54 protein-coding genes, 6 pseudogenes and 1 riboswitch (1 of these 61 cut by a window edge) are annotated in these 57,671 nt (G+C 34.3%); of the genes and pseudogenes, 13 read left to right on the top strand and 47 right to left on the bottom strand.

Annotated elements, in window-relative coordinates; genetic code table 11:
* Both JFT89_RS04175 and JFT89_RS04170 read right to left on the bottom strand, forming a co-directional pair.
* Window positions 1-158, bottom strand: partial view of a ferritin-like domain-containing protein gene (locus JFT89_RS04175; protein WP_016095753.1) — the 5' end (the start) only. Its footprint begins 277 nt before the window's first position; the window shows 158 of its 435 coding nt (coding positions 1-158); the start codon lies at window positions 156-158; its stop codon lies beyond the left edge, outside the window.
* Window positions 159-353: 195 nt separating this feature from the next.
* Window positions 354-1,535 (bottom strand): YhgE/Pip domain-containing protein, encoded by a 1,182-nt coding sequence (locus JFT89_RS04170; protein ID WP_201039487.1) that lies wholly within the window; start codon window positions 1,533-1,535, stop codon window positions 354-356.
* Window positions 1,536-1,705: 170 nt separating this feature from the next.
* Between JFT89_RS04170 and JFT89_RS04165 the strand changes: the two genes are divergently transcribed.
* Window positions 1,706-2,323, top strand: coding sequence for a TetR/AcrR family transcriptional regulator (locus tag JFT89_RS04165; RefSeq protein WP_201039486.1), 618 nt, complete (start codon window positions 1,706-1,708; stop codon window positions 2,321-2,323).
* A 55-nt stretch (window positions 2,324-2,378) separates the two neighbouring features.
* Here JFT89_RS04165 and ppsA read toward each other — a convergent pair whose 3' ends face one another.
* Window positions 2,379-4,985, bottom strand: a complete 2,607-nt coding sequence (ppsA, locus tag JFT89_RS04160) for a phosphoenolpyruvate synthase (RefSeq protein WP_201039485.1) — start codon at window positions 4,983-4,985, stop codon at window positions 2,379-2,381.
* A 132-nt stretch (window positions 4,986-5,117) separates the two neighbouring features.
* Window positions 5,118-5,427 (bottom strand): annotated as a pseudogene (locus JFT89_RS04155) (YolD-like family protein).
* A gap of 292 nt (window positions 5,428-5,719) precedes the next feature.
* Here JFT89_RS04155 and JFT89_RS04150 point away from each other — a divergent pair.
* The 3 genes and pseudogenes from JFT89_RS04150 to JFT89_RS04140 all read left to right on the top strand — a co-directional run bounded on the left by JFT89_RS04150 (window position 5,720) and on the right by JFT89_RS04140 (window position 7,935).
* Window positions 5,720-6,234: pseudogene (locus JFT89_RS04150) on the top strand (hypothetical protein).
* A gap of 89 nt (window positions 6,235-6,323) precedes the next feature.
* Window positions 6,324-7,096 (top strand): annotated as a pseudogene (locus JFT89_RS04145) (sulfite exporter TauE/SafE family protein).
* A gap of 41 nt (window positions 7,097-7,137) precedes the next feature.
* Window positions 7,138-7,935 (top strand): sulfotransferase family 2 domain-containing protein, encoded by a 798-nt coding sequence (locus JFT89_RS04140; protein WP_002066259.1) that lies wholly within the window; start codon window positions 7,138-7,140, stop codon window positions 7,933-7,935.
* A 160-nt stretch (window positions 7,936-8,095) separates the two neighbouring features.
* Here JFT89_RS04140 and JFT89_RS04135 read toward each other — a convergent pair.
* Window positions 8,096-8,531: pseudogene (locus JFT89_RS04135) on the bottom strand (Y-family DNA polymerase); the annotation flags it as partial.
* Between the two features lie 178 nt (window positions 8,532-8,709).
* Between JFT89_RS04135 and JFT89_RS04130 the strand changes: the two are divergent.
* On the top strand, window positions 8,710-9,084 hold the full coding sequence (locus tag JFT89_RS04130) for a YxeA family protein (RefSeq protein ID WP_033706989.1): 375 nt from the start codon (window positions 8,710-8,712) through the stop codon (window positions 9,082-9,084).
* A 126-nt stretch (window positions 9,085-9,210) separates the two neighbouring features.
* Here JFT89_RS04130 and JFT89_RS04125 read toward each other — a convergent pair whose 3' ends face one another.
* The 4 genes from JFT89_RS04125 to JFT89_RS04110 all read right to left on the bottom strand — a co-directional run bounded on the left by JFT89_RS04125 (window position 9,211) and on the right by JFT89_RS04110 (window position 13,691).
* A complete protein-coding gene (locus tag JFT89_RS04125) occupies window positions 9,211-9,921 on the bottom strand; it encodes an alpha/beta hydrolase (RefSeq protein WP_201039484.1) in 711 nt (236 codons plus the stop codon).
* A gap of 275 nt (window positions 9,922-10,196) precedes the next feature.
* A complete protein-coding gene (locus JFT89_RS04120; RefSeq protein ID WP_201039483.1) occupies window positions 10,197-11,039 on the bottom strand; it encodes a polysaccharide deacetylase family protein in 843 nt (280 codons plus the stop codon).
* A gap of 184 nt (window positions 11,040-11,223) precedes the next feature.
* Entirely contained in the window at window positions 11,224-13,008 is a 1,785-nt protein-coding gene (locus JFT89_RS04115) for a sensor histidine kinase (protein ID WP_201039482.1), read from the bottom strand.
* Window positions 13,005-13,691 (bottom strand): response regulator transcription factor, encoded by a 687-nt coding sequence (locus tag JFT89_RS04110; protein WP_201039481.1) that lies wholly within the window; start codon window positions 13,689-13,691, stop codon window positions 13,005-13,007. Before JFT89_RS04110 ends, JFT89_RS04115 begins: the two co-directional genes overlap by 4 nt.
* 253 nt (window positions 13,692-13,944) lie before the next feature.
* Between JFT89_RS04110 and satA the strand changes: the two genes are divergently transcribed.
* On the top strand, window positions 13,945-14,496 hold the full coding sequence (gene satA / locus JFT89_RS04105) for a streptothricin N-acetyltransferase SatA (protein WP_002066252.1): 552 nt from the start codon (window positions 13,945-13,947) through the stop codon (window positions 14,494-14,496).
* Window positions 14,497-14,594: 98 nt separating this feature from the next.
* On the opposite strand, the gene menA is transcribed toward satA, so the two are convergent.
* From menA to JFT89_RS04090, 3 genes are all read right to left on the bottom strand, one after another.
* On the bottom strand, window positions 14,595-15,506 hold the full coding sequence (menA, locus tag JFT89_RS04100) for a 1,4-dihydroxy-2-naphthoate polyprenyltransferase (protein WP_002066251.1): 912 nt from the start codon (window positions 15,504-15,506) through the stop codon (window positions 14,595-14,597).
* 427 nt (window positions 15,507-15,933) lie between these two features.
* Complete coding sequence (locus JFT89_RS04095) at window positions 15,934-16,317, bottom strand: hypothetical protein (protein WP_078185938.1); 384 nt, start codon at window positions 16,315-16,317, stop codon at window positions 15,934-15,936.
* Window positions 16,318-16,503: 186 nt separating this feature from the next.
* The gene (locus JFT89_RS04090; RefSeq protein ID WP_002165482.1) at window positions 16,504-17,076 is read right to left on the bottom strand and encodes a histidine phosphatase family protein; all 573 of its coding nucleotides are present in this window, start codon (window positions 17,074-17,076) and stop codon (window positions 16,504-16,506) included.
* 212 nt (window positions 17,077-17,288) lie between these two features.
* Between JFT89_RS04090 and JFT89_RS04085 the strand changes: the two are divergent.
* A pseudogene (locus JFT89_RS04085) lies at window positions 17,289-17,924 on the top strand (IS4 family transposase); the annotation flags it as partial.
* A 202-nt stretch (window positions 17,925-18,126) separates the two neighbouring features.
* Here the strand turns inward: JFT89_RS04085 and mntA are convergent.
* The 10 genes from mntA to JFT89_RS04035 form a co-directional block, all read right to left on the bottom strand.
* Entirely contained in the window at window positions 18,127-19,062 is a 936-nt protein-coding gene (gene mntA, locus JFT89_RS04080) for a manganese ABC transporter substrate-binding protein/adhesin MntA (RefSeq protein ID WP_201039480.1), read from the bottom strand.
* 17 nt (window positions 19,063-19,079) lie between these two features.
* Entirely contained in the window at window positions 19,080-19,946 is an 867-nt protein-coding gene (locus tag JFT89_RS04075) for a metal ABC transporter permease (protein ID WP_002165479.1), read from the bottom strand.
* Complete coding sequence (locus JFT89_RS04070) at window positions 19,943-20,692, bottom strand: metal ABC transporter ATP-binding protein (protein WP_002084653.1); 750 nt, start codon at window positions 20,690-20,692, stop codon at window positions 19,943-19,945. Before JFT89_RS04070 ends, JFT89_RS04075 begins: the two co-directional genes overlap by 4 nt.
* Before the next feature lie 367 nt (window positions 20,693-21,059).
* Window positions 21,060-21,659 (bottom strand): DJ-1/PfpI family protein, encoded by a 600-nt coding sequence (locus JFT89_RS04065; protein ID WP_201039479.1) that lies wholly within the window; start codon window positions 21,657-21,659, stop codon window positions 21,060-21,062.
* A 63-nt stretch (window positions 21,660-21,722) separates the two neighbouring features.
* Entirely contained in the window at window positions 21,723-22,697 is a 975-nt protein-coding gene (locus JFT89_RS04060) for a phosphotransferase enzyme family protein (protein ID WP_201039478.1), read from the bottom strand.
* A 292-nt stretch (window positions 22,698-22,989) separates the two neighbouring features.
* Window positions 22,990-23,394, bottom strand: a complete 405-nt coding sequence (arsC, locus tag JFT89_RS04055) for an arsenate reductase (thioredoxin) (protein ID WP_201039477.1) — start codon at window positions 23,392-23,394, stop codon at window positions 22,990-22,992.
* Window positions 23,395-23,419: 25 nt separating this feature from the next.
* On the bottom strand, window positions 23,420-24,460 hold the full coding sequence (gene arsB / locus JFT89_RS04050) for an ACR3 family arsenite efflux transporter (RefSeq protein WP_033706987.1): 1,041 nt from the start codon (window positions 24,458-24,460) through the stop codon (window positions 23,420-23,422).
* A gap of 18 nt (window positions 24,461-24,478) precedes the next feature.
* Complete coding sequence (locus JFT89_RS04045; RefSeq protein ID WP_201039476.1) at window positions 24,479-24,916, bottom strand: ArsI/CadI family heavy metal resistance metalloenzyme; 438 nt, start codon at window positions 24,914-24,916, stop codon at window positions 24,479-24,481.
* A gap of 59 nt (window positions 24,917-24,975) precedes the next feature.
* Complete coding sequence (arsR, locus tag JFT89_RS04040; RefSeq protein ID WP_000046018.1) at window positions 24,976-25,281, bottom strand: arsenical resistance operon transcriptional regulator ArsR; 306 nt, start codon at window positions 25,279-25,281, stop codon at window positions 24,976-24,978.
* A gap of 268 nt (window positions 25,282-25,549) precedes the next feature.
* Complete coding sequence (locus JFT89_RS04035; protein ID WP_016095771.1) at window positions 25,550-26,314, bottom strand: SDR family oxidoreductase; 765 nt, start codon at window positions 26,312-26,314, stop codon at window positions 25,550-25,552.
* A 167-nt stretch (window positions 26,315-26,481) separates the two neighbouring features.
* Between JFT89_RS04035 and JFT89_RS04030 the strand changes: the two genes are divergently transcribed.
* Window positions 26,482-26,922, top strand: a complete 441-nt coding sequence (locus tag JFT89_RS04030) for an Lrp/AsnC family transcriptional regulator (RefSeq protein WP_002066230.1) — start codon at window positions 26,482-26,484, stop codon at window positions 26,920-26,922.
* A 135-nt stretch (window positions 26,923-27,057) separates the two neighbouring features.
* Here JFT89_RS04030 and JFT89_RS04025 read toward each other — a convergent pair whose 3' ends face one another.
* Window positions 27,058-28,263 carry a M20 family metallopeptidase gene (locus JFT89_RS04025; RefSeq protein ID WP_033706986.1) on the bottom strand — a complete coding sequence of 402 codons (1,206 nt, stop codon included), beginning with the start codon at window positions 28,261-28,263 and terminating at the stop codon, window positions 27,058-27,060.
* 88 nt (window positions 28,264-28,351) lie between these two features.
* A riboswitch (SAM riboswitch) is annotated at window positions 28,352-28,453 on the bottom strand.
* 75 nt (window positions 28,454-28,528) lie between these two features.
* Complete coding sequence (locus JFT89_RS04020) at window positions 28,529-30,838, bottom strand: AAA domain-containing protein (protein ID WP_201039475.1); 2,310 nt, start codon at window positions 30,836-30,838, stop codon at window positions 28,529-28,531.
* Between the two features lie 115 nt (window positions 30,839-30,953).
* Between JFT89_RS04020 and JFT89_RS04015 the strand changes: the two genes are divergently transcribed.
* Window positions 30,954-31,346: a VOC family protein gene (locus tag JFT89_RS04015; protein WP_201039474.1), complete on the top strand. Its 393-nt coding sequence runs from the start codon at window positions 30,954-30,956 to the stop codon at window positions 31,344-31,346.
* 288 nt (window positions 31,347-31,634) lie between these two features.
* On the top strand, window positions 31,635-32,102 hold the full coding sequence (locus JFT89_RS04010) for a hypothetical protein (RefSeq protein WP_002066226.1): 468 nt from the start codon (window positions 31,635-31,637) through the stop codon (window positions 32,100-32,102).
* A 238-nt stretch (window positions 32,103-32,340) separates the two neighbouring features.
* On the opposite strand, the gene JFT89_RS04005 is transcribed toward JFT89_RS04010, so the two are convergent.
* From JFT89_RS04005 to JFT89_RS03995, 3 genes are all read right to left on the bottom strand, one after another.
* Window positions 32,341-32,454 (bottom strand): regulator, encoded by a 114-nt coding sequence (locus JFT89_RS04005; protein ID WP_242488368.1) that lies wholly within the window; start codon window positions 32,452-32,454, stop codon window positions 32,341-32,343.
* A gap of 397 nt (window positions 32,455-32,851) precedes the next feature.
* Window positions 32,852-33,157, bottom strand: a complete 306-nt coding sequence (locus JFT89_RS04000; RefSeq protein WP_016095775.1) for a monooxygenase — start codon at window positions 33,155-33,157, stop codon at window positions 32,852-32,854.
* Between the two features lie 145 nt (window positions 33,158-33,302).
* Window positions 33,303-34,781, bottom strand: a complete 1,479-nt coding sequence (locus JFT89_RS03995) for an MDR family MFS transporter (RefSeq protein ID WP_042889603.1) — start codon at window positions 34,779-34,781, stop codon at window positions 33,303-33,305.
* Between the two features lie 505 nt (window positions 34,782-35,286).
* On the opposite strand from JFT89_RS03995, the gene JFT89_RS03990 reads away from it, so the two are divergent.
* Entirely contained in the window at window positions 35,287-35,886 is a 600-nt protein-coding gene (locus JFT89_RS03990) for a hypothetical protein (RefSeq protein WP_002066221.1), read from the top strand.
* 155 nt (window positions 35,887-36,041) lie between these two features.
* On the opposite strand, the gene JFT89_RS03985 is transcribed toward JFT89_RS03990, so the two are convergent.
* Together JFT89_RS03985 and JFT89_RS03980 are read right to left on the bottom strand one after the other, a co-directional pair.
* Complete coding sequence (locus JFT89_RS03985) at window positions 36,042-36,365, bottom strand: PepSY domain-containing protein (RefSeq protein WP_016095777.1); 324 nt, start codon at window positions 36,363-36,365, stop codon at window positions 36,042-36,044.
* A gap of 20 nt (window positions 36,366-36,385) precedes the next feature.
* Window positions 36,386-36,856: a hypothetical protein gene (locus tag JFT89_RS03980; RefSeq protein ID WP_002066218.1), complete on the bottom strand. Its 471-nt coding sequence runs from the start codon at window positions 36,854-36,856 to the stop codon at window positions 36,386-36,388.
* Window positions 36,857-37,078: 222 nt separating this feature from the next.
* Between JFT89_RS03980 and JFT89_RS03975 the strand changes: the two genes are divergently transcribed.
* On the top strand, window positions 37,079-37,753 hold the full coding sequence (locus tag JFT89_RS03975) for a response regulator transcription factor (RefSeq protein WP_002128055.1): 675 nt from the start codon (window positions 37,079-37,081) through the stop codon (window positions 37,751-37,753).
* Complete coding sequence (locus tag JFT89_RS03970; RefSeq protein ID WP_033706982.1) at window positions 37,750-39,123, top strand: sensor histidine kinase; 1,374 nt, start codon at window positions 37,750-37,752, stop codon at window positions 39,121-39,123. Before JFT89_RS03975 ends, JFT89_RS03970 begins: the two co-directional genes overlap by 4 nt.
* 236 nt (window positions 39,124-39,359) lie before the next feature.
* Here the strand turns inward: JFT89_RS03970 and JFT89_RS03965 are convergent, their stop codons facing one another.
* The 18 genes and pseudogenes from JFT89_RS03965 to JFT89_RS03880 all read right to left on the bottom strand — a co-directional run bounded on the left by JFT89_RS03965 (window position 39,360) and on the right by JFT89_RS03880 (window position 57,538).
* The gene (locus JFT89_RS03965; RefSeq protein ID WP_002066215.1) at window positions 39,360-39,758 is read right to left on the bottom strand and encodes a DUF1259 domain-containing protein; all 399 of its coding nucleotides are present in this window, start codon (window positions 39,756-39,758) and stop codon (window positions 39,360-39,362) included.
* Window positions 39,759-40,087: 329 nt separating this feature from the next.
* Window positions 40,088-40,249, bottom strand: a complete 162-nt coding sequence (locus JFT89_RS03960; RefSeq protein ID WP_000441003.1) for a hypothetical protein — start codon at window positions 40,247-40,249, stop codon at window positions 40,088-40,090.
* Window positions 40,250-40,612: 363 nt separating this feature from the next.
* A complete protein-coding gene (locus JFT89_RS03955; RefSeq protein WP_002017170.1) occupies window positions 40,613-40,828 on the bottom strand; it encodes a hypothetical protein in 216 nt (71 codons plus the stop codon).
* Window positions 40,829-41,177: 349 nt separating this feature from the next.
* Window positions 41,178-42,623 carry a L,D-transpeptidase family protein gene (locus tag JFT89_RS03950; protein ID WP_201039473.1) on the bottom strand — a complete coding sequence of 482 codons (1,446 nt, stop codon included), beginning with the start codon at window positions 42,621-42,623 and terminating at the stop codon, window positions 41,178-41,180.
* Window positions 42,624-42,838: 215 nt separating this feature from the next.
* Window positions 42,839-43,180 (bottom strand): annotated as a pseudogene (locus JFT89_RS03945) (YhfM domain-containing protein); the annotation flags it as partial.
* 319 nt (window positions 43,181-43,499) lie between these two features.
* Window positions 43,500-44,129 (bottom strand): class I SAM-dependent methyltransferase, encoded by a 630-nt coding sequence (locus JFT89_RS03940; protein ID WP_201039472.1) that lies wholly within the window; start codon window positions 44,127-44,129, stop codon window positions 43,500-43,502.
* Window positions 44,130-44,266: 137 nt separating this feature from the next.
* A complete protein-coding gene (cuyA, locus tag JFT89_RS03935; protein WP_002066210.1) occupies window positions 44,267-45,262 on the bottom strand; it encodes a D-cysteate sulfo-lyase in 996 nt (331 codons plus the stop codon).
* Window positions 45,263-45,510: 248 nt separating this feature from the next.
* Entirely contained in the window at window positions 45,511-46,743 is a 1,233-nt protein-coding gene (locus JFT89_RS03930; RefSeq protein WP_002066209.1) for a DUF4073 domain-containing protein, read from the bottom strand.
* Window positions 46,744-47,023: 280 nt separating this feature from the next.
* Entirely contained in the window at window positions 47,024-48,136 is a 1,113-nt protein-coding gene (locus JFT89_RS03925; protein ID WP_201039471.1) for an aminopeptidase, read from the bottom strand.
* Window positions 48,137-48,334: 198 nt separating this feature from the next.
* Window positions 48,335-49,480 carry a hypothetical protein gene (locus JFT89_RS03920; protein ID WP_016095784.1) on the bottom strand — a complete coding sequence of 382 codons (1,146 nt, stop codon included), beginning with the start codon at window positions 49,478-49,480 and terminating at the stop codon, window positions 48,335-48,337.
* Window positions 49,477-50,814, bottom strand: coding sequence for a F390 synthetase-related protein (locus tag JFT89_RS03915; RefSeq protein WP_016095785.1), 1,338 nt, complete (start codon window positions 50,812-50,814; stop codon window positions 49,477-49,479). The genes JFT89_RS03920 and JFT89_RS03915 overlap by 4 nt, the downstream gene beginning before the upstream one ends.
* Window positions 50,807-51,658, bottom strand: a complete 852-nt coding sequence (locus tag JFT89_RS03910; protein WP_016095786.1) for an MBL fold metallo-hydrolase — start codon at window positions 51,656-51,658, stop codon at window positions 50,807-50,809. The genes JFT89_RS03915 and JFT89_RS03910 overlap by 8 nt, the downstream gene beginning before the upstream one ends.
* Window positions 51,655-52,641: an NAD-dependent epimerase/dehydratase family protein gene (locus JFT89_RS03905; RefSeq protein ID WP_016095787.1), complete on the bottom strand. Its 987-nt coding sequence runs from the start codon at window positions 52,639-52,641 to the stop codon at window positions 51,655-51,657. The genes JFT89_RS03910 and JFT89_RS03905 overlap by 4 nt, the downstream gene beginning before the upstream one ends.
* Window positions 52,638-53,801: an ATP-grasp domain-containing protein gene (locus JFT89_RS03900; RefSeq protein WP_016095788.1), complete on the bottom strand. Its 1,164-nt coding sequence runs from the start codon at window positions 53,799-53,801 to the stop codon at window positions 52,638-52,640. Before JFT89_RS03900 ends, JFT89_RS03905 begins: the two co-directional genes overlap by 4 nt.
* Window positions 53,791-54,780, bottom strand: a complete 990-nt coding sequence (locus tag JFT89_RS03895; protein ID WP_016095789.1) for a beta-ketoacyl-ACP synthase III — start codon at window positions 54,778-54,780, stop codon at window positions 53,791-53,793. Before JFT89_RS03895 ends, JFT89_RS03900 begins: the two co-directional genes overlap by 11 nt.
* Window positions 54,781-55,458: 678 nt before the next feature.
* Entirely contained in the window at window positions 55,459-56,103 is a 645-nt protein-coding gene (locus JFT89_RS03890; RefSeq protein WP_016095790.1) for a hypothetical protein, read from the bottom strand.
* A gap of 91 nt (window positions 56,104-56,194) precedes the next feature.
* Window positions 56,195-56,608 (bottom strand): DUF6892 domain-containing protein, encoded by a 414-nt coding sequence (locus JFT89_RS03885; RefSeq protein WP_016095791.1) that lies wholly within the window; start codon window positions 56,606-56,608, stop codon window positions 56,195-56,197.
* Window positions 56,609-56,779: 171 nt separating this feature from the next.
* Window positions 56,780-57,538: a DUF975 family protein gene (locus tag JFT89_RS03880; protein WP_002013725.1), complete on the bottom strand. Its 759-nt coding sequence runs from the start codon at window positions 57,536-57,538 to the stop codon at window positions 56,780-56,782.
* Window positions 57,539-57,671 lie beyond the last annotated feature (133 nt).

Genomic DNA, 57,671 nt, shown 5'->3' with positions numbered 1-57,671 from the left:
ATTTCAAGAATTTGTTTTTGTTCTACTTGATTTGGAGCCATGTTAGCTAATTTTGCATAGCAGCTTATAGCGCTATACTCTCCGTTTATAGCTTTTTCAATATCACTAATTAGCTTATCATTCTGTCTATACCAATCATCATAATTCGAATTATACATCGTATCCCCTCCGTTATTTCACATAACATTTTATGCATTTCGAAATAGTAGGAGCATGTATACATAAAGGGACAGCAAATACTAGTTCTTCACTCACCTTTAAAACATCGAAAAAGCCTATCTATCATTGAATTATTCCCCTATCGATTTCATCACAAAAAACCGTTTCACTACGAGTGAAACGGTTTTTATTTCTTAAGCATTTAATTCAGTTTTGTGTCCCTTTACCGCACTACGTTTTAAAGCACTTCCTAGTATGATAAACATACTTACTACTCCAATCCAAACGAGCACTGTAGTAGGAGTATTCCAAGTTAACCCTTTCCCAAAGAAGAATATTTCCCTGAGACCTTCTATCATAAATCGCATCGGTAACCAGGAGTAAATCCAGTCTTGATAAAATGGAGACATCATTTCAGGCGCTAGCGCCAATAGCGGTGCACCAAAGAAAAGTAACAGTGCAAATAACCCGATTCCTTTTAAACCAACTAATGAAAGCACCGCAGAAATCATTAAGAAGAAACAAAAAGAAGTAATGAATAAGAACAGAGCCGTATCCGTGAAATTCGGGATATTTAATCCTACCATTCCATCAGCTATCCATGTAAGACCAAATCCAATTACAAGTGTAGCAATTGCTCCTGTTACTATTTGTTTTAGTTTTAATACAAAGTTTTCTTTTCTTGTACCTACTGGCATTTTATTTATCGCAATAAAGATAATTGCTGCGCTCGCTAAACTTGCAATCCATAACGGCTGGAATAAAGACATTGGCGAGTTACCGTTCGCACTATTTTTTCCGATTTCATTCACATTTGTTACTTTCTTTGTAATAGGTGTTACTACATTTGAAACTTGATCCGTTGTTAATGTAGTCCCTTTTGCTTTAAATCCTTCCAATAGTTGTGTACGAACGTTATTGTTCATATTATCAACTACGCCATTTAACATTTGCCCTGCCATAGTTGAAGCCGCCGTATTCATTCCTTGATTTATATATATTTCGACTTCAGGCGAAGATGGCTGTGGTGTTCGTAATGATGCTTGTTTTACGCTAAAGTCTTTCGGAATGACTAATGCTGCATAATACTCTTGATTATTTAAGCCTTTTTGAACTGCTTCTTTATTTTGCACTTCTACCCACTTTACCGCAGGTTCTTCCTCTGATTTTGATGTCTTTTTCATATTATCAACAATTGTTTGCCCCATATTCATCTTCGGTTGATTCGGAATTTCTACTCCTTGATCCTCATTTACAATTGCGATTGGTAAGTTTTTCAGCTTAGGTTGAACGGTTGGAAATAATGTTAATGAAAAAATAAAAACAACAAGTAGTGCAATAACTGGAGATAACAATAAAAGTTTGTTTTTAAACATTTTCTTTTCTCCTCCTTTAATTTGATTTATAATAACCAACAACGTGTTGTTTATTTATATTTGAATTATATGTTCGAGTTGAACCTTATACAATAATCAAAAATCGTGAATGTGTCGGTTATAAGACACATCCTTGAAATGTGTTGGCTAAAATTAAGGAGGGACATACTTTGCGCGATAGTAATCTAGATTTACGTGTTATTCGTACGAAAACTGCCATACGAAAAGCATTAGTGGAATTAATTGAGGAAAAAGGTTTTGACGCCATTACAGTGAAAGATATTACTACGAAGGCAAACATAAATCGTGGTACATTTTATACACATTACCAAGATAAATTTGATTTAATGACAAAATGCCAAGAAGAAATTATGTATGAATTTTCTAGCATTGCTAAACAGAGATTACCGGAAGTTATTGCTGATCTTGGATCAAGCCCTTCCCCCACAATGCCATTTATACTTATCGCTTCTATTCTTGAATTTCTAAATGAAAATAGTGATTTTATGAAAGCTGTACTAAGCCCAAAAGGAGATTTATCTTTCCAAACGAAACTGAAAGACTTTATGTGGAAAACACTATTTGAAGATACGAATGGGCCTCTCATTAATAAGGAGGATTTACTTGTCCCAAGCCAATACTTAGCTTCTTATATGGCATCTGCTCATATAGGTGTCATTCAACAATGGTTAAATAATGGACAAAAAGAAACACCTGAGGAGATTGCTCGTATTTTATCAACAATCGCAGTTCATGGACCTTTTTATGCGGCTGGTTTAAAGAAATAAGTCCGCTATATAATAAAAGATCATCCACTATAATAGCGGATGATCTTTTATTTCATTACAACACTTCAATATACCCTTCTGTTCCATGTACCCGGATTCGTTGTCCGTCTTTTATTAATTTCGTAGCATTCTCTACTCCGACGACTGCTGGTAATCCATATTCACGTGCGATAACTGCTCCATGCGTCATGAGTCCACCAACTTCAGTGACTAACCCTTTTATAGACACAAACAATGGTGTCCATCCAGGGTCAGTAAAGGCAGTAACTAATATATCTCCATCTTCTAAATTCGCATCTTCCATATTTAAAATAACGCGCGCTCTCCCCTCAATCACTCCTGAAGAAACAGGCAAACCTACAATCGCGTCAGCCGGAAGATTTTCTCGTTTATATTTACCTGTGATGATTTCTCCATCAGACGTCATTACACGTGGAGGCGTTAGTTTTTCATATAATTTGTAATCATTTTTTTGTTTATGAATAAGCTCGTAATCTAGTTTATTCGTGCGGACAACTTCGTGAAGTTCTTCAAAAGTTAGATAGTATATATCTTCTATTTCATGAATAACGCTATTTTGCACGAGTTGCTCGGCTTCTTTCAATATTTCCTGCTTATATATGAAATAGCGATTAATCATACCGTATTTTGGATATTCACGATAACCGATAAAATTTCGGATGTTACGAATCATTCGCTTCGTCTCTTCTACTTTTTGTTTACCATCCGGCAAATGCTGCAATCGATTTACTAACTCCTCTTCTTTTTTCAAAGCTTCTTGCAACCCTTCTTCAAACTTCCGTTTACTAGCGCCAGCTTCAAAGTCTCTTATATTATTTAAAATCATTGGGATAATGATTGTTGGCTTTTCACTCCAGCGCGTTTTCGTAATGTCGATTTCTCCGCTGCATCTCATTCCGTATTTATTTAGAAAAGTTAGAATGGCATCTCGAGCTTTTTCTCCGCCTTTAAATTGAACTAATTCATCTAAAAAGTTATCATTTTCTACATGTTGTAAATACGCAATAACTTCTGGATATGGCCGAATCACATCAGCAACATCGAGTAATGCTAGCCCCATTTCAGACGTAATATTGTTTTGTACTGATTGAGAAAGTGTGTCTGCTGCATTCTTTTCGCCTAGCCATTGCTCCATTTTTTCATTGATCCATGTTGAAGCATCCATACCTGCCATAAGGACAGCCATACTTTGCGGGTGAAATAATATTTTCTTTAATTGCTGGATATCTTCTAAAATAAAATCAAGTACATCCAGCCCTGATTTCGTTTGAATATTTTGTTTTAACTCTTCGATCGATGCTTGACTATTCTTTATTAAATCCATAACGATTGCCGGATCGCTTTCGATTTGTGGTTGTGAACTTGCAGGTGGCATACTTTTACCAAGACTCTTTTCTTTTTCATCATCCGGTAACAATTTGATAAAATTATCTCGCTCTATTACAGTCGTTAATGCATCTTTAATAAGCGGCTCCGAGTTCCCTATCATATTTAATAAAAGTTCTCTACTAGTAGGCGAAGCCAATCTTTGTGCAACATCAACAAACAACCTTCCTCCAGCTTGAAACCTCTGTCCAAAAGATGTTAACTGGAATAAAGACATTCCTAATGGCTTCAAGGGATCGGTCATCATTTGCTGGTGACCAACCGATACATACACATGATTTTCCCCATCATTTACTTCTGGTATTGGATATAAAGTCGTGATTGGGCGACTTTGGACAATATAAAATGTATCATCCACTAAACACCATTCAATATCTTGCGGACAACCAAAATAAGCTTCAATCTGTCTTCCAATCTGTGCTAGTTGTAAAATTTGTTGTTCAGACAATGTTTGAATTTTTTGCTGAGCCAGATCAACCTGTTTCGTCTCCGTTCCGCCCTCTTTTAAAGCATAAATAGCTAATTTTTTAGTTGCTATCATCTTTCCAGTAATTTCGCCTTCTTTTACTTTATAATTATCGGCAGAGACCAGTCCTGATACTAACGCCTCACCAAGTCCAAAACTGGCATCAATTGATACTACCTTTCGGTTAGAAGTAACCGGATCAGCAGTAAATAAAATTCCCGAAGCCTCAGGGAAAACCATTTTCTGAACGACAACACATATAGAAACTTGATTATGTTCAAAATCATTTTGCATGCGGTACATAACTGCTCGCTCTGTAAATAAAGAAGCCCAGCACTTTCTTACATGCTGCAAAATCGCTTCTTTTCCGATGATATTTAAATACGTATCTTGTTGACCAGCAAACGAGGCATATGGTAAATCTTCAGCAGTAGCGCTAGAACGCACTGCATACGCATGTTCATTTCCAAAATGTGAGAGATAATGAGCTACCGCTTCCACTACATCAGAAGGGATTTCTACTGCCATAATGACTTTTCTAATCTTCTTACTAATTTCACCAATTTGAGCTCGCTCTTCCATTTTCAACTTTGTTAGCTGCTGCAACAAAGTTTGAAGCTCTTCATTTTTCTCGATAGCCTTTTGATACCCTACCGTTGTAACACAAAATCCTTCTGGCACTTGTATACCTTGAATATTTGATAACTCCCCTAAATTCAAACCTTTTCCACCAACGAGTGAAAGCTGTGTTTTTTCTATTTCCTGAAAATCGAGAACGAAAGAACTCATGTAACATCTCTCCTTACTATGCATGTGTTCTTGATTGTAGCAGTAGTAAATGAGAATAAACAGTCTATTTCGAACTTGATTTACATGATATAATTAAGTTAGGAAGAGATAATTATTTTTATTTCTCCCCCTCTAATTCACTTCAATTACATCACCAAACTTAAATACCCTTTGATTATGAAAAGCATCCGGTACAAGTAAGCGTCTTATTTAATGGATTTATATCAGCTACTGTTATGTAATTTTTATATAGATAGCCATTTTTATAATATGTCTGTAAAACCTCTTCCTCACCTAAAAATGAACATAGCAGCTTATTTTCAATCATTTCCTTTGCATCTTGCGTCAAGATTGGACGCGGGACTTTTGTTTGCTCATATATCATTCCTTTAATATGGGCGAACTGCCCTGGCATACTGACAAACGGTTGCCACTTGACCATATTATCAAGACATTTTATAAATTATTGTAGTGATATTAATACCTCTATCTTTGTACACATATCTTCATACATAATTCTCCTTATAACAGATTCTATATTTTAAAATTTGATAAGTAATTATTACGTTTCGATATGCTTAGAAAATTCAGGTACATATATAAGTTATTTTTAATACACTGGGATTTTATATGCAAATGAGTACCTTTACAGTAATGTTTAAATACAATAGTATGAGTAGTTACCATTATATTTAAGCGTTCGTTATAAATGCCAGTATGAAATATCATAAATAATGAAGGACACTGTTAAAGAATTGATTGAGTATGGCGAACGGATTCCGCACTATCATAAGGATTTCCCTATAATTTTATTTTGGAGTCACATAAGCGGTTGAACTTCCCTGACGAATTGGTTTTTCTTCCAAATTGGGTTATATGAAGAAGCAATGAAATATGCACCGTTCATTCATTACTATGAATCTGAAAACAACAATATATTGTGGGGGAAGAAAAGGTCATCAAACAAAATATAAAACTAGAGAATTTTAATACAATAATTCCGGAGCTGGAGAAAGAATATGGATTACTTTCTTCTGATATATTACTCCTTACAAACTCCACTCATCATAGGGCACATCAAATGATTTATAAAGGAAACTATGCAAATAGAGATATTACAAATCCAAAATCCCCTTCATTACCAACCTATCGAAGTTTTTATGATGAAGAAGCTCTAAAGCTTGTTTCAGAAATATATAATGACGATTTTGAAGCATATGGATATACAAAGAATGAAATTAATTTTTAACTAATATACCTATCCCCCCCACTATGCATAGAGTCTCTTTAAAAGCGAAAACCACTATTAAAAGCCAGCGGTATGGAAGGGGAATTATAATGAGTATTTCTATTATAATGATGGGTTTCATCATAGGGGGATTGGTTGGAGTAACAGGGATAGGTGGGGCCGCATTACTGACTCCATTTCTTCTAACATTAGGTATAAGTCCTTCTGTAGCTGTTGGAACTGATCTAGTATATAACTCTATTACTAAAATGTTTGGAATATCCCAACACTGGAAACAGAAGACCATCAATTTTAGACTAGTAAAATATCTAGCTATTGGGAGTATACCTAGTGCAATTATCGCAGTAGTAACGATTCATTTCTTACCGATCTTTCACTATAGTCGAGAAGGAATTATAAAGTATATATTAGGATATGTTCTAATCCTTGCGGCAATTTCTATTTTAATAAAGGCATTTTTCTATAATGAATCTACACAAAATTATTTTCAAAGACAGACTATGGTACAAAAAAAGAGCCTAACAATTCTTATTGGTGCAATACTCGGTTTTATCGTGGGACTTATTTCTGTGGGGTCAGGCTCTTTATTCGCTATTGCAATGATATATTTATATCAACTGAGACCATCCGAGTTAGTAGGCACAGATATTACACATGCTTTTTTATTAGTGACGGTTGCAAGCATACTAAATATGAATTTAGGCAACGTAGATTATCTCTTGTTAATTCATTTAATCATTGGTTCTATCCCAGGTGTCATACTTGGTAGTAAATTCTCCACTAAGATTCCCGTTAAACCCCTTCAAGTATTTCTAGCTATCATTTTTGTATCAGTGGACTAAAGTTAGTTATCGCTTATTGAAAGCGTTTTATGCTTTTGCTATATAAGAATGGAGGTTCAAAATGGATCATACAGAACTATATAATTTTATATACAAGCAAGGGCGTGTCCCTCATTTCCATAAAGATTTTCCCCTAATCTTATTTTGGAGCCAAAAAAGCGGTTGTACTTCGCTAGCCCACTGGTTTTTTTATCAAATTAATTTATTTAAAGAAGCGATAAAATACAACCCATTCATTCACAACTATGAGTATGAAGTATATAAAAACTCTACACATTATTTAGCACAATTAGCTAGTGGATTACAAACTAAAGAGAAGAATACTTACAAACTAGTAAGAAATCCTTATAGAAGAGCAGTAAGTTCTTTTGTTGCTCTGATTCCGCCACCAAATTTTGAGAATCCCGCATGGAAACCCATTCGACAATTTCTGTATGGTGATGAAACCTGCAATAAACCCATTTCCTTTAAACTATTTTTGTATTATTTAAAAGCACACATGACCAAATTAGATCAAGTAGATCCTCACTTTACACAACAATATATACAAGGAGAAGAGGAATTCGTTACGAACTATATTTATCTAGAAAATTTCAACACAGGAACTTCGAAACTAGAAGAAATATATAAATTAAAAAAATCACCATTAGATCTGTTATCAAAATCTTGGCATTATCAAGAGAGTAAGATGATTTACAAAGGAGTTTATGCAGACGGTGATATCACAACCCCTCTTTTCCCACGATTACCTACTTATGATAGTTTTTATGATGCAGAAACAATTCAGTTGGTTCAAGAGATATTTGCAAAAGATTTTAATATGTATCATTATGATTTAAATTCTTTTCTCTCAAAATAAAAGTGTTCAAAGCCACTGGCTCTATTAAGTGTGTTATCTTAAAACTGATACGACAACATCACATATTTATAAATTTCCATACACTTTTCCTAATTCTTTTTTTAGTTGTGTTTTTAAGTGCTCATTTTCACTTTCTAATAGCTTGTTCTTATGTTTTAAAAGCTACTTTACTCAATAATAAGTTTGGCCCAATACCAATCGTACTTTCGATCCGTGTACGTTCATATATTTCTCGCTTGAACTTTAATGCGAATTCGCACGGATTACTCGCAAATAAATGAATACTTGCGGTCATATCCATGAAAAACTCATCGATACTATATTGATGAAAATCTTCCGGTGCAACATATTGTAAAGCTAAACCTGTTATGTAAGTTGAACACTTCATATACGTATGCATAATTGGATTCACAATAATAATATCTGGAAGCTTCGATATTTCGTACAAACGAGCCACTCCGATTTACATCTCCTACGACAGCCAATTTTGTATAACGTGGATCGAGTCCTTTTTTAATACATGATACGCTCGCATAAAAGCTACGAAGATCTACACATAAAATAATCCGATTTGGTAAAAGAGAATGATTATCCAAGGTTATCACTCCCAAACAAAGAACGTTGGTTCTTATCAAAGATATTCCCATGAAAATTCTGGTTAAAATAGCCAGAATTTAAAAACATATTTAAGAAAAACTTAAGGAGTTTCCCTCTATATTCATAAGAAGTTTTTTCTATACTGAAAAATGTAAATACATAAGAGGAGAAACAATCATGAAGAAATTTTTACTTTGCATAATAGGAATAAGCCTTCCTATATACTTACTACCTTTCATATTACGCGGGGATTTGGACAGATTTAATCCGATTGCTGAAGAAAAAAATGTATACGCCATTGCGAAGGGATATGGCGTTCCAGATTATCATCATAAAGGAAGAGCTATGTACTCCCTAAAAGGTGTTGATGAAGCAAGGAATGAGAACAAATATACAGTAGGAACTAATACTCCTAATGATTTCATAAGAAAAACTTACTTAAAAATTCATGTAAAAGGAAAGTATGTCTATTCTTACGACGTTATTTCTGAAAAGGACATTCCGGAGAAAATAAGGGGGCAATTGGAGATAGAAGATAAAGTGAAACTTTAATCAGTGGGAGTCTTACTGCCTGGCAAATAGCGGGATAAATAAAAGAGCCTACTCGTATGAGCTGGCTCTTGATTACCGCTCCTTTGAGGAAGGAGCATTATTTCGGTAAATTTATTAAATTAGTTATCATTGTTTTAATAACCATTGTTCAATTACTTTAACTGTTTCATCTCGTTGTGCTTTTGATGTAATTAAGCTCGCATTATCACCTTTTTGCTCACCATACATGCCAAAATGAGCATGGTTTCCGCCTTTTATCATGTGCATAGTTGTATTCTTTGACATTAACTTTTTATTGTTCTCTATTTTTTCTACAGTTGCTAAAGCATCTACTTCCCCATAAATTGATAACATCGGAATCGATTTGGTAGAAAAATCATCTGCAGGATACGAACCTAAGAAAATGATCCCGTCTACCTTGTCTTCATGTTGAAAAGCATACTTAGAAATCATAGCTCCCCCCATTGAATGCCCCGCAACATACCATTTTTGAACTTCAGGATACTGTTCAATTACACTGTCTACTGCATTGATGCCAAGTATCGCTAAATTTAATGGTAACTTAGGCATTACTACAACATGCCCCTCTTTTGCAAGAGCTTTTCCTAAGTAACTATAAGCCTCAGCTTCTACTTTAGCTCCTTGATAAAAAATAACCCCTATTTTAGCATCTTTCTCTCCAAATACTATATTACCTTCATCTTTTTTATCATCTACTAACGACAAAGCCTCTTTCGTTGGTTTATAAGTAAACTGAGACCAAGTCAAAAACGTAATACTTCCTATAAGTAAAATACCTAGTAAAGAGTAAAGAACAATTTTCATCCACTTCTTCACATATATGCCCTCCCTAAGATGTGTATATTTTATACTTTAAATTATTATTTATATAATTGTCGAATAATCTTAACTAATAAATTTAGAAAAAATAATACGAGCCCTCAAATGCCGTTTTAAAATGAGTTCAATATATTCATCCTAAAACACAGGCTTCATACACAAAGTAAAATTTCATAAAGAAAAAGTCGATTTCTTTATCGTATAGGAAATCGACTTTTGGCTTAGTTATTGATTTAGTAATAAAAAACACCTTGTTAAGATAACCACGTTCACTATAGACGTTGATCTTTCTGGAAGTTTAGACGAAAATGATCTTCATCATTATATACCCCAAATTCATACCCTTGCTCTTTATAAAATTTAATAATTTCAGGAAGAGCTTGTAATGTTTGCGCCTTTTCATGCATTAAAACAACTTCTACTTCTTCTGTTGTCTGTTTCTTTACATTTTCGATAATCTGAGTTGGATTATCTTTTAACTTCCAATCATTTGAGTCTATTGTCCAATCCCAAACTTTTATTGCTGCTTCTACAATTTGATTACGAATTTCTTCACCCTTTAATCCTGGTGCAGATCCATATGGTGGACGGACTAGTTTAGGAGTTGTACCCGTAATATTATGGATAAGATCTAACGTTTCTTTCATCTCTGGTACAAATTGTCCTTTTTTGTATAACTTATCACTATTATGTGTCATACTATGTGCACCAATATAATGCCCTTCTTTTACTGCTCGTTTTACATTTTCCTGAAAACCTGTATTTTGTAAATTGCTACCTTGCATAAAAAATGTCGAAGCAACATTTTGCTCTTTTAGTACATCTAAAAATTTCCCAGTCAATTCGCTAGGACCGTCATCAAATGTTAAATAAACAACTTTTCCTACTGGCTTTCCATCAGGTCTTTTTTGTTTTGCTGATGATGTTTCCTTTTTCTTTTCTTGTTGTTGCGTATTAACTTGTTTCATACTTTCATTAGCTACTCCCTTCGCTGGGATAGAGTGCCATTTTCCAATTAAAAAGAACGTGAAAAAGGTCGTTGCTAAAACAACTCCTAGAGATATTATTACCTTAGTTAATCGACTTGTTTTTTTCTTACTTTGTGATTCTTTCATTATTTTTCGATCCTTTCCCTATTAATTTTCCATATTCATTATTTATAAGGCTGAGCCTTTACTCGACTGAATCATTAGTTTCAACCGGTATCTACAATAAATAGATTAATAGAGACGGATAAAGATAAAATGCAGATAATGTCGATTTTGTTTAAAAATGATAAAAACGTGTAGAACGAAAATTCTACACGTTTTTATTTAAGTAGAAGAAAAATAACACTCCATCTTCTGTATTCGAAACACCATATTCCGCGTCATGCAGTTCTAATATATTTTTTGAAATAGCAAGGCCCAATCCTGTTCCGCCTTTGGAGCGTTGACGAGACGTATCTCCTCGATAAAAACGATCCCATATTTTCTCTAAATGTTCTAGTTCAATATGTGCTCCTTTATTTTCTACACATACTTTTACACGTTCATTCTCTTCTATTGTAGAAATAATAATATTCTCCTGTTCTGGTGTGTAACGAATCGCATTCGTAATAAAGTTAGTCACCACCTGCTCTATTCGATGTGGATTTGCAACTACCTCAATTTTAGAAAGTTGTTTATGGACATGTAATTGCTTAGCTGTTATATCCGAGGTTAATTGCTCACATATATAATCAATCATCTCATCAATATGGAAAACATCCATTTCCATCTTATACGTACCAGACTCGAATTTTGCTAACTCCAGCATATCAATAATAAGCATATCCATTTTATCTACTTCTTTTGACATTGCTTTAAAGTAATAATCCTTTTTATTACTAGCAACACCATCCTCCAAAATTGAAATACAGCTCTTCATAATACTTAAAGGTGTTTTTAACTCATGTGAAACACCCGCGATAAATTCTTTACGTGTATTTTCTAATTGCTTTTCTTTCTCTATATCTTGCTGCAATTGATTAATATACGAATGCAAAGCCTTAGAAAGTGTATTAATATTTTGTGATAAATCACCTATTTCATCCTTTGTAGTAATAGGTATCGTCTCAGAGAAATCTAAACCTGCAATTTTTTTTGTAGTATCATTTATTTGTAATAGTGGTTTGGCGATTTTATTTGAATAATAGAACGATATCAAAACGATTAAAATCAAAACAAAGATAATTAAATATACATAATAATCCTTTATCATTTGCACAGCTTCATCAACTGGTTGCAATGATGTCATAGCAAATATATAATTTACCTTACCATCTGCATCTATTGTTGGTTTGATTAATAGTTTATATTTAATATCATTTTCCTCATAATCCACTATTTCTGTAGAAGTAATATTATTTGGTTTTTGATTTAATATTAAATCAACCTGAAATTGTTTTATTCTATCTATTAACACACGATTTCCATAAATAGAGTTAGTTCCTACAGTACCCTCCGGTAACTGCACGTTCTTAATACTTCCTGCTAAATATAACTGTGAATTTTCTTTTGAAGATGCGATTTTTGGGCCATATAACTTCTCTGACAACTGCTTGTTCTCCAAACCAATATTCTTCTCTTTTATTGTTAACATCGCAGGGACTACTGCATCACCTTCCTGCACTCCATCGATAATAATATGACTCCCCTGTTCTAAACTATCTTTTATCCTTTGTATATCTTCTAAATTGATAAAACTATACAACGGTATCTGAATTAAACGTTCAGAAAAGGTCTTATTTTCGTTAGGATCTAGCTGAATTTCTAAAGAAAAATCACTTGCATATTTTATATTCCCTACCCTATCTAGCGTTGTAATCCATGTCGCATTATCTTGGTAGAAATTTTGTTCCAACTCTTGAATCCTTTTCGCGTCATCTCCAGCTTTTATATATGCCTTTTCAAAGGATTGAATATTCGTTTTAATATCATTAACTTTTCGATTCGAATAATATTGCTTAAAAAATATGGTTTGCCCAATAAAAATAGTCACTAAAATAAGTGTGCATAATGCCGTAGTTAATATAAATAACTTTAATACAATTCCTTTTTTCATACCTGTCCCTCAAATTTATAACCAGTTCGCACAACGGTTACAATACAAGTCGCTTTTTCCCCTAATTTATGACGCAAATTACGGATATGACTATTAACAGTACGATCATCCCCAGCGAATTCATAACCCCAAATTTTAGTGATTAGTTGTTCTCTCGAAATTACAATCCCTTGATTTTGCATTAAATACGTTAATATTTCAAACTCTGTATGTGTCATACTTATGTCTTCCCCATCTACAGTTACTGTACGAGAAGGGAAATGTACATGGATACCACTACTAGTTAATGTGTCTGCAGTAGATACATTAATAGTGGAAGAATATCGGCTTTCAATTAATCGTTTTGCCCTTGCCAATAAAATAGGAGGACTATATGGTTTTGTAACATAATCATCTGCTCCCAGTTCAAATCCGAGTAAGGTATCATCTTCATCCACCCGAGCCGTTAGCATAATAATAGGTACATTAGATTTCTTACGAATTCGCCGGCAGACCGCCCAACCATCTAATTCCGGTAACATAATGTCTAAAATAATTAAATGTACCTCATGTTCTTCAAATATAGATAATGCTTCTTTCCCATCAATCGCCTCTAAGACGTTATATCCTTCGTTTAGTAGGTAATCCTTCATTATTTCACGTAAAATATCTTCATCTTCTACAATTAATATTGTTCTTTGCATCTTTTATCTTCTCCATGATTATTTTTATTGTTAGGAAGAAATAGTTCATTTTATATTTTAACCAATTAAAAACCTTTCACTATTTCCATCACTACTACATGCAACATAGCTATATCAAGATAATAGCATGCTAATATAAAGATAAAATGCAGAGATATCCTTACTATTGAAATTCCATTATAATTTTGTAATTGGAATGAATTTGAATCACATAAAGAACCAGAAGAAATAATATGATTTGGGAGGTATCACGATGAGCCTTTTAATTAGAAAGTTAGAAACAAATGATTTAGACAATCACCCGGAGATTGATGACAGTTTTATAGTGAATGCTCGGTTAATTCTTTCTCTTTCAAAAGTAAATAGACGCATAGAATATACAGTAGAAGACGTTCCGAGTTATGAAAAAAGTTATTTACAAAATGATAATGAAGAACTGGCGTACAATGAATATATAAATAAGCCCAATCAAGTAATTTACATAGCACTGTTACATAACCAAATCATCGGATTAATAGTATTGAAAAAGAATTGGAATCACTATGCTTACATAGAAGATATAACGGTGGATAAAAAACATCGTACACTCGGGGTTGGTAAAAGATTAGTTGATCAAGCAAAGCAATGGGCAAAAGAAGCCAACATGCCCGGTATCATGCTTGAAACGCAAAATAATAATGTCGCAGCATGTAAGTTCTATGAAAAATGTGGATTTGTAATAGGTGGATTTGATTTTCTTATTTATAAATGTTTGGATATGACAAGTGATGAAGTTGCAATTTATTGGTATTTGCATTTCAAATGAAAATAGTTTACAACATTAAACAAACTCAAAATAAAAACCCCAATCTCTCTAAATTAAAATTGAGAAATTGGGGTTAAGTTACTTAACAATATTTTTATTTAAAACAAGTAGCTGATTAATAATCCTGCTGATAATAAGAAGCCGAAAATCGTATTTGTCATCGCTGTTGATTTCATTGCGATGCGCATATATCCGGGATCCTTTGCTCCTTTTTGGAAACTTTGAATTGCAGAGATTGGCTTTCTCAAACCTAGGAACATAACTAATGCCCAAGGGCTTAAATAACCCATCAATACAATTACCACGATCCATGAATAAGCAATGAAAAAGGCTACAGCTAGTGTTACTACTGCTTTCTCTCTTCCAAGGAGGATTACTAATGTCTTTCTTCCACCTTTAATATCTTCTTCGATATCTCGGATATTATTCGACATATTGATTGCACCAACTAAAATTCCAATTGGAATGGAAATCAATACACTTTCAATCGTTATAGTATTCGTTTGAATAAAGAAAGCAATGAGTACAAAACATGTCCCCATTAACAATCCAGAAACTAGTTCTCCAAAAGGAGTGTACGCAATTGGTAATGGACCACCTGTATATAAATAGCCAACCGCCATCCCAATTAAACCAATGACGACTAACCACCAGCTGCTATTCATACAAATATAAACTCCAATAATTGCTGCTACCACATACAATAAAAGCGCAACTGTTAACACATTTTTTGGTTTCAATCCATGACGGACAATTCCACCACCGATGCCAACAGAATCAGCGGTATCTAATCCACGTTTGAAATCATAATACTCATTAAATAAGTTCGTTGCTATTTGCAATGCTAAACATGCAACCATCATCGCAATAAATAAAAGCCAATGAATGTCTGTAACATACAGTGATGCTACTGTTCCTAAAATTACAGGAGAAAACGTCGCCGTTAATGTATGCGGGCGCGTCATCTTCCATATTAATTTAGCGGAACTAATTTCTTTTTCTGTCCCCATAACTCTGTTCAATCTCCCTACCTTTTAAGTATAAATGACTAGCAGTATCTTTCTATTTTCTGCTTCACATCTATTATATCAAAAAAAGAATTGGTGATAGAACTGTAATGCTCTTGCATGCACCATAACTTTGCATCAAAGTATCGTTTTTTCTAATATAGGGTACAGCCACATGTCCATCAACTTAAGAAAACAGATTCACCCCAAAACGAAAAAATGAGCTTAATTCTCCTATATAACTGTCGAGAGATAAAATTTTTGTTTTGGTGGTGATTCAAAATAGTAGCTTGATGGCGATCGGACTGACCCCCTAATACTTTATTTTAATACTGACTCTTTTCATGAAATAAAACTCAGTTATCAGTCTAAACCATTTTTTAAATCTAACAATAACAAGTATGCTTCTTTACCTTTCAGATAGTCTCTATTATTCTAATTTCTTCATTTCTTTCAGCCATGCTATCTCCTTTTCTGAAGCATTTTCTATTTTATACAATTCATAGCTACCCTTTATCTCATCTATCACTACAAATTCAACTTCATTTCGAACATAACTTTTAGTTTTTCCCTTTTTATAACCATTAACATTATCTAATATAGTTTCTCCACTATCTTTTTTATATAAATTATAGCTAACAGGTGGACGGCCAATTACATACTTATTATCAGAAAATCCGACTATATCATCCCTCCCTAATCCTGTCGAAACACTCCAGACAAAAATAATCTGAAATATAGAACAAACTACAATACCGCATATGAAAAAAAATAGGATTGATTTAAAAAATAACTTTAAAGATATCCTGTCCAAAAACATTCCCTCCCATTTCACCTCGGGATAGCAAGAACAAAACGTGAATTTTGTACGCTAAGAAACCGAATTTTTTAGATTGTTGAACTCAATCCCCGTCAGTGCCATAAGAAAAAGGGTTACCGCAGTAACCCTTTTTCTTATAATACACGTCATTTTGGGAAGCTACGGATGAATAAAGTCACTCTATGAAATTTCCCACAATCTTTTAACTTCCACCAATTCCTGCCCGTTGAATTCCATTCTATATATATCTGGTTTTGATGTCTGAAGTAAAAAATTCAAATCATACTTACTGTCATAATACCCCATCATCAAAGTCATTACAGCTCCATGAGTGCCTAATACTACTTTCTGTCCTCGATAGGTGTTTAATAATTCTTTTAAGACTTTTATAGCACGTTTCTGACAGTCGACATTAGACTCTCCTCCCGTTAAAGCAAAGTCGGGGTCTAAAAATGACTTTTTTATCAAAGGAAATAATTCTTTATCCGACATTCGTTCCTCTTCAGCAATAAAGATTCTCTCTTTTAAGTCTTCAAATACTAAAACTTCTTGTCCTATTTGCTTCGCTAACTGCTGAACAGTTAGAATTGAACGATTGTATGGACTTGAGATAACAACGTCGATTCCCTCACCTTGTAATATATCTGTTATTCGTTGAACATCTAATTTTCCTTTTTCAGTTAATCCTCTTGTTCCTTCTTTTCCAAACTTTGGTGAATCTCCGTGTCTAACCATATATATGAAAGTTTTCATAATTACCTCCATTTTTCCAGTTTCCTTTACAATTCCTCCATGATGTTAGCATATATATCCAAGTTTGTCTCCTTTAATTAACAGAAAACTGTGCGAATTTGAAATGAATTCACGATATTTGTAAGAAAGACGTGAAGTTTTCACTATCCTCAGGTATAAAAAAACGTTATTCTTTCTAAACAAGCTTGATTATTAGAAAGGATGAGATTTTTATGAATCTTTCGATTCGAAGCGAGCTACAATTATTTGCTGAAGAATTACATCAACATCTTACCCCATCATTTTTAGAAAAACTCGCTAGAGAACTAGCTTTTGTACAACGAAAGCGTAAATTTTCAGGACGTGATTTAGCTATTATTTGTGTATGGATTAGTCAACTTGTAGCGAGTGATTCCTTAGTTCGACTGTGTAGTCAACTTCATGCTGTTACAGGAACTCTTATGAGTCCAGAAGGACTAAATAAACACTTCAATAAGAAGGCTGTTTGCTTTTTAAAACATATCTTCTCTATATTATTAAAAAATAAAGTTTGTGAAACATCAGTGATTCCAAGCTCTTCAATTACCTATTTTCAACAGATTCGTATTTTAGATGCGACGATTTTTCAAGTGCCAAAACATTTAGCTAGTGTGTATCCTGGATCGGATGGTTGTGCACAAACAGCAGGTATAAAGATTCAATTAGAATATGATTTACATAGTGGACAGGTTTTAAATTTTCAAGTTGAACCAGGTAAGAACACTGATAAGACCTTTGGAACAGAATGTTTAGCAACATTACGACCTGGCGATTTATGTATTCGGGATTTAGGCTATTATTCACTGGACGATTTAGATCAAATGGACCAATGAGGCGTGTATTATATATCGCGACTTAAACTAAATAATTTTGTACAATTACATCCGATTTACATTTGATATATCCTAATTATTAAACATAGAAAATTAAAACATAATACATAAACGAAAGGGCCAACTCCTAGGAGTTGGCCTTTTTTCTCTTATTTTAAAAATCTTCAATAGTTACGCTACATTGAAAAACAGATAGATTTCACTTTTGTAACCCATTAATAATTGTATCTATATTCCATTTCATCATTTTCAAATACGTATCTCCATCCTCACCTGTTTTACCTAGTGAGTCTGTAAAAATTGTACCTGCAATCGGTACGTTTGTTTCTTTTGAAACAGTTTCCATACTACGTCGATCTACACTTGTTTCTACAAATAATGCTGGAACTTTATTTGTTTGAATTAAACTTACAACATCTCTAATTTGATCTGGAGTACCTTGATTTTCTGAGTTAATTTCCCAAATGTATCCCGTCTTAATGTCATATGCTTTTCCAAAGTATTTAAAAGCACCTTCACTAGAGATTAAGAAACGTTTTTCCTCAGGTATTTGATGAATTCTGTTCACCGTTTCATCATGTAATTTTTGAAGTTCTGTTATATACTTATCGGTATTTTCAGTATAGAACTCTTTATTTTTAGGGTCTTCTTTAATTAATGCTTTCTTTACATTTTCAGCATATAAAATACCATTTTTAATATTCATCCATGCATGTGGATCTGGTTCTTTTTCTAATCCTTTTGTTTCTAAATAAATAGCCTCTACACCTTCACTTACTTTATAAACAGGTGCATCTTTCTCTGATTTATTTGCGGTTTTCAATAGTTTTTTAAACCATGCTCCGCCCTCTTCTAGGTTTAATCCATTGTAAAACACCATATCAGCATCTGTCATTTTCATAACATCTTTTGGTAATGGATCATATTCATGCGGGTTAGCTCCAATCGGAACAAGACTATGAATCTCAACTTTATCTCCACCAATTTGCTTCACCATATCATATATAATGGAGTATGTAGTTACAACTTTTAATTTTCCATTGCCCTCTTCTTTTCCATTGGTGTTACTCGAACACGCTGTTAATGCAAATACGAAAATACAAAGTATCGATAATAAAACATTTTTGAATTTCATCTTTATCCTCCAATCAATTATGACAACTCTGCTCTATTTTTTCTAATTTTGATAGCTCTCCAAAACAAACCTTGTGACGGTGAAAAAAAGAATGCCAATGCGAACAAGAATGTTGCGACAAGAACAATTGTTGCACCTGAAGCAAGATTATAAGAGAAACTAAAATATAGCCCTACTACAGATGAAAGTGCACCAATACCTGCGGCTAAATAAATCATGACCCATAAACGGTTTGTTAATAAATACGCCGTAGCCGCCGGTGTAATAAGCATAGCGACAACTAGAATAATTCCTACAGTTTGAAGTGAAGCAACTGTAACCATTGTAAGTAAAATCATTAAGCCGTAATGAATCCATTTGTTCGGCAACCCATAACTTTGCGCCATCGTTGGATCAAAAGTGGATACGAGTAATTCTTTGTAAAACAGCATCACAAGCCCGATAATAACCACTCCAATAATAAGTGTCATCCACATATCAGAAGAACGAACTGATAGGACATTCCCGAATAAAATATGATACAAATCAGAACTACTCTTCATAAAGGTGATTAAAATAATCCCTATAGCGAAAACAGATGTGAACATAATCCCTATCGCCATATCATGTTTAATTCTACTATTTTGACTTACAAATCCAATTCCAACTGCAGTAATAACACCTGTTAAAACCGCCCCTATGAAATAGTTCATACCGATCATATAAGAAAGTGCTACTCCAGGAAGAACGGCATGTGAGATCGCATCACCCATTAATGCCATACCTCGTAAAATAATAAAACATCCTATTACCCCACAAATCACTCCTACCATAACGGAAGTTAAAAGCGCCTTTTGCAGAAAACTGTACTGCGTTAATGCATCTATAAATTCTACAATCTTCATGATGAATGTACCTCCGCTGCATTATTAAACAATATTCCTTGATTCACATATGCTTTTGACATAACAGTTGGTTCTAATACTTGTCGTACTTCCCCGTAATGAATTAAGCTTTTATTCAGTAATAGTAATTTATCAAAATAGGACTCTGCTTTACTTAAATCGTGATGTACAACAACAATTGTTTTCCCTTCTATACGTAGCTCTCTAAGAATTTTAATAATTGTCTCTTCACTTGTTACATCAATTCCAACAAATGGTTCATCTAAGAAAAATATCTCTGCCTTTTGTGCTAACGCTCTCGCTAAAAAGACACGTTGTTGTTGTCCGCCTGAAAGCTCACCAATTTGGCGATTTTTAAACTCCTCCATGCCGACCTTTTTTAAACATTCAAAAGCCCAATCCCGATGTTCTTTCTTCGGTCTTTTCATCATACCTAAAGATGGATACGTTCCAATTAGCACAACATCTATAACTGTGATTGGGAAATCCCAATCTATATCACTTCTTTGCGGTACATATGCAACATGTTTTCTAGCGCTTCGAATATCCTCTCCAAGAATCCGAACATATCCCTTATCACTTGGGATTAAATCTAAAACAGCTTTCATTAAAGTAGATTTCCCCGCACCGTTTGGACCGATAATTCCAACGAGTTTTCCTTTTTCAATTTCAAAAGAAACGTTTTGAACTACTTGATTCCCTTGATAGGATACAAACAAATCTTTGACGATTATAGCCTCACTCATTTTTTGTGTATTCCCCCTTCTTTTTTCGTTAATATAATTATTTTGCACAAAGGCAACTTTCAGACAAAAAAATATAATATGAATGTAAATTCATACCTAAGTTTCCCTGAGGAAACTTTTTTATATGAGTCAAATTATATAAGCCTAATGCAAATTTGTAAACTACTTTTTACTAATTTATGAATATATAATAAAAATCATTATCACTATGAAACAAAATACATAATCCATTCTATGATTTTTTGGAAAGGATATTACTGTAAAAAATAGTAGTGTATAAAAGAAAGAACCAACTCCTACGAGTAGGCCCTTTTTCTTTAAGGATATGTAATACGCTCTACAGCAAAAAACTATGATTACGGTCGAATTACTTCCAAACAACACCTCGCCTCTCGTATTCCATTCTATATTCAACAGCAGCTGCAATTTGTGGGCTTGCGAACCTTTCCGTGATCCACAGACCTAAATCAGTTCCTGAAGTAACTCCTCTTGCAGTAATAATATCGCCTTGATCCACAATTCTGTAAGGAAGAATTTCGGCCCCATATGTACGAATTTCATTCTGCGCCAAACGATGCATTGTTGCCTTTTTATCATTCAATATATCCGATGCAGCTAGTAACATACCTCCTGTACAAACTCCAGCAACAATCGTTCCTTCATTGTGCATCTCTCTAATCATTTTAGTCAAAGTACCACGCTCTGCTTGCTTTCTTGCCCCATGTCCTGCTTTATGATTCCAGCCACCACCAGGTACAATTAACAAATCTGGGCGATTATCCATTCGTAAAAAATCATGTAGTTTCACCGTAACTCCAAACGAGGTAGTAACTTCTTGTTTTTGTTCACTAGAAACTAACTCAACCGTAAACGGAGCCCCTTCTTCTATCGCTCTTTTCAATACCTCAAAAGGTGCAAAGGAGACAAGCTCTCCGAATCCGTCAAACAATGCAATTTGTATTTTCATTTTTAGAACACCTCATATGCTTTGTTTTATAAATCCCAAAAGAGAAGAAATGTTATCTACAAATTAAAACAATGAAGACAACCTTTCTCCCCTTACTCTATAAACTTTCAAATGTCCCTCTAATTCTCTCCCGTCACCTAATAGACTCATCGTCTTTTTAACGAAGTTCCAATTTAAACTACCGGATAACCATAGCAACGAAGAAAGTCTTTTATAATCATTTGAAGTTAAAATGTTATTAGCTTTATATCCTTCTAAAAATGCTCTAGCAACTTCCGGACATACTTTATGCGACTGTATTCCTTTCGTTCGAGAGTACCATTTTATTAAAAAGGCTAACCCTTCAATACGGTCAACATAACTAATAGATTCAAAATCTACAATTCCTTTTACCTGTTGACTTGAGCCCCATAAAACATTCAAAGGATTTAAGTCTGTTTGTACAATAAACTCTAATTCACTCGTATATGCGCAGTCTATATGATATTTAGCAAGATCTATATACTCCCGCAATTCCTTACATGCGCTTGTCTTGCTTTCTAACATATTAATAAACTGGGCATACCCATCCAAATGAGATTTCTTCTGAAAAATCGCGCTTTGAAATGCACTAGAAATATCATGAACCTTTCTTGCTTCCTTTCCAAATGCTTCTGCGATAGCTTCTGTACAGAGTGTAATATGTTCTCCTTCAATCCAATTAGACAATATAAATCGGTATTGTTCATCATTCCAAGCGACTAATGTAAATGACTCCCCTGACCTATTTTTATTAATTTGCATAAAAAGGACTCCATGCTCGCGTAAATAATACGTAAAACGTACTTGCTCTATCAGTTGTTCGTTTGATAACGCCCCAAAAGCTGGATTGATTGTTCGCTTGCTATTGATAAACCGTGCGGAATATCGCTTCCCATTCACCATAATTTTATAGTGTAGATCTGTATTCCAGCTATTTTTATGTAGCTCTTCTTCCACTGCTAGTGAATGAATTTCTTTAAAATAATTTATTAATACGTCTTTTATTATGTGTTTCACCCTTTTTTCCTTTCATGTGAAAAAATTTTTATTACACGCTATTTTTTATGATTACTATCTCGATTACTCTAAAAACCAAAATTTTATTCATTGTTAATTACCAATAGTGTTTTTTTCTATATATAAATTTAATAGAGGCAGACTACCATTCTAACTATATCATTCTAACTATATCATTCTTACATAATATTCTGCATTCGTTGAGATAGTTGTTGTAAACCAATGCAGTAGTGACTATGTATAGAAAAAGAGCCAATCCCCTATACAATAGAAAATTGACTCTTTCCTTTATTTACTCCCCTGTTTCAGAAAATCGTTTTATACGTTCCCCAATTTCATCGCGAACACGTTGAAATTCAGACCATTCTTTTCCTGCTGGATCATCGAATACCCAGTGAACACGATTCACATGTGAAGGAGTAGATGGACACACAGCATCTGCATGACTACAAAGCGTAACGACTAAATCAGCGTTATTTAAAATATTTGAATCAATCATATCCGATGTTTGATTCGTTATGTCGATGTTTACTTCATTCATCGCTTTAATAGCATTTGGATTTACTCCGTGTGCTTCGATTCCTGCAGAATAAACATTCCACTTATCTCCTAAATATTTCTTGCCCCATGCTTCTGCCATTTGGCTCCGGCACGAATTTCCTGTGCATAAAAAATAAATTGTCTTTTTGTTTTCCATGTTGTTTTCCACCTTTATTTTTAAATTATACTGGTTGATCATTAAAATATTTACGCTTAAACCAAAAAGCAACGTTTACAAGTGCAATCATTACAGGTACTTCAACTAACGGCCCGATAACAGCTGCAAATGCCGCGCCTGAATGAATACCAAACACACCAACTGCTACAGCAATCGCTAACTCAAAGTTATTACTACCTGCTGTAAATGCTAACGTTGTTGTCACCTGATAATTTGCACCAATTTTTCTTCCCATAAAGAAAGAAACAAAGAACATCACAATAAAATAGATGAATAGCGGAATCGCTATTCTTACTACATCAAATGGTACGCTAACAATCATTTCTCCCTTTAAAGAGAACATAATGATAATCGTAAATAGTAATGCAATTAATGTAAGTGGACTAATCTTAGGTATAAACACCTTTTCATACCACTGTCTTCCTTTTAGTTTCACTAATACAAATCGTGTTAACATACCGGCTATAAAAGGAATTCCCAAATAGATAAATACTGATTTCGCTACTTCTACCATTGTAATATCTACAATAGCCCCTTCAATTCCTAACCACTCTGGGATTACTGTTACAAACACGTATGCATAAACTGAGAAGAATAACATTTGGAATACTGAATTAAAAGCTACTAAACCTGCTGCATACTCTTTATCCCCATCAGCAAGGTCGTTCCAAACAATTACCATTGCAATACAACGTGCTAAACCAATCATAATGAGCCCGACCATGTATTCTGGCTTATCTGGAAGAAAAATAATTGCTAAAACAAACATAAGTACAGGACCAATAATCCAGTTTTGCACTAAAGATAAAACCAATACTTTTACATCTTTAAATACCCGGCCCATTTCCTCGTAACGAACTTTCGCCAACGGTGGATACATCATGACAATTAAACCAACAGCGAGCGGGATGGACGTCGTTCCAACTTGTAATGTATTTAGTCCGTCTACTACACTAGGAAACACAAATCCTAAACCAATCCCAACAGCCATAGCTAGAAAAATCCATAGTGTTAAATATCGATCTAGAAAAGATAAACGTTTCATTTTATTTTCCATCTCCTATTAACAACAAGAATTTTTTTCTACTACGTTAGAAGTCGTGCAACAAGATGGATCTTCAATTTTATGAACATCACTATGTGCTTTTGTATAAAAGAATTCCCACTCGTTCCCATCAGGATCCGTTACCCAAAACTTATCTTGAACCGCATAGCAACAAGTCGTATCCATCTCATCACGTGCAAAGAACCCTTCTTTTTCTAATCTTTCTTTATGAAATGTAATTTCTTCAGCTGTATCCACTTGGAAACCAAAATGATTTACCTGATTTCCCTTCACTTCATCTCTTACGTTCAGTGTGAAATTAAGTCCTGGTGTCTCTAATAAAATTTTTGCATAATCCACTTTCACCTTAACTGGTGACACACCAAATACCTTTTCGTAAAATTCAATAGACTTCTCTAAATCCGTAACATTTATACCAACGTGAACATATTTCATAGCTTATTCCTCCTCTTTATATGTTATTAATCAATTTTTTTGATTAATAGTGCAAAATTTTAACAACAGCTACCTTTGCCTGTTTTTCTAAAGATACAGCATAATTCTTCTGATAATAAATTATTTACTTCCGCATCATTTAAATCATAATAACTCCACGTACCTTTTGTTTCTTTTACAATTAAACCTGCATCTAATAAGATCTTTAAATGATAGGACAACTTAGATTGCGTCATTTCAAAAACCTCTGTTAAATCACATACACAAGTCTGGCCCCGCTGGCAAAGTTCATACATAATCTCTAAACGCTTCTGATCCGCTAATGCTTTGAATTTTTTCTCATAGAGCTGAAAATCTTGTGCCACTGTAGTTCACTCTCCCTTCATCAACTTTTTTTGATATTTATAGTATATACGCTGTTTAGTTCTTTATGCAACTCATTAATCAATTTTTTTGATTAACAAAACTCAACTTCCTCTCATCATATCTATGCCACCATTAAAAAAGGCCATAGCCTTCCCAAAATGAAAAACTACAGTTCGTTTTACAACTCAATAGTTAAAATATTTTCGAAAGGTGGAGTCTCTATAGCTTTTAAATAATCTCAAGTTAATAATTATAGAGTGATTCCGCCTATAAACAAAACCCACCAGAAACATCTAAAACCTGCCCTGTTACCCACCGACTATCAGAAGAAGCAAGGAATGCGACTGCATCTGCAATATCTTCAACTTGCCCTATTCGTCCAAAAACAGACGAACTCGTAGCAAAATTTCGTATTTCCGGATTATCTAGCAATTTCGCATTAATATCTGTCTTCGTATATCCAGGCATAATTGTATTAACGGTTATACCTCTTTCTCCAAGATGTTTAGCTAGAGGACGTGTCATCGTATTTAATGCACCTTTACTTAAACCGTATGCAATTGATCCTGTAAAACCAAGTCGTACTTCGGCCGATGAAATGTTAATAATGTGCCCTTCTGCTCGTAGTAATGGTAATGTTTGCTGAATTAAGAAGAACGGCGCCTTAATATTTACGGCCATAATTTCATCAAAAATTTCTTCTGTCGTATTTTCAATCGTTCCTTGTATACCTATGCCTGCATTATTTACTAAAATATCAATCTCTGATGTACCAACTCTTGCTTGTAATTCATTCTTTAATTGTTCTACTAGCTTTTTGACACCATCCATTGAATTAAGCTCAGCTTCAATTAAGAACGCTTTTCCTCCATTAGATTCAATCTCAATAATCGTTTCATCTGCAGCTGTTTTATTTCGGCCGTAGTGAACTGCAACTAATGCCCCATCTTTCGCCAATCTTATTGCAATGGCACGGCCGATGCCGCGACTCGCTCCTGTTACTAACGCTACTTTCCCATCAAAATTCTTCATTTTTTCCATCCTTCCTAAATTTCCGTTTAATAAATCCTATACTTATATTTTTAAGCAAATACTAATAATTTTAAATATAGATTTATAGGTAATTCAGTTAGTTAACTTATGATATTATAGTTATAATTTACGATTTACTTTGGAAAACAAAACAAGGAGGCTACACAATGCAAAATGCAGTAAAACTGGATGAAATCGACCATAAAATTATGAACTTGTTGTATGAAAATGCGAGAATTTCCGTTTCAGAAATAGGGCGGATTATATCCATGACGCAGCCTGCTGTAAAAGAACGGATTAACAAACTTGAAGATCAAGGAGTTATAGCGGCATACCGAACGAGATTTGAGCCTTCCAAAATTAATAAAAACATTCAAGCATTTATTATGTTTAAAACGAGCCAATGCTCTGATTTTATCCAATTTTGTAATGCTGCTCCTGAAGTAACAGATTTATATCGAATTAGCGGGGAGTTTAATTATATGATGAAGGTCATGAGCGATTCGATGGATTCTCTCGCTGCATTTTTAGATTCTTTAATGCAATTCGGATTATCATCTCCTTTAATAGTTTTAAAGAGTGAATTTGAAGAGAAATTGTCGTTCTGATAAGAGGGTACTAAGGTAAAAATATGAAGTGTATGTGGAAAAATCATTTTATAATATAATAAAACCAGCCATAGGCTGGTTCTTTTTTCATTCGATTTCCTACTAAAAAATCCCGAGTATAATTCTCCTTCTTCCCTACCCCTGATTCTTCCGCGCCTCCCTAAACTCCTCCTTCACCTTCTCTAATAACCCTTCTTCCGTAATTAATCGATACGCTGTATTCGCTAATGCTTTTGCCGATGTAATTAACGCTTTGTCTCCTAGTTCTGAACGAGCTGCTTCTCTAAATTCATTCGTATGCGCAATTAAATCGTCTGGTCCGATTTTAATGTACGGATGAATTGTCGGTACAACTTGGCTTACGTTTCCTGCATCTGTTGAGCCAATTCCTACTCTTTCTTTACGGTTTACGTCTTCACCAAGTAGTTCTAATTCTTCGGCTACGACGTCATTAAATGTTTTTGTCACGAGCAATTCATCGATTTCATTTTGGAATTGATGAATTTTCACTTTTGTGCCTGTTGCTAACGCTGCCCCTTGTGCGATATTTCTTACCTTCTCTGTTACTTCCGCACATCTTTTTCTCGTTGCTGCGCGGATGAAGAACCTTGCTGCAGCGTAGTCAGGAATAATGTTAGGTGCTTTCCCGCCTTCAGTAATAACTCCGTGAATTTTCACATCTGACGGAAGTTGTTGGCGAAGTGCATTAATACTGTTATACAGCTGGATAATCGCATCTAATGCGTTAATTCCTTCTTCTGGTGAGGCTGCTGCGTGAGCTGTTTTTCCGTAAAAATGAAAATCTAGTGGATCAACTGCTAGTGACGGACTCGTTGGAGCTGTTTTTCCGCTCGGATGAATCATAAGCGCCGCATCAATGTTTTTAAATAAGCCAGCTTTCACATAACTCGATTTTGCACTACCATTTGGCCCGCCCTCTTCTGCTGGTGTTCCGAACACGACAACTTCTCCGCCAATTTCTTCAAGCGTTTCTGATAATGCGATCGCTGCTGCAACGCTAATTGTACCAATTAAATTGTGACCACACGCATGACCGAGTCCTGGTAAAGCGTCATACTCCGCTAAAAATGCGATAACTGGTCCTTGTTTTCCTGAACTTTTCCGCGCGATAAATCCTGTTTCATGTCCAGCTATATTGTGCTGCAACTGAAATCCTGCGCTTCCTAACAACAAACTTAACGTTCTTGATGCGTAAAATTCTTGGTTACCAATCTCCGGATTCGCATGAATATTATGACTTGTTTCTATGTACTTTTCCTTATTTCTTTCTATACTCTCTTCAATTGTTTTTCTTTGTGACGTTACTCCTGTCGCTCCCATTTTTCTTCCTCCTTTTATTTTCACGTAAAAAAGCCTCTTTCTAAAAGATAGAAAGAGGCTTCTGTATATACAGTCAAAATGAGCTTCTTTCTTATCTTTCAAGTTACCTTGCTGGAATTGGCACAGTATTCATAAAGAATCCGCTGCCGAGGTGTCATAGGGCCAGTCCCTCAACCTCTCGTGATAAGAATTTTCATAAAATTATATTAAATTATTTTCATTCTAAGTTCATTCCAGGCAAAAGTCAAGGAATTCCTATCTGAATTTACCGAATATCTAAAAACCCTTTTAATACGCCAATTGTTTCAGGTGCTTGTAATCTTGCACATATGTACGGAAATTCCATACTTCCTTCAAACATCATTTGAGATGTAAGAGGTGCTCCTGCCCAAAAGATTTCATCATCGATTACTATAAACGGGAACGCTTTGTTTTGCCTTTGTAATTTTACATTTTTTAATGGAACTGGTCCATCACTATACACCGTTATTTGCGCATTTGTACGCATTAACGCTTGCCATACTCGTTTATCTACTTGCCTTGTACTTGGAAGGGAAATGATAATTTTTCGTTTCGCAGCTAAAATATCTTTTAATAACCCTTTCGGTTCTTCAAGATTCATTTCCATAAACCAGCGTAAACGTTTCGAGATTTTTCGCTCCCACAATTGTCTTGATGTCGTGCGATCATACACATCTCCGTGACGTTCTATATGAGCTGTTAATTGCGATAACGCTTGTTTTCTCGAAAGATTTTTACGCATGTAGTGGCAATCTGATAATTGAATGAACTTCCCTCTCGCTCTCGTTACTGCTACATTGACGAGGCGATGGTTTTTATGATCAAAGAATAACACGCCAGGGCGTTCTTGCGGATAACTATCTACCGTATCAAAGATCATCATATCTCTTTCAGACCCTTGAAACTTATGAACTGTCGCCGCTAAAACTGGTATGTTTTGATATTTCGTTTTCTGCAACATTTCTCTAATGCACGTTGATAAAAAGCGGGACTGTGCCCTGTAAGGCGTAACTACACCGATAGATTGAACACCGTCTAACAATCCAATTAACATCATTTGCATCGCTACTAACCCAGACATAATATTAAAACGAGAACCGGAAGCAGCGTCTTTTAAAGAAAAGGCTCCCATTAAGCTCGTATCAAATAAAACACTCGCCTCATTTGCGAACGGTTGCAGTTTCGCAAGTTCTTTACGCTCTGAAACAGATGGATGATCGTATACTCTATTTTTATAAATAAATGAATTCGTAAACTTCGATATATCCGTGTGCATACGTCTTTGCTCCTGCAGCATAAAAAGGTTCGGATGTGCTTCTGATTTATTTACAGAATCAACAATCCCTGCATGATAAAACATATCTTCACCGAGCCATTTTCGAACGAGTTCATGGTTCGCCATCGCAATCGGAGGTAACTGTAAAAAGTCACCACAAACGACAATACGTTTCCCAAGTGAAGCAGCTAATGCGATTTGCGGCACATAAGCCATACTTACTTCATCTACGACAACTAAATCAAATGTACGCTCATAAATAAGTGAATCAATTGCACATTTCGATAAAGTCGCACCGATTACTTTCGCATTTTCAATGTATTCTTTTTCTACTTCTTTAATTTTCGCTTTTTGCTTTCGAAGATCACTTTCAATCTCTTGTATACGCTTCTTATCAGCAGAAGTCGCTTTATATGATAAAATCTTTTCACGAAGATCTTGTCGTGTCTCTTCTAAATAGAGTCTTTCTTCTCCCCAAGATCCATTCGTCGTTTCAACTAACTTCGATGCAAGTAACGTTTCATGATTTCGTATATGTTCATGTTGACTATAACCGTAACGAACGATTTCACCAGGTGTCCATTTCTTTTTCTTCTCAATTTGCTTCGTTACTTCGCTCATTAATACGTCAACTGCCGCATTACTATGAGCTAACACAAGTACCGATTTTCCTTTTTGATAATGAGCAGAAATAATACGCGATAAATTGTAAGACTTCCCTGTTCCCGGTGGTCCCCACACGTACGTTGTTGGATTGTAAAAAGAACGATACGCCAATTCATTTTTCGTATTTTTCATCTTTTCAATATGTTTCGGACTGCTCGTCCCATCAACAAGACGCTTTATACGATTACGTTTTAGCTTATCTTTATGTGCCTCTTTCAATCTCTCTTGTAGTTGTTCTAACAGTTGCCACGGTTCACTGTATAAAACCGCTTCTCGTATTTCACCTTGTATATAATCATTTAATTTCAGTTCTATTTCTAATCCATGTACAGATAATACTTCTCCTGTCGCTTCCTCACCATCAAACTCAATTCGAATTGGTGAACCTTCAGGTAAGCTTACTTCCGAAATAAGCTGAAATACGTATACTGTACTTTCATAATCTGTATATAAAAAACGACCGTTAATGATAGAAATTTTACTACCACCTATCGTTTTCCAATGTTTAATTTCATATGCTAATGCATAATGCCACTCTTTCATCGTTTCCGATAATGAAGGAGTTTGAGTAGGTGTATTCATCGTATAATCTCCTTCCTTCTCCCCAAACATACTTTCTCACTATACCATATAACAAGCTAAAATTTGTAAGGTTTTTATCTTGCTTATTTTCTTAATTTTCAATAATATATTGTATATAATTTTCAGAAAGAAGGAAGGAATCTACATGCCAGTTAGAAGAATAGAACACGTTGGACTTATGGTTGCAAACTTAGAAACATCTATCTCATTTTATGAAGAAGTAGTCGGCTTACAACTCATTAAACGTATGGGACATCCAAATCCAGACTTAAAACTCGCTTTTTTAGGTGTGGAAGAATCGAAAGAAACGATAATTGAACTAATTGAAGGTTACAACTCTTCCCTTCCGGCAGAAGGAAAAGTACATCACATTTGCTTTAAAGTGGATTCATTAGAGGATGAAATTGAAAGAATACAGAAACACAAAGTAACCTTTTTACTAGGAGAAGAAATTGAAACATTACCAGATGGAACACGTTACATATTCTTCGCTGGTCCTGACGGAGAGTGGATTGAGTTTTTTGAGACGGAGAGATAAAAAAGGAGTCAGGATTTTGGCCCTTATACTACTTCCAATCCTTTATGTAATCCTAATAAAGAATTGGAAGATACAAGGAGTTGCCGTTTTTGTTGGAAGAATCCTATTAAATATTATCCTTTTCATAAATGGAATATTAACAAAAAAACAAACCGTGAAAAGGTTGAAGAAACGAGCAACAAAGAAAAAAGTATTACCTACAAAGAACAAATTGCGCTATTCCCAATTTACGGGAAATTTGATATACTATTTTCATAAATTGAATATTTTACATTTTAGGAGGATAAAATGGAGAAAAAAACAGATTTTTCTTTGTCACTTTTGTTTTTTTGGATTAAAGGGTTTGTTTCAGTTGATTCAAGATTTGTAAAAGTATCCACTGGAAACACTATATTAGGGTTTATTCCTGCTGGAAAAGATAATCAAAGCATTCCTTTGAAAAATATTAGTTCTACAATGATTTCTTCTCAGTATAGAATAAAACCCATTATATTAGGATTGATTATTATTCTTTTTTCCTTTAGTACCATAGGAAATAACTTTATATTCGGACTTATTTTACTATTAATTGGAATTGGTATTTTAGGTAGTGGTATGCAAAATGTATTGATTATTCAAAGAGCAGGATCGGATTATATTTTTGCAGTACCATTCTTTGAAAAAGCTAAATTGGAAATTATTCAAGATTGTATTGCTGAAGCATTAGCTTATGATACGGATAAAACTGATTTAAATTTATTTTTTAATAAAAAATAAAAAAGGCGATAGATTAATCTGTACCCTATAGAATAGACTTTTTTAAGTGTCTATTCTATAGGGTACATTTTAACAAATTTACCGAAAAAATTCTCCGTCCAGAGGCGCGTGAAGGGCGATAGCCCAGCGGTAGGTGGGAGATGAATTTCGGATAATACGTTAAAATAGAGAACTTGAGCTTTTTTTCGTTCCGCCATCAAGGCATCCTTTGGCCGAAGAACCCGTATTTCAACTTTTATTATTCAACTGTATCTAATAACTCTACAACTAATTCTTTAGGATCTTCCCAGCTATGATATATTTCTAAGTGCCATTTCGTTAATGATCTTGAGTATCCCTTTTTTCTATCCATTTATGTAAATCATTATAAGCATTCATATAAAAACAGCTTAAGTCATACAACCTTCGTTATTCCTAGTTACTAAATATTAGTTATGTTCATAATTTTGCAACATGTATAGATGGGTATATATGTTATAATCAACTTAGCAAATTACAAATAAATTTGCATTTCCTGTGCCCCTTACCTCCCAGTAAGGGGCGTACCCTTTTATAAATAATTATTTCAATACAACTTTTTTCACAGTACTTTCTCGTCAATTTCACAAATTCAAGAACTCTCATATGTTACCTTTTCCAAGGAACTATATGCCGATACACAAATCCCTATCTATATAGGGATTTTTTTATAAAGGAAGAATTCAAAAAGAAGGGATTATCCCCTCCTTCTTTGAATTCCGTGTCCCTTATTATTTACTATAACCATGATTCAGTTTAGTTAACTCTTCATTAATGTGAAAAATTTTCACTCTAATATCTTTAACACCAAATGCTTGAAGTCTGTTCTTGTGCATTTCTCCATATTTTTCAGCATCTTGTTTTTCTTCAAATGCATAGATGCCTCCAGCTTCTTTCGTTTCTTGATTCTCCGTCCATATTTTCCAATGGAATCCTTCTTCTTCATTAATACTTTTTGCTAAATCCCAAAATGCTTTTTCCATTTCATCACCAAAAGGACCTTCAAACGGAAAATCAACCTGTAATAAATATGCCATTTTCACTCCCCCTTACTCCCTATATTTCTCAACAGGAATTTCACTGAAATTTTCTTTGATTTGATAACTCCCAGATAAAAGCTTCCTTGTCTAACTAATCAACAAAAAAACTTGTAGGAAACATTATCTAGAGTTTTATTTTGCTCTACCGGTTTAACCTCTCGACAGCTTCCGCGCTTGTATCTACACGTTTAACGAAAAAAACTAATAGTAGTGCAACAACATTCATGCCAAGCGCTACATAGAATGAATATTGGATTCCGGATAATAAAGCCTTCTGAGTTAACATTGCCTTCGTAGCTTCTGTGAAGGTTGTTGGATCTACATCAGCCATTAGACTTTCAGCTTTTGTTCTTGTTACAGAATTCATAATCGTAACAAGAATAGCAGTACCAATCGAACCGGACACTTGTTGAGCTGTATTATTAACAGCTGTACCGTGCGGATTTAAGCGAGTTGGCAATTGATTAAGGCCATTTGTCATAAGTGGCATCATCACCATCGCCATCCCAAACATTCGCAGTGTGTAAATAAGAATAATATGTGTGTGACTAGAATCGATTTGCAGGTTTGCCAGCATATAAGTTGAAACAGCTGTAATGGAAAGTCCTACTATACCAAGAATCCGAGGGCCATATTTATCAAATAGTTTTCCTGTAATTGGTGACATAACCCCCATTATTATCGCACCTGGAAGCATCATCAGCCCAGAGCTCAGCGGCGAAATACCGCGGACGTTTTGTACATAAGCTGGTGTTAAAATCATACCCGAAAACATGGCCACTGCGTTGACAATTGCAATTACAGACGCAAGTGCAAACATTGGGTACTTGTAAACACGTAAATCCAATAACGGTTCATTCATTTTTAATTGACGGACAATGAAAACAATTAGGGCAATAGCGCCTATGGTTAAGGTTGTTAAAACAACTTTATTCGTCCAACCATCGGAGCTTGCGGAACTGAATCCATATAACAAACCGCCAAAGCCTACAGAAGATAATAGTAATGAGAGATAATCAAGTTTTGCATTTTTGTTTTGTCTCATGACATTCTCCGATTTCCAAATCCCTAACAGTAAGCTAATGATTGCTAACGGTAAAATCATTTCAAAAAGCAAACGCCAGTCATAATACTCTACAATATAACCCGATAGTGTCGGTCCAATTGCTGGAGCTGTAATCATAACTAATCCAAAAATCCCCATTGCTGTTCCCCTTTTTTCTCTTGGAAAGCTTACTAGCATAATATTCATTAGCAAAGGCCCCATGACTGAAGAACCTGCTGCTTGAACCATCCGGCCAGTAAGTAATAAACCAAAGTTCGGTGCTAAAGCCGCTAAGGCCGTACCAAGAATAAAAATCACCATAGATGTAATAAATAAGCTCCTATTGGAGAAACGGGTTATTAAAAATGCTGATGCCGGAATTAATATACCACTTACAAGCATATACCCTGTAGAAAGCCACTGGATCGTTGAATAATCTTTAATGTCTAAATCCTTCATTATTGATGGCAAGGCTACATTTAAAAGCGAATTATTTAGAAATGAAACAAATGCACCAATAAAAAGGATTACAAGCATTAAATATGGTGGTTTTCTTTTATGTAATGTTTCACTCATATAATCATTTGCCCCTTCATTATAAATTCCATTGATTCGTTTAAATCGTTTGCATATCTGCACAAGAATACATTATCCTTGCAGTATTTTGCCAAACTCTTCGAATGGATATTCTCTTTTTAACAATTTTACTTGCTCAACATAACATTTTAAAATCTTTTTTATTGATTAAACCTGTATAAACATTTAAACACGTTTGTTAACCGAAATTAAATTAGGCTGAATTAAACAAAAGGAGCAACTGAAAATACCCTTCTAAAATAAAGTGAAACTTTAATCAGTGGGACTTTTACAGGCGGCTCAACCCTCATCTAGCTGCTTCGCTTTCGCTGAATTTTGAGGTGGAGGTGTCTTGCTGCCCACAAATAGTGGGATAAATCAACAAGACCACACACCCATTCCTTTAAATACAGGCTTGTAAATCTAGTCATGTAACCAACCATAAAAAGGAATATTACATAGGCTAAGTCTAACATTACATTTTTAAAGTGAGGGGAATAAGCTTATGCACCAATATTGGTATTTGAATTCAGAGGGAAACAAGGAGCAATATAATAATCAAATTTCAATGTCATCATTATATTCACAGCCCCAAATAACTAAAGCTGAGGGAATGAATGGTCTGACGATTCCTGAGAATTGGAGTTGTCGAGTCTATCCATTTGGTTGGGATTCACCAGCCAATTATACGGGTTTCAATCCCGGTCCCCCTCCCTTCTCTTTGGGTCAGCCAATCCATTATGCAGGGATGATGCCCCAAGGACATCCTGCTAATTGGGCTCCATTACCAGGCCATGCAGGTTTTAATTTTCAAAAACCTCCCTTCCCCTGGCCCCAACCATTCAATCATACAGGGATGTTCGCACAAGGTCATCTTGCCGCTTTACTATCGCCGCCAGCCAAGCCTTTTAATTTTAATACCAATAAATGGGGTGTTTTTAACCCTCCAGGTTGGGGAGGACAGGTAAGTCCCATGGGATGGGGGAATAACGGAGGTAACGGTCAACCAGGAATGTTTGGAAACTTACTTACAGTAGGAAAAGGCACCATGAATGGAATAGGAATGCTTAGTAGTCTAATCGGTATGGGAAAGCTCTTCTTTTAGTTAATTAGAACGGGAGGATAGGTCCTTAGCTTTTTATTTAGTACGTAGAAAAATATAATTAACTTCCGTTAACGATAATTGTGTAAATAAGCTGCCCATATGGGCAGCTTATTGGATTTTTTCAAATACGTGATATTTTATTTGTCGATATTTTTTTAATCTTCATTATTGATTTCTATTGTACCTGTTCTAGCACTAACTTTTAAACTATTTAACAGATTATCAGGTGTCTTAATTTCCACTTCATATTCAAATGTAGATTGTGCTAAGTTGTCATCTTCTAATTCGAATTCTTTTTTCACATTAATAATTTCTCCATTTGTATGAGCTAAAGAAATTTCACGAACTTGTTTCTCTGTGTAGTTTTCATTCTTTTTCGCATAATTGTAGCCCATACCATAATATCCACCAACAATAGCAATACCGCTTACTAAAATAGCAATTACACTTATAATTATTTTCTTTTTATGTTTTAACATTTTCATCCACTCCTTAATAATTAATCATTTATTCCAAATCTTGCTTCAAGTACATTTTCTGCTTGCTCTAATTGATCTTCAAGTATATCTTGTTCTCTTTCTTGTATTTGATATTGTTCAACAGTTATCGTTCCAGCGTGAAAATCTGCTTCTAGCTGATCATCAGATAGATCTATCTTGTCATCTAATTGGTCAATTTCTTTTTTTGCTGCTAAGTACGTATTTAAGTTATCTTCTTTTGCTCCAACTGGTTTCGTATTATTTGCCTTTTCTACAATAGATGTGACTTCGTTTTTGAAATCTTGTGTTTGCTTAGTATCATTCATAGCAGGCCCTGTTTTGTGTGGTTCTTGTTGTAGTTGAGCACCTTCTTTTTGTGATGTATCGTTTTCTACTTTCAGTTGTTGTATTTCTGTATCGTTATCAGCTTGAGTAGAACAAGCTGTTAAGAATAAACAAGACATTGCTCCAATCATCATCCATTTTCCCATTATGTTCTCCTCCCTTTACATGTGCACCTTATCCATGTCCTTATATTACTGAACAAACATTAAAGGAAGATTAATGTGCAAAAAAATAAAGTGAAACTTTAATCAGCCCTCACCAATCGGGCTTTTACGGGATAAAATGATATAATTAAATAGTTTCTAATCTTTCTTTAATGTTTCGGAATTATAGTGATACATATAAATAAGAAGAAAAGGAGAATGTTAATGCGAGTTCTTATTGTCGAAGATGAAAAAGACTTACAAAATATATTAGTAAAACGATTAAATGCAGAATATTATAGTGTCGATGGATGTGGGAATGGAGAAGATGCTTTGGATTATATAAGCATGGCTACCTACGATTTGATTGTGCTTGACATTATGATTCCCGGAATAGATGGTTTACAAGTATTACAAAGATTACGTGCGGACAATAATACAACTCCTGTCTTGCTCCTTACAGCTAAAGATACAATTGATGATCGCGTAACAGGACTCGACTTAGGTGCGGACGATTATTTAGTAAAGCCCTTTGCTTTTGATGAGCTGTTAGCAAGAATTCGAGTGTTGATGCGAAGAAAAACAGGAAATACATCTAATGTGTTTGAAATCGCTGACCTAGTGGTGGATTGCAATATGCATAAAGTAACAAGAGGAGATCAAGTTATCAATCTTTCCAGTAAAGAATTTGCTATTTTAGAATATATGATTCGTAATAAAGAAGTTGTGTTGACACGAGATAAAATTGAGCAACATGTGTGGAATTACGACTATGAAGGTGGCTCGAATATTATTGATGTTTACGTCCGATACCTTCGTAAAAAAATTGATAGCCAGTTTGAAACGAAGTTAATTCATACAGTACGAGGCACTGGTTACGTATTGCGAGTTGAATCATGAAAAGACTATCAATAAAAATGAGAGTGACCCTATGGTATACGGGGCTAGTTGTAATTATTATGGCACTCGTGTTAGCTTTTATTTTAACTTCTTCAGATAAAGTTGTGCTCTTTAATATGAAAAATCAATTGAAGAGCACAGTAAAAGAAAGCATTGAAGATATCGAATATAAGCATGGACAGTTAAAGATTGACGATGAATTTGAAGCCTTAGAAGATGGAGTAAATATCATCATTTATAGTAAGCAAGGTGAGCTGCTGGCAGGACATAGTCCAACAGGATTTAATAAAAAGGTATCGCTTAAATCCGATGAAATACAAACCATTAAAGACGGTAATAAAGAATGGATAGTATATGATTTCCTCCATAATGTAGGCGGCGATGAGCAAGTCTGGGTTCGTGGAATAATGACCATGAATCAATTATCATCGACCATGAATACGCTTATTGTGGTAACACTCATCTCATTTCCATTACTTATTCTCATTGCAGCAGCGGGAGGATATTTTATTACGCAAAGAGCGTTTCGACCTGTGCAACAAATGAGTGATTCAGCCAGTGAAATTGGTGATGGTAAAGACCTTTCGAAGAGAATTAATTTACAAGGTTCATCGAAAGACGAAATGTATCATTTAGCACAAACCTTTGACAAAATGTTTGAGCGATTGGAGACATCATTCGAAAGTGAAAAACAATTTACATCTGACGCATCTCATGAATTAAGAACACCAACATCTGTTATTATTTCGCAATGCGAATACGCTTTATCGCAGAGGAATAATCCGACAGAAATGGAAGAATCGTTAGAAGTAATTTTAAGGCAATCGCGTAAAATGTCCGCGTTAATCTCGCAACTCTTATTATTAGCACGAGTTGACCAAGAAAAGCATAATACTTTTCAATTTGAATGTATCAATATGAGTGAATTAACGGAAATCGTTGTAGAAGAGCTTTCATTAATGGTTCAAGAAGCTTCGATTAATATAACAACACATATAGAGGAAGACCTGTTTATTAAAGCAGATCAAACATTGATGATGCGTTTATTAATGAATTTACTAACGAATGCGATTGCTTATAGCAAAGCGAACGGCACTGTGAATATGCAACTGTTCCGGGATGAAACCAACATAATAGGTAAAGTCTCCGATAATGGCATAGGCATCAGCGAGCAGCATATTGTGAAAATATGGGACCGCTTCTATCGAGTTGACGCAGCACGAACATCTTCAAACAATGGAAACACAGGTTTAGGATTGTCGATGGTAAAATGGATTATAGAACTACACGGAGGAGAAATTACCGTTGAAAGTGAATTAGGAGAAGGCAGTACTTTTACATTTAAACTACCTATTGAAAACCGAGCATAATGTATGCTCGGTTTTAGCTTTAGAATAAAGATTGATTAAAAAGCTCTCTTCAGTCCTTATTTAAAAGTAAATACAAAAACTCCATTTTGAAAAAAAGCGATCAAAATGGAGTTACTCTTTTTAGCTATATATGAGATTTTATAAAACTATCTACTTAAATCTATTTTCCAAGTATACCATTCAACAATCTGAAATATTCTAATCAACACAATCACTCATTTAACTAAAAAAATTGGTTAATTGCATAATGCTCTTCTGACTTTCCTTGCGAAAATTAGTGGATCATCAACGTCTTCGATATTAACGTAAATTAAATTTGGATCATCACATAACCACTCATTGTGTATAGACGAAACGATTATTCCTTGTTTAATAATTGTAGCAACAAATTCAGTGACTTCCTTTTGTAAGAGTGCTACCCGCCCTAGACATAATGCCCGTCCAGTTTTATTATCTCGTGATTCGAATGAGAAGGAAGTTGTTACTCTAAAACGTTTCCCCAAGATTGTTGCTTGTATTTCATCTCGATTTATTGTTGCCACGCATTTTCCACCGGCGAATCCTTCTTGGCCGCCGATAATTCTTGCAAACTGTTGACAAATTAATTCATCATTAATCACCATGCCTTTAATCATCCCCCCTTTTACTGTTAGGTTATGAATGAATACATCGGTCTGAAACGGTAATGAATCTATTCTATTACAAAAAAGATAATGGCAATCTAACGAAAACTGTTAGCTCAATTATTCTTGATTATTTGAATTAACTCGGCTATATATGTTAAGACATTTTTAGAGAGCATAAAAAAGACACCCTAAGGTGCCATCCTCCGACTTGAGAATCATATCTATGTATGGAGAAATTTAGAAAAGAGAAGCTCCTAACTATAACTTATAGAGCTCTTATACCATGAATTACTTACATACATATTTCCTTATTTACCCGAAGAAGAATCCCCGTTATATTACTTTCTGATCAGTCTCGTTAAAGCCATCCCAATAAATCCAGCACCCATCCCTATTAGCCATCCAGCATGAGTATCACCTAATATAGATCCCACTCCTCCGCCAAGAAACATGCAGCCAACGAATACTAATCCTCCAATTCCCCAATTCGGCCGTTCCATAATTCAATCACATCCCTTCAATAAAACATATGCGATTAACTAGCCTAACTTTCTTGCATGAGATAGTTAATTATTTTGCTAGAGATGGTATCGTTATTCTGCATAGGTTCAGCCACTTTTAGTGAATTCAAAAAAACGTGATTGACCGATTTGAAAGGATTTAACCTTGTCATTAGAGGATACATAAAAACCTGACAATTAATCAAAATAGATCATGCACTATGAAATAAAGTGAAACTTTAATCAGCTCCCAACAAACTTCTGTACCACCTAAATTTTGAACTGGGAGTTTTACTTTCCACAAATAGTAAGAAGCTAAATATATAGTAAAACCCCAGAAATCCAAAGGTCTCTGGGGCTTCATTATATATTTAGCTCTTTTTGCTTTTTGTTTTGTTTATGTCTATGCAGCAATTTTCGACTTATGAGAGAAATCAGTAATAAGATCAGTATTAGTACGAAAAGTTGCATAAATGATAAATCAAAATATTTAGCACCTGTAACTATTAAAAGTGTAGAAATCGTACCTTTTACAATGAAAAAAATAATAATCCATAATCCGCCTTTTTTCCAGTTCATTTTTATTTTACCCTTTCCTACGCTTAAATTCTTAAATGGGACACCTTAATAGAAATCTATTATATTAATAAAAAAGTAAACTTTTTCACAAAAATCATGTCCAATTACATGTGACGACTTCATAATAAATGAAAATGATATTCAGTGTCAATTTTATTGACTATTTGAATATCTATTTATCATCTCAATCTCTTTCTACTTCGTTTCTTATAGGCAATGAACTCTTGTTTTCAAACAAAAACACCTCCATTGAATTTGCACACTAAATATGCGAATTCAAGAGGTGTTTTTTCATGTACCATCAGATAAGGTTTCCTGCTTTATTTATTTCTTAATACGTAGCTATTTTCTAGTACACAATAACTGGATCATTAGTGTTCAAACTATCATATACAGTTTTTGCAACATTAGGAAGAAGGTTTACACACCCGCCTGATCCCCCTGTTAAATAAGCATTATTTGCCCAGTCTTTTCGCCAGCCTGCATCATGGAATCCTTGGCCGCTATTTGTGAATGGCACCCAGTAATCTACTTTAACTGCATAATCAGCTTTACCTACTGCGCTGCCTTTGAGCGTGTATGGTGTTCGTTTATATAGAACGTACCACACACCTGGTGATGTATCTTCACTCGTGCTATGTTTACCAGTTACTACATTTGTTGTGACGACTAATTTCCCATCTTTATAAATCCAAATTTGTTGATCTGCAATTGAAACTTCCGCATACGTGTCTCCGATGCCATTATTCGATGTTGTTTCATAACCGATACCTTCCTTCTCCCAACCATTTCCATGGATATTAGAAGCAGATAGCGATTTTTCACCCTTTTCAAAAGCTTGTTGAACTTGTTTTGTTTCTTTTTCAACATCTAGTGCCCAGCCGTAGCCTTGTCCTTTTACTGATATGACCGAACCGGAATGGGTTTTAAAGCTGAAATTTTTATTTAATGTTGATTTAGCATTATTAATTTCAGCAATCTTATTCTTAATATCGCTTGCATCGATTGTCACTTTCATATCCTTTGACATAGAGGCATTTTGAATTAAATCTTTCGCTTTTAAAGGATAAACTTCATTCTGCACTTTATATTCAACTGACTGCCCAAGAAGATTCTGTAGTGCTTTCTCCTCTTTTTTGATAATCGGATCGTCTTCTTTAATAGGCTGTATGTATGTAGACTTCAGATGAATTTCGCTTTTATATTTCTGCTTGTCGTAATCTTTCAGTAGACTCGTAACGTCATACTGTTTTCCATCAACGCTCTTCGAAATAACAACTTTTCCTTGTTCCAGCTTCGCCATAGCATCTTGAGGCGCTTGTAATTTTTCATTCATAGAGATGAGCTTTTCTTCTACAAGTTTTTTCATCGTTTCACTACGATACTGATCCGCCTTTTCCGGTAGCACTGAATAATTTTTTTCCTTTGAGGAAGGGAAAAATGTCCACTGGCTTTTTAATAGTTTCTTAACTTGAGGAAAATCTTTTTCCGTAAGTTCCGTTTTTGTATCTTTTTCATCTAAAATTTGTTGTTGATCAACATAGACTTTGTTTTCTAGTCCAGATGTTTTTAATTTCTGTATTGCCTGATCAGCGTTCAGACCACCGACTTTTGTGTCATTAATCGTAACATTTGAATTGAAGTGAGTTGCCTGATAATAACTCATTCCTCCAATGAGAAGTACAATTACACCAACACCCGCTGCAATAAGCTTCCAATTTGTAAAACGTTTGCTTGATCTTACTCGTTTTCTCTCAACTTCTTCAACTGATTCATTTATTGGACTATTGTTCATCAATCTTTCCCCCGTATACATTAACGTCAATCGATTTTAAACTAAAACCATTGACTAGTGTACCTTATTTTTCCTAAAATTTCATTATTTTTAAAAAGATTTTATCGCATTTAATTGATCAAATTTAGACTTTTTAATAGAAAGACACACTGAATAATCCCTTACAAGTAGTGAATCATTACAATAAATCTGAAAAAGTTAAGTACCATATACTTTTATTCAACTAACTTTTCTCCCGTAACAATCTCAAACAAAGTGGCTGCATTTTTCCCTTCTAATTGAGCATAGCGATTATCCCCCGCCATAACTTCTACTTTATCTTTATTAGGACTTATCCAAATTTGATACAACACAGCTTTCGCCTCTATTTTCGGATTTTTAAATTGAAAAACAAAGTGATAATCAGCTGAACGAGACATTTCCACTTTTTTATTTTCAAAATGAATATCATTTAATATTTTCTTTACTTGCAACACTTGATTATTGTCTGTAACTACTTTCAAATCCTCATAATTATCATCACCAACACGTTTTTGCACTTCGATTCTTTGATCTTTCCTTTGGTTCAGTTATCATTTCACTTAAAATACAAATATAATCCGTAACCTAAAAAAATTATTAATATTATAGAAATACTGAGTATTGTGTATATGACCTCTCTTAATGTTGTACTCATATAATCACTCCTCTCACGCTTCAATAATTCCATTATATAACAAATGATTCGTTGGAAGTTTAAAAAATGTTTTAAACTAAATTAAGCGAAGTAAGGGATGCCATTTGACTTCCCTTACTTCGCCTTTAAAGAATAATTAGTGAGTAGCTTACACATCAAGCTTATTAAGTAACCTTTCACTATTTTTTACACAATTGTAATTATAGTGTTTTTTGACATTTGATCATTATAAATTTAAATGGAGGTTTACTTTCCACATTTTTATGTGGCTCCAAAATTTCCGTAGTTTCTATCAGTCCATATTTTCCAAAGTCTTGTTTTACCGAGTCCATATCATAAAAGTACATTTTTACCCCTTCCATTATCTCGAAGTAGTCTTTACCCAGTTGTTTACCCTTCCCAAACATTGGGGCATCTTTAGAAATAGTAGTAAAAATCATATACCCGTTTGGTTTTAGCTGACTATAACAATCTTTAATAAACTTCTCTCTCTCATCCTTATTCAATAAATGAATAAGTGCATAACAAAATATACCATCATAAAGTTTGTTATCAAAAGGCATATCCGTAACTGAACCGTGGAAGAAATCAGCATTGAGTTCATTTGCCCTCGCCAATTCAATCGCCGTTTTTGAAATTTCAATACCTGTTACATGTATTCCGTTATCAATAAAAACCTTCGCATTTCTACCGTACCCAATACCAGGAATCAATATATCCTTCACTTTCTTTTCAAGGAAAATGTCCTTCGTCAAAATTGCGGAATCTGAAGGTTTAAATCCCCACATCATTTGATTTTCTATAAAACTTGCTTCCCAAAATTCTGTCATAACATCAATCTCCTTTATATATATCTCTCGTTATTTACCATTGAATGTTGAAAAATCATCGCATATTCACGAAATTGTATCAAATTTCAACATTAATTCAAAACAAAAAGCATTGGATATCCAATGCTTTTTCACACTTACGCAAACAGAGACGTATTCGCATATAAAGCTGGTGAGCCACCTGAATGTACGAATAAAATGTTGTCCTCTTTATTAAATTTACCTTTTCTAATTAAATCGATTAGTCCCGCTACTGCTTTACCTGTATAAACTGGGTCAAGTAAAATACCTTCAGTTTTCGCAAGTAACTGTACTGCTTCAACCATTTCTGGTGTTGGTAAAGCGTATCCTGGTCCTACATATTCATCAAAGCATGTAACTGCTTCGCGTGAAATAGAGTTTGGGATACCAACATGAGCTGAAGTTTCATCTACCAGTTTTGCTACTTTCTCTTCTTGCTCCGCTTTTCCTCTACTTACGTTAATTCCGATTACAGGAATTTTGCTTTGCGTTCCGGAAAAGCCAGTAATTAAACCAGCATGCATACCAGCGCTACCACTTACACAAACAACTGAACTGAAATCAATTCCTTGCTCAAATGACTGAGCCATAATTTCTTGCGCACAAGCAATATATCCCATTGCGCCAGTAGGGTTCGATCCACCAACTGGAATGACATATGGTGTATTTCCTTTTTCACTTACTTCCTTCGCTACTTTATGCATCTCTTCCATAAGGTCTGTTCCGTTTGGCACAACAATTACGTTTTCAGCACCTAATAAATGATATAAGAAATAGTTTCCGTTAAAGTCTGGCTTTTCTTCTGGCTCAAGCCCTTCCTCTAACACAAGAATACATTTCATTTTTTCTTTTACCGCAGCTGCAAGTGTTAGACGGCAATGGTTTGACTGAATACCACCAGCTGTAATTAACGTATCTGCACCCTTTTCCTGTGCATCCGCAACTAGAAACTCTAACTTTCTCGTCTTATTACCGCCAGCTGTTAAACCAAGTAAATCATCTCGTTTAAAATAAATAGTTGGTCCACCAAGTGCTTCTGAAAAATTGTTTAATTTTTCAATTGGTGTATATGATTCTGTATATTTTTTTCTCGGGAATTTAGCTAAATTCATCAATAACGCTCCTTTTATACTCTTTCACAGTAAATGTAACCATACTATTATTACATGGAAAAATGATGAAGTCACCTTTCTGGATTAAAAATGTATCGAAATTCAGTAAATGAAATTATATAGGCGATATTTTACTTTTACTGGCGATTCAACATAGAATATCGACTTACCGACAAAAAACGGCTTACAAAATCCATTTCTCATCACTCAAAAAAGAGCCCACACATTTAAATGCGGGCTCTCTCCAATCACTTATTTGCCGAAAAACGAAGAAGCTGTGTTAATCCTGGCTCTAAATTCATTTCTCCTTTGTGACGTACGTATACGATTTTGTCGCCATCAAATTTTGGCGGTTTTCCTGGATTATACGTATTCCACTCGTTCGTTCCTTCTACAGAGTACTCCATATATTCTGTTGCACCAACGATTACATTATTTCTATCATCAGCCGTCACATCTGGTGCCATTTGTGCGATTTTTGCATCACTAATTGATAATTTCTTTATATCCTTATCACGTTTATAATCGTAAGCCGTTACGACTACATCGTTACCATATGCTTTTATTTGTAATCCTTGTTTGAAAGAATATCCATCCGGCGCAGTCTTCTCGCCACCATTTGGTCCAGCCGACATCCAACCAGTTTCAATTCCGCCCGTATTTACAACTGTAAATCCTTTTTCATCTCCGCCTGTAATTTTCTTTTTACCAGCCCAATCTGGTAAGTTTAAATCCCAATGTGTATGACTCGTAAAGAAAACTACTTGCGGATAGTCTTTTAATATATCGTACAATTTATCAACGTTTAAATAATCTTGTAAATATGGATTTTGTCTTGATCCAGATACTGTATCAGGTAAAACGTGATGAGAGAAAATGAAAATCGGCTTATTTTTATCTTTTTGACTATACTCTTCTAAATTTTGTTTTAACCATCCTAATTGCTCATCACTCATATATACTTCATCCCACATTTTTGAATCGTGGTATTTCATATATTTTTCAGTTCCTAAAAATAAAAGCGGATAACCATCTAATTCTTTTTTATGATATACCTTATCTTGTCCGCTAAATTTTAAATATCGATTAAACAATGTCTCTTCCGTTACACCATTTGGCCATGTATTTTGAGAGAGTTTCCCATCAGCTGTCCATTTACCAGCGTAAAATTCATGATTCCCAACAGTTGACCATACATTTTCCGGGTGCTTATTTTTGTTTAACACACGCTTTACATCATCATATTGTGACTGCTGTCCAGTTGGCGTTATATCCCCATTCATAATAAGCGCTCTAGAAAGTGGCGTCACTTTGTTCATATCTTTTAACACGTGATCAAAATCCCCTAAATCCCCTTGAATGTCACTAATAACATTAAACATCGTAGCTGTTTTTCTTACTCGCTCTTTCTCTTCCGCATGCATTGTAAATGTCGGTAATAATACCGCCATAACAGCTAATGAAGCAACTGCCTTTTTCATACAATTTCTCCCCCTAATAATAGAATGTATAAACTGACACGCTCTACTTTCTCTTAGGTGCTTGTCCAATTCATATTATAAGGAGGGATTGTAAAGATAGATGGAGTGAAAATTTAAGTGTTTTTTAAGAGATTTTGTCTTTTTTACACTATCCATTTAACAATTGGCGTCAATTTTTCTATTTACCTATTAATATTAAATGAGTGTAAAATTATGCGATCAATCGCTTAGTTTGATATGTTGTGTTTTAATCTACTTTACACAAACTCAATAAAAAACTTTACCTTTTCAAATTTTCTTCATTTAATTCGAACAACTCTGGTAAAATAAAACGCCCACCTTTTCTAATTAGTACATCATCGAACCAAACTTCACCCCCGCCATACTCCGGTCTTTGAATGTTTACTAAATCCCAATGTATCGCTGATTTATTCCCGTTGTCTGCACCTTGTAATGAATCTCCAATCGCTAGGTGAAAACTACCATTTATTTTTTCATCAAATAACGTATTATTCATCGGATGTAGTATGTAGGGGTTAAAAGCCAGCGCGAACTCTCCAATATATCTTGCTCCCTCATCCGTATCAAGAATTCGATTCATTCGCTCTGTATCATTTGCATATGCCTCTATTATTTCCCCCTGTTTAACATGTAACTTTACATTTTGAAACGCATAACCTTGTTGAACAGATACTGTGTTAAACGTTATTACTCCATTTACAGAATCTTTAACAGGTGCTGTATATATTTCGCCATCCGGGATATTATCCGTACCATCCCCCTTTAAAACACCTATTCCTTCAATAGAAAACTCCAAATCCGTTCCTTCTCCAATAATCCTCACTCGTTTTGTCTTTTCCATTAATTCTTTTAATGGCTCCATTGCTTTCGACATTTTCTTGTAATCTAACGTACATACATCATAATAAAATTTTTCATAAGCCTCCGTGCTCATATTTGCTTCTTGCGCAGAAGCCGCATTCGGAATGCGAGTTGTCACCCATCTCGTTTTATACACTGCTTCACTATGTGCTTTTCCAAATATCTTTTGATATAACTTCATTTTTTCTGCCGGTACATCTGCTAATTCATATGCATTTCTAGGACTACGGAGATTAATATAAACTTGCATTTTACTTAATCGATAACTCTCCCAATCTGCAAATAACTTAAATTGTTCTTCTGATCCTGACAAAATCAATTGCCTCGTAACAGAAACGTCACGCATTGATACATGCGCATATCCCCCTGCTTTTTCAACAGCTTTAATAATTTCGCGAACTACCATAGGATCTATTTCAGTAACACTTTGAATCAACACTTGATCGTTAGGTTTAACTTTAGTCGAATGATTCACTAATACATCTGCTAATTTCGATAATCCTTGCTTCACTACACCGCTCACCCTTTCATTTCCGTTTCAAAAACTGAAAAAAGAGAACTACTCTTTTAAGCATTTCTCTTTTTCATCCAAACGATAAATATAAAATAAATCATTAAAAATATACTATATAAATTCCATAACGTGGGTATTGCAGCTACACTTAAATAAAGAGTTCCTGGTAACAAGCAATCATAAAAGTCTTTTTGTTTAAAAGCGATGTTTTTTTGCCATCGGTTCTATATATGTATTTAATATCCACATTAATACTTTCCATACCTTTTGTTGGCTAGGTGGTAGATGATCGTTATATACATAACTGTATTCAATTTGCTGTGTTGCACCACGATTTCGTTTGAACTCTCCAGCCCCAGCACTACAATGACAAATTAAATCTTTTTCGATAGAATCCATTGTAATAAGGAGGGAAAGTATACGGTATAAACCTTGTTGCTGGTCAGAGTTTGTATTATAGCCAAGGATCGGCGTTGTCATAACTCCATCCCGAATAAAATAAGCAATAACACCATCAATTGTATCCCCTTTTTTTATGGCCTTTATCTCAAATAAACGATGCTGAAGAGCATTCCATAAATAAGCGGGTGTAAACATTGGGTTATGGGCGGAATATTTTTCAATATATAGTTGGTTGTATAGCTGGGAAATTTGTAAAATATCCTCCTTTGTTAATTCTTCATTCGTAATGATTTCATAATTGCTTTTCTCTAATAAGCTTTTATCGTTTAATAAGTCTTTTCGTTTTTTTCGATTCATTTTTTTATAGTGTTTCGGATCAAATAAGTATATAGAACGAGACATAATTTTCTTGTAACCTACTGTAGATAGTGCTTCTGTCGTTACGGGATATAATTCATTATTTAAAGAGCGAAATAGAATTGTATGCTCTGGAAATTTCTCAACAAATAGATTCGTAATTTGTTCGATTTGTCGTTCGTTGATAGAGTGATAAAGATTTGTTGAAAGCATCCAATTATTTACGACAATTACTTTATTAATATTCGTTCGTCGTAACCAACTTCCCATAAGATGAATTGGATAGGTTAATAGCTTCTCTAGCCATGGTTTTTTCAACTCCCATAGCTCTTCTAACGCATAAGATACGTAATGTGTATAAGGAGAACATACATATGAATTTTCGAACTCTGCGTTATTAAGAGTAACTGGCAAGATGAGATCATCGATTTCTAATAGAAAGAGCTCCGTGTTAACATTTTCAATAAATGCTGTAACGCCCTTTTGAAAAAGAGGCAGGAAACTATCTCGCACATATGCCCCATCTTTTTTTGATTCCCAATCAATGCTATGTAAGGAATGAACATCATGTAACTGAATCATTTATGTTCACCACGTCTTACAAGGCTTTCTATTCTTTTTAATTTTTCATCATATACTTGAATATCGTAATGCGAAAAGAAGAACTGTGGTATCGCACACTTTTTAGTAGCCCACAGTGTATGTAATTCTTGCATTACCTTTGATTGACATAATTCGAGGTCTTCAGGTAGTGCTTTAAGTTTAATTTCAATTTTTTCTACGCTGTGTTGTATCACTTTAAATTCTTGAATGTCACTAGATGCAAACAAAATTGCTCTTCTAATGAAATCTGGAAAAATAAATATTTCGCTATTATCCAATTCACTTATTCCAATAAATATATCGTCACATCGACCGTCAATTCGTTCTAATGCTAAAAAAGGTGAGCCACAGCTGCACGGCGTTTTTTTCTCAATTAATATGTCATTGAGACGATAGCGTATAATAGGCTGTGTTTTCCTCATGAAATCAGTAATAATAGGAACGAATATCCCATTCTCTTGATCTAAGTATTCTTTTTCAATATGAACGAGGTCTTCATTAATGTGTAACGTCCCCTCCTTGCAGGTGGTAGCAAGAAAACCTTCTGTACATTGGTAAACTTGGTGTACTGTTTGCTTAAAAGTTGCACGAATAAAGTCTCTATCAATATCTTCAAGCACTTCTGCTACAGAGATAATTTTTTGGGGACAAATCGTAATCAGTCCTTCTTGCTGCCAGTAAGCGATTTTCCGTAACATAGACGGAGGTGCAATTAAAATAGATGGCTGTATTTCATTTAATCGCGTGATATGCTGCTGAAACGAATCTAGTAAATCAAAAAAATGAAATGAGATTCGCTCATTTTTTGTCGCTTCGTATAAATTGCTATTTGCACGTAAGAAAAAAGCAATCGTGTGTTTATGTAAAATGCTAGATGGAAGCACCTTTCCAATAATCGAGCCAGCCCACAACGTTTGTTCTTCCTCAGAAACGAGAAAAACCCCACGATTTCCACTAGTACCTGATGATAAACCAACAGTTATATTACGAATGGTTGGTGAGAAATTCCGGGTCTTTTCTGCTTCAATTGCTACATGAAACGCTTCTTCCTTTGAAATATGAACTGTATTTAATGTATCAAAATGTTCCATCATTACTTCTTTATCAATAATGGGGAGTGCAGCCAAATTCCCCTTTTGAATTTCATTTAAAAACGGCGTAAATAATTGGCGATAAAAAGGAGACGCCTCTATCGTGAACAAAAGCTGCTTTTCTATTTGTTGTTTATGAAACTGTTCCAACTGTTTACGATTTGAAAATCTCGAGACATATTTTGTTTTCAAGTATTGCTTGAGAATTCGTAGTTTATTCATAGTACACCCCTGCTTTAATTTTATCCCATGTATGTTCACAATGAGTTGGTACAATTTCAATCTCAGGTGATGTTTGTGATAAATGGTGTAACTTCTCAATATTCTTTCGATAAGATTTTGGATCGCTAGTTAAAAGATTGGCAATCTTACTAGGAAATACAAGGTTTTGATAAGTTTTACTTAGCCACACTGCGTCTGCACAAAGAAAGACAATTTTATTACTCTGTAAATGAACGAATAGACCAAATTGTCCCGTTGCATGTCCTGTTAAGTCAACAGCAAATAATGAGCCATCATCAAATACATCATACCCCTCTTCAAACTTTCCATATGTAGAAGGTAAGTTAAGGGATGGAGTTTGATCAATGAATGACATTCTTTTCTCTAAATCTATCGGCAGTGTATCTTTTAGACACCCTTTTAATAGAGCACCAAATTTACTTCTCTTTTTAATATCCTCATAAGCTTTTGCGAAGGTTAGTATTTTCGCTTTTGGAAAGTCAGGTAAACCAGCTGTATGATCGCCATGGAAATGAGAAAGAATAATATATTTAATTTCTTCTGGCTGAATACCATCAAGAAGAAGTTGCTGTTTAATAGATTGCTCTTCCGCGAAATGAACAGGCGTAAGTTTTGCATATACAGAGTAAGGGAATTTTTTTGTCGCCTCTTTAAAATGTCCCGCATATCCAGTATCAAATAAAATATATCCTAATACTGGATGCTGGAGTAACCCTACTGTAGCAGGAAAGCATATTTGTTTCCAACTGCCCTTGGAATATGCAATTTTTTCTGGATGTGTGCAATATCCTGTATCATATAGCTTTAAAGATTTGATTTTCATTGTATTTTCCACCAGTCTACAAATTTTGTAATTCCTTCTTCTATACTGATCTTTGGAGCATATCCTAGTTCTTCTTTAGCTTTATCAATATTTAATGTCTGGCTTTTTGAAAGGACACTAACAGTATATTTTGTGAGAATAGGTTCTTTTCCGAATAAAATAGTTTTTGAGATTCCTTCTAGTATAGCAGCTAGTGAAAAAGCAGTTTTGTAGGAAATTTTTTTATATTTTACTTCCTTATCAAGACGCTTCATTACATTTTCTATGACCTCATATAAATTTACACGCTCGTCATTTGTTATATTGTACTTTTGACCTAATGTATGTTTTGGGGAATGCATACAAAGAAGTAAAGCATCTACAACATTCTCAACATACGTAATATCAACAAGAACATTTTCAGTACCAATCCTCGGTAAAGCACCCTTTTCACATACTTTAATAAGACGCGGAAGAATAGCGTTATCTCCTGGTCCGAATAAAGCGCGCGGACGTATTGTGATAACTGGTAAACCATGCATGAAAGCTTGATCAATAGATTGTTCGGCCATGTGCTTCGTTGTTGCATAATGATTTACAAATGTATCAGGAAGTTTCGCGTTTTCTACTACATTTTGTCGCTCATCATAATAGAAATAAATACTTGGTGTTGATACGTGGATAAGGCGTTTTATACCGTACTTTTGACATCCCTCGATAATATGTTTCGTTCCTAACACATTCGCATTATAAAAATCTTCATATTTGCCCCAAGGGGAAGAAAGTGCGCCGCTATGAAAGATATAATCCTTATCTTTACAAACTTGTAGCACACGATCCCTGTCTTCAAGAGGACAATGAACAAACTCGATTCCATTTTGTTCTAATACCTTACCGATTGTTTTATTTCTTCCCGCTGCCGTTACTTCATAGCCCATATTTTTCAGTCGAAAGGCGAGTTTTTGTCCTAGAAAGCCCGTTCCACCAGTTACTAGCATTTTCATAAATCTTCACCATCCCACGATATGTCATATGTTGTTTGCTCTAAAATAGTCCGTTCCTGTTTATAACTTTCACGCCATAATTTATACATGCTAAAAAACTGATAAAAAAATGGTTTCCAATCATTGTGACGATAAACGATATCTGGATAAGAGCATAGAACTTTTAACCATCGCTTACGTTTTTGTTTACTTTTTAAATAAGGAAATCCATATAGAAGCATCGCTAACCGAATTGCGCACTCAGAGTTTGGTCTTGGAATGAGTGTATTGTTTACTGTTTCATGAAAGAAAACCGGCAATATTTCCTCATCGAATAAATGTAATCCACTTGTAGTACGTGGATTACATTCAATCGGAATCGCATCCCCATCCTCTGTAACGATAAAATCAAAAGCAATTTGTCCTGAGAAATTCAGCTCTTTTACAATATGCGTAACAAACTGATCAATTTTAGGATGATTCATATGCTTAAATGCAATGGTAGCGCCTAAGCCTGCCGTGAATTCCGTTTTATACGTAGAGTGAGCTAACACTTCCCCAGATTGTGCAATACTGTAGGAACAGTGCTGCGTTCCTCGTATAAACTCTTGCATAATATAATTCGACTTATCTATCATGCTTTCTTTTAGAGCAACCTCTTTTGTAATAAATTCCACTTTATCAGAAAAACGGGAGAAAATCGGCTTTCGTACAAAAGGAGTATTAGCTGGCGTTTTGTGCATCATTGAACTTATCGCTTCTTCATTATTTATTCTATATGTTGCAGGTACTTGCCACCCTAAATTCGCTACGAACTGAATAAATTCCCACTTATTATGCAGTAATGAAAGTTTTTGAAAATCATCTACTAATACATGGCAAAATGCGCTTAATTCTTCTCTATATTTAGATATATAAAACACTTCTTCACAAGTAGGAATAAGCAAATCCACATTGTGACGTTGAATAATGGATAGTAGCGCACGGATACTTTCATTTGTTTTCCACTTTGGAGAAGGAATTTCATAAAAATAATCCGTACTCTTTGAAACTTTACTTAATGGATAAGGAATACTATCTGCAATAATAACGGTATGTCCAGCGTTATGAAACAGTCTGCATAAATGCAGAGTTGCTGGTGCACGTGCCCCTGTAATTAATACTGTTTTCTTAGTATTCAAGAAGGATGCCCCCGATTGAAAGTCCTGCAGAAGTACCTAATAATAGTATTTTATTTCCACGTTGCACTTTCTTTTGCTTAATCGCTTCGAAAAGAGCGACTGGAATAGATGCGGAAATCATATTACCGTAGTCTTCAAAAATGGTCATAAAGCGCTCTTCATCAACCCCTAATTTTTTACGAATGAGTCTCATAGCTGGCCCACTTGCTTGGTGAGGAACAATTAAATCAATATCGGCCAGGGAATAACCAGTATCCATAAGTAGCTTGTCGATAAACTTCAACAAATACTTAGAAGATAGTTTAAAAATGGCTCTTCCATTCATATCGAACAAGAAGTCTTCTTTTCGTTCCTCACTATACTCCCTAGGATGAATCATCGTTCCACCGCCACGAATTTCTGATAAATGCGCACCAGAGCTATATGTTTCCATATGGGAAGCAATAATAGAAGATGTATGATCACCTTTTGTTATGACAACAGCTGCCGCACCGTCACCGAATAAAATGCTGCTTTCATTTTGTCCCCAATTTAATCCAACAGAAGAAATTTCAGAAGAAATAATAACAACATTTTTGTATCTCCCGCATTCCATTGCGTAAGAAATTGTATCAAGTGCTGTTATGAAACTTAGACATGTTGAATTGATATCAAAACATGGAATACCAGAATGCTGTAGCCCGAGCTGTTCTTGAATAAGTGATGCTGTAGAAGGTATTGCCTGTTGAATCGTTCCGCTTCCGCAAATAATACAATCGATATCATCCCAAGTTAACTTAGCATCTTCTACAGCTTTTTTTGCAGCTTCCGCCCCCATATAAGAAGACGTTTCCCCATCAATAAAATATCTTGTTTTTACCCCAGCTTTTTTTAATGTCCAGCCTTCTGGCACATGTAGCATGCGATCTATTTCAAAAGATTCTACCTTTCTTCTCGGAAGATATGTGCCAATTCCTTTTATACTAATATATCTTTTCATTCTCTATCGCCTCTTAATCTTTTTATAAATTTAAAAATCCTTTACATCTAAACATTGCTGTGGATACATACAGAAAGTCTTTTTATAAAATTCTGCTATCTCCTTATGTACTTCTAATCCTATTTTTCTTCAAAAAAGAGCAAGCTCTCTACTTGAGAACTTGCTCTTTTTGCATGAGAATTCTTCAAATACATACTCTAGAAAAAACTTTTATATCAATTTAATTATATTATAACAATTATCAAAAAATATTTAATGGTATTTTCTGTAAATAAAAGTGAAAATGTGGTACAAACTTACGCGAGAGGATAGTTTATTGAACAGCAAATATACACATACGGAACGAACATACATGTAATTTTAACATCTTCTATTTCCCCTTTTGTTTTCACAAAAGTTACTGTAATTTAAAACCTAAAGTATGTATCTCCATATCTTTTATACCTATTTACTATTCTATTGAGATTGAAATATGATAAATCAAACCGAGGTAGTAAATTCAAATAAAAAATCTACTACTTTTGCAGAAGAAACCTTCATTAAATTCAGATGTAATCATATTTGAATAGTAAAAGAACGCTATTTTTTTAATAAGAATCGCGTTTTTTTACGCTTGATTGCAATTAATATTTTTCAGTTAATAGATGTGTAGCGATATACCTATCAGTAATCTTTGTATTAACAATTATGCGTAACTTCTAGCTCATTATTAGCATAAATTGTTCCGTAAGTAGCACAAAGTAACATTCCACCACAAACCTCACTACTCACTTGAAAGTTTATGTTATCTTCAAATGTATCTATACTATTAGGTCTAATTGTATCTACAAGTTTTTTGAAATCAAGAACCGGTAAATATTTCGTTATGATTTCATAGCTTAATAAATTATCTTCATTATTATATGCATTATATTTCTGAATTTCTCTATAAATCGGACTTGGACTATACGGATCATATTGCAATTGTCCATTTTCATCTTCGAATTTTTTTATTTCTTCTTTTACTATATAATCTGGATAATCTTCACTACTTTCATCTTCATCACCAAATTCCCAAAATGGATATTCTATATCACATAAATGCGTTATAATCCACATTAGAAATTGCTCATTTATAAATCCAACATTGGTTTCTAACTCTTTGAATCTATTACCATAATATTTTTTAGCTTTTTCTACCTTTTCTTCTTGAGTCATATTATCCGTCGCCCCTGTTATATCGCATCCATCTAAATCTATAAAAATTCTATTGAATTTACCTAAAATGCCCAAATCAACAGTTTTACTCCAGTAGCCTTCACCATCTTTATCGATTATTATCATAATATCCTCCATTCTGTTTTGTTCGTTGCATAAGAAAAAGTGACTCTTTCTTAATAAGAATCACTTCCATTATTATATAACTTTTCCCTCATTAATCCTCAATTTCAATTCCAGCTTGTTTAAATGGTTCTAATACTTTTGGGTAACACATTGAAATATATTCCACTGTTTTTAGATTTTTTAAATTTTGAAATCCTTCAACAGATATTACATCAAATAAACTGTCTTCACCATCCCAATCTGGCTTTAAGATATGATAAATTTCATTTCCTCCATCAAAGCAAAGGGATTCAATCTTTTCCAAATCACTTGTTTCCAAAATTAACTCTTCTAAAAAATCTCTAATTTCAACAATTGGCCCAGCTCCTGAATACCATTCGAAATTATTCGTATACTTTTCTATTAAGTCTTTTAATTCTTTTAAAAATAATGGCTCTTTATCTAATAAAGCATCAATTACTACTAATTTAAAATTAAAATCCGGAAATATCTCACTCTTCCCCATTTTAAATTCCTCCAATGTTATAATATCCTTACCCAAATTATTATAAGTAAAACATATCCAATTGCTGCTACTTTATTTCTTTCAATATCATATTAAAAAGGGATATGCTTAATTGCATGACCACAATCGAGAAAATATACATTAAAAATATTTTCTTACTAATTATATTCTTTATATACTTACCTTCGCTTCTCTAGCATCCTGTTTCTTAATTAAGTCTAAGTAAAAATGCGAGACAGTTGTGTTGTAATAAGGGGAAATGAATATGAATGACAGATTAAATGTAAACATACCTATAAATGCTGTTAATAAAAACCAACCAATAAAAGATAGCCAAAGAACAAATAACTTGAACTTATGCCCTTTCATTATTCTTTTACTCTCCCTTAGTGCTTCACTTGCTGTATAATCCGGATTCTCTATTAAAATATAATATGCCATTGAATAAGAAAAATATTTAATAATACCTGGAACAATTAATAACAGGCTCCATAAAAATAGAAAAATAGCCTGCAACACTCCTAATTTCATTGATTTAAACAAATTGTTCTTCCTAAACCCCACAAATACATCGTCCACCTTAGCATCTTCATTTTTACCTAAGCGTAAGGTGAAAACAGAATACCCATAATTAAAGATACCTTGTATGACACTGTAAATTAAGAAACAAATCAGTCCTATAAAAAAATAACTTAGAATAAGTAAAACTAGTGCTGTTGGATCTACTTGTGGTTGCCCACCAATTGAATAAATAAAGAAAACATCCAAACCAATTACCCCAATAAACAGGCCAAATATTAAATATATAAAACTAGCAATCGCTGATGCACTTAAAGTTGGTACAAAATAGTATAACGCCGATACCCCTATACTTACTCCCCATTTCCCATCTAACGAATTAAGTGCTGCTTTCTTTAAATTTCTTATCAAACTTGCACCCTCCTTTTTTCCATATTTTAGTCAATGGAAATTTTACAAATAAAAGAACTTGTAACAAGCCCCACTACAAGTTCTTTTAGCTTATCAAAACAAAATATACTTTCTACATAATCGGGGGTAATTT

This window comes from Bacillus sp. TH25 (assembly GCF_016650935.1).
In the GTDB taxonomy this organism is placed as follows: Bacteria; Bacillota; Bacilli; order Bacillales; family Bacillaceae_G; genus Bacillus_A; species Bacillus_A mycoides.
Note: the sequence above shows the minus strand (reverse complement) of the source record. Positions and strands in the feature narration are given on the sequence as shown.

Excerpts from the sequence above, each read along its gene's own strand:
- JFT89_RS04170 (WP_201039487.1), bottom strand. The coding sequence starts at position 1,535 with ATGTTTAAAAACAAACTTTTATTGTTATCTCCAGTTATTGCACTACTT.
- ppsA (WP_201039485.1), bottom strand. The coding sequence starts at position 4,985 with ATGAGTTCTTTCGTTCTCGATTTTCAGGAAATAGAAAAAACACAGCTT.
- JFT89_RS04140 (WP_002066259.1), top strand. The coding sequence starts at position 7,138 with ATGGATCATACAGAACTATATAATTTTATATACAAGCAAGGGCGTGTC.
- JFT89_RS04130 (WP_033706989.1), top strand. The coding sequence starts at position 8,710 with ATGAAGAAATTTTTACTTTGCATAATAGGAATAAGCCTTCCTATATAC.
- JFT89_RS04120 (WP_201039483.1), bottom strand. The coding sequence starts at position 11,039 with ATGAAAGAATCACAAAGTAAGAAAAAAACAAGTCGATTAACTAAGGTA.
- JFT89_RS04115 (WP_201039482.1), bottom strand. The coding sequence starts at position 13,008 with ATGAAAAAAGGAATTGTATTAAAGTTATTTATATTAACTACGGCATTA.
- JFT89_RS04110 (WP_201039481.1), bottom strand. The coding sequence starts at position 13,691 with ATGCAAAGAACAATATTAATTGTAGAAGATGAAGATATTTTACGTGAA.
- satA (WP_002066252.1), top strand. The coding sequence starts at position 13,945 with ATGAGCCTTTTAATTAGAAAGTTAGAAACAAATGATTTAGACAATCAC.
- menA (WP_002066251.1), bottom strand. The coding sequence starts at position 15,506 with ATGGGGACAGAAAAAGAAATTAGTTCCGCTAAATTAATATGGAAGATG.
- JFT89_RS04090 (WP_002165482.1), bottom strand. The coding sequence starts at position 17,076 with ATGAAAACTTTCATATATATGGTTAGACACGGAGATTCACCAAAGTTT.
- mntA (WP_201039480.1), bottom strand. The coding sequence starts at position 19,062 with ATGAAATTCAAAAATGTTTTATTATCGATACTTTGTATTTTCGTATTT.
- JFT89_RS04075 (WP_002165479.1), bottom strand. The coding sequence starts at position 19,946 with ATGAAGATTGTAGAATTTATAGATGCATTAACGCAGTACAGTTTTCTG.
- JFT89_RS04070 (WP_002084653.1), bottom strand. The coding sequence starts at position 20,692 with ATGAGTGAGGCTATAATCGTCAAAGATTTGTTTGTATCCTATCAAGGG.
- JFT89_RS04065 (WP_201039479.1), bottom strand. The coding sequence starts at position 21,659 with ATGAAAATACAAATTGCATTGTTTGACGGATTCGGAGAGCTTGTCTCC.
- arsC (WP_201039477.1), bottom strand. The coding sequence starts at position 23,394 with ATGGAAAACAAAAAGACAATTTATTTTTTATGCACAGGAAATTCGTGC.
- arsB (WP_033706987.1), bottom strand. The coding sequence starts at position 24,460 with ATGAAACGTTTATCTTTTCTAGATCGATATTTAACACTATGGATTTTT.
- JFT89_RS04045 (WP_201039476.1), bottom strand. The coding sequence starts at position 24,916 with ATGAAATATGTTCACGTTGGTATAAATGTTACGGATTTAGAGAAGTCT.
- JFT89_RS04035 (WP_016095771.1), bottom strand. The coding sequence starts at position 26,314 with ATGAAGAATTTTGATGGGAAAGTAGCGTTAGTAACAGGAGCGAGTCGC.
- JFT89_RS04030 (WP_002066230.1), top strand. The coding sequence starts at position 26,482 with ATGCAAAATGCAGTAAAACTGGATGAAATCGACCATAAAATTATGAAC.
- JFT89_RS04025 (WP_033706986.1), bottom strand. The coding sequence starts at position 28,263 with ATGGGAGCGACAGGAGTAACGTCACAAAGAAAAACAATTGAAGAGAGT.
- JFT89_RS04020 (WP_201039475.1), bottom strand. The coding sequence starts at position 30,838 with ATGTTTGGGGAGAAGGAAGGAGATTATACGATGAATACACCTACTCAA.
- JFT89_RS04015 (WP_201039474.1), top strand. The coding sequence starts at position 30,954 with ATGCCAGTTAGAAGAATAGAACACGTTGGACTTATGGTTGCAAACTTA.
- JFT89_RS04010 (WP_002066226.1), top strand. The coding sequence starts at position 31,635 with ATGGAGAAAAAAACAGATTTTTCTTTGTCACTTTTGTTTTTTTGGATT.
- JFT89_RS04005 (WP_242488368.1), bottom strand. The coding sequence starts at position 32,454 with ATGGATAGAAAAAAGGGATACTCAAGATCATTAACGAAATGGCACTTA.
- JFT89_RS04000 (WP_016095775.1), bottom strand. The coding sequence starts at position 33,157 with ATGGCATATTTATTACAGGTTGATTTTCCGTTTGAAGGTCCTTTTGGT.
- JFT89_RS03995 (WP_042889603.1), bottom strand. The coding sequence starts at position 34,781 with ATGAGTGAAACATTACATAAAAGAAAACCACCATATTTAATGCTTGTA.
- JFT89_RS03990 (WP_002066221.1), top strand. The coding sequence starts at position 35,287 with ATGCACCAATATTGGTATTTGAATTCAGAGGGAAACAAGGAGCAATAT.
- JFT89_RS03985 (WP_016095777.1), bottom strand. The coding sequence starts at position 36,365 with ATGTTAAAACATAAAAAGAAAATAATTATAAGTGTAATTGCTATTTTA.
- JFT89_RS03980 (WP_002066218.1), bottom strand. The coding sequence starts at position 36,856 with ATGGGAAAATGGATGATGATTGGAGCAATGTCTTGTTTATTCTTAACA.
- JFT89_RS03975 (WP_002128055.1), top strand. The coding sequence starts at position 37,079 with ATGCGAGTTCTTATTGTCGAAGATGAAAAAGACTTACAAAATATATTA.
- JFT89_RS03970 (WP_033706982.1), top strand. The coding sequence starts at position 37,750 with ATGAAAAGACTATCAATAAAAATGAGAGTGACCCTATGGTATACGGGG.
- JFT89_RS03965 (WP_002066215.1), bottom strand. The coding sequence starts at position 39,758 with ATGATTAAAGGCATGGTGATTAATGATGAATTAATTTGTCAACAGTTT.
- JFT89_RS03960 (WP_000441003.1), bottom strand. The coding sequence starts at position 40,249 with ATGGAACGGCCGAATTGGGGAATTGGAGGATTAGTATTCGTTGGCTGC.
- JFT89_RS03955 (WP_002017170.1), bottom strand. The coding sequence starts at position 40,828 with ATGAACTGGAAAAAAGGCGGATTATGGATTATTATTTTTTTCATTGTA.
- JFT89_RS03950 (WP_201039473.1), bottom strand. The coding sequence starts at position 42,623 with ATGAACAATAGTCCAATAAATGAATCAGTTGAAGAAGTTGAGAGAAAA.
- JFT89_RS03940 (WP_201039472.1), bottom strand. The coding sequence starts at position 44,129 with ATGACAGAATTTTGGGAAGCAAGTTTTATAGAAAATCAAATGATGTGG.
- cuyA (WP_002066210.1), bottom strand. The coding sequence starts at position 45,262 with ATGAATTTAGCTAAATTCCCGAGAAAAAAATATACAGAATCATATACA.
- JFT89_RS03930 (WP_002066209.1), bottom strand. The coding sequence starts at position 46,743 with ATGAAAAAGGCAGTTGCTTCATTAGCTGTTATGGCGGTATTATTACCG.
- JFT89_RS03920 (WP_016095784.1), bottom strand. The coding sequence starts at position 49,480 with ATGATTCAGTTACATGATGTTCATTCCTTACATAGCATTGATTGGGAA.
- JFT89_RS03915 (WP_016095785.1), bottom strand. The coding sequence starts at position 50,814 with ATGAATAAACTACGAATTCTCAAGCAATACTTGAAAACAAAATATGTC.
- JFT89_RS03910 (WP_016095786.1), bottom strand. The coding sequence starts at position 51,658 with ATGAAAATCAAATCTTTAAAGCTATATGATACAGGATATTGCACACAT.
- JFT89_RS03905 (WP_016095787.1), bottom strand. The coding sequence starts at position 52,641 with ATGAAAATGCTAGTAACTGGTGGAACGGGCTTTCTAGGACAAAAACTC.
- JFT89_RS03895 (WP_016095789.1), bottom strand. The coding sequence starts at position 54,780 with ATGAAAAGATATATTAGTATAAAAGGAATTGGCACATATCTTCCGAGA.
- JFT89_RS03890 (WP_016095790.1), bottom strand. The coding sequence starts at position 56,103 with ATGATAATAATCGATAAAGATGGTGAAGGCTACTGGAGTAAAACTGTT.
- JFT89_RS03885 (WP_016095791.1), bottom strand. The coding sequence starts at position 56,608 with ATGGGGAAGAGTGAGATATTTCCGGATTTTAATTTTAAATTAGTAGTA.